Origin of the sequence: Kribbella sp. NBC_01510 (genome assembly GCF_045040325.1) — a bacterium.
GTDB lineage: Bacteria > Actinomycetota > Actinomycetes > Propionibacteriales > Kribbellaceae > Kribbella.
Genome location: NZ_CP109418.1, coordinates 5,201,484 through 5,259,013, shown reverse-complemented (window position 1 = coordinate 5,259,013; position 57,530 = coordinate 5,201,484). Strand labels below are relative to the sequence as shown.

The 57,530-nt window shown below is 68.6% G+C and carries 52 protein-coding genes (2 of these 52 cut by a window edge); 28 read left to right on the top strand and 24 right to left on the bottom strand.

Features of this window, described 5'->3' with window-relative positions; translation table 11 throughout:
• From OG558_RS26500 to OG558_RS26480, 5 genes are all read right to left on the bottom strand, one after another.
• On the bottom strand, window positions 1–686 hold the 5' portion of the coding sequence (locus OG558_RS26500; protein WP_405065434.1) for a 16S rRNA (uracil(1498)-N(3))-methyltransferase. The gene continues 31 nt to the left of window position 1, outside the view; 686 of the gene's 717 nt are visible here — the first part of the coding sequence; its start codon is at window positions 684–686; the stop codon falls past the left edge of the window.
• Window positions 687–1,829, bottom strand: a complete 1,143-nt coding sequence (gene dnaJ / locus OG558_RS26495; RefSeq protein WP_329475313.1) for a molecular chaperone DnaJ — start codon at window positions 1,827–1,829, stop codon at window positions 687–689.
• A gap of 28 nt (window positions 1,830–1,857) precedes the next feature.
• The gene (hrcA, locus tag OG558_RS26490) at window positions 1,858–2,880 is read right to left on the bottom strand and encodes a heat-inducible transcriptional repressor HrcA (RefSeq protein ID WP_329475312.1); all 1,023 of its coding nucleotides are present in this window, start codon (window positions 2,878–2,880) and stop codon (window positions 1,858–1,860) included.
• Window positions 2,881–2,986: 106 nt separating this feature from the next.
• Window positions 2,987–4,090: a Gfo/Idh/MocA family protein gene (locus OG558_RS26485; protein ID WP_405065433.1), complete on the bottom strand. Its 1,104-nt coding sequence runs from the start codon at window positions 4,088–4,090 to the stop codon at window positions 2,987–2,989.
• Window positions 4,075–4,716 carry a ThuA domain-containing protein gene (locus tag OG558_RS26480; protein WP_329475310.1) on the bottom strand — a complete coding sequence of 214 codons (642 nt, stop codon included), beginning with the start codon at window positions 4,714–4,716 and terminating at the stop codon, window positions 4,075–4,077. Before OG558_RS26480 ends, OG558_RS26485 begins: the two co-directional genes overlap by 16 nt.
• A 155-nt stretch (window positions 4,717–4,871) precedes the next feature.
• Here OG558_RS26480 and OG558_RS26475 point away from each other — a divergent pair, with 155 nt between their 5' ends.
• The 3 genes from OG558_RS26475 to OG558_RS26465 all read left to right on the top strand — a co-directional run bounded on the left by OG558_RS26475 (window position 4,872) and on the right by OG558_RS26465 (window position 8,879).
• A complete protein-coding gene (locus OG558_RS26475) occupies window positions 4,872–5,642 on the top strand; it encodes an MBL fold metallo-hydrolase (protein WP_405065432.1) in 771 nt (256 codons plus the stop codon).
• A gap of 104 nt (window positions 5,643–5,746) precedes the next feature.
• Window positions 5,747–7,282, top strand: coding sequence for an NCS1 family nucleobase:cation symporter-1 (locus OG558_RS26470; RefSeq protein ID WP_405065431.1), 1,536 nt, complete (start codon window positions 5,747–5,749; stop codon window positions 7,280–7,282).
• 772 nt (window positions 7,283–8,054) lie between these two features.
• Window positions 8,055–8,879 (top strand): DUF3097 domain-containing protein, encoded by an 825-nt coding sequence (locus OG558_RS26465; RefSeq protein ID WP_405065430.1) that lies wholly within the window; start codon window positions 8,055–8,057, stop codon window positions 8,877–8,879.
• Here OG558_RS26465 and OG558_RS26460 read toward each other — a convergent pair.
• Complete coding sequence (locus tag OG558_RS26460) at window positions 8,854–11,433, bottom strand: DUF3376 domain-containing protein (protein ID WP_405065429.1); 2,580 nt, start codon at window positions 11,431–11,433, stop codon at window positions 8,854–8,856. The genes OG558_RS26465 and OG558_RS26460 overlap by 26 nt on opposite strands.
• Window positions 11,434–11,559: 126 nt before the next feature.
• Between OG558_RS26460 and OG558_RS26455 the strand changes: the two genes are divergently transcribed.
• From OG558_RS26455 to OG558_RS26430, 6 genes are all read left to right on the top strand, one after another.
• Complete coding sequence (locus OG558_RS26455) at window positions 11,560–12,150, top strand: hypothetical protein (protein WP_405065428.1); 591 nt, start codon at window positions 11,560–11,562, stop codon at window positions 12,148–12,150.
• Window positions 12,151–12,161: 11 nt separating this feature from the next.
• Window positions 12,162–12,959, top strand: coding sequence for a hypothetical protein (locus OG558_RS26450; RefSeq protein WP_405065427.1), 798 nt, complete (start codon window positions 12,162–12,164; stop codon window positions 12,957–12,959).
• Between the two features lie 3 nt (window positions 12,960–12,962).
• Window positions 12,963–13,799, top strand: a complete 837-nt coding sequence (locus OG558_RS26445; protein WP_405065426.1) for a hypothetical protein — start codon at window positions 12,963–12,965, stop codon at window positions 13,797–13,799.
• Window positions 13,800–13,876: 77 nt separating this feature from the next.
• Entirely contained in the window at window positions 13,877–14,191 is a 315-nt protein-coding gene (locus OG558_RS26440; protein WP_405065425.1) for a hypothetical protein, read from the top strand.
• Complete coding sequence (locus OG558_RS26435) at window positions 14,188–16,182, top strand: TOMM precursor leader peptide-binding protein (RefSeq protein WP_405065424.1); 1,995 nt, start codon at window positions 14,188–14,190, stop codon at window positions 16,180–16,182. Before OG558_RS26440 ends, OG558_RS26435 begins: the two co-directional genes overlap by 4 nt.
• A 9-nt stretch (window positions 16,183–16,191) precedes the next feature.
• On the top strand, window positions 16,192–16,989 hold the full coding sequence (locus tag OG558_RS26430; RefSeq protein WP_405065423.1) for a SagB/ThcOx family dehydrogenase: 798 nt from the start codon (window positions 16,192–16,194) through the stop codon (window positions 16,987–16,989).
• Window positions 16,990–16,994: 5 nt separating this feature from the next.
• Here the strand turns inward: OG558_RS26430 and OG558_RS26425 are convergent, their stop codons facing one another.
• The 6 genes from OG558_RS26425 to OG558_RS26400 all read right to left on the bottom strand — a co-directional run bounded on the left by OG558_RS26425 (window position 16,995) and on the right by OG558_RS26400 (window position 24,391).
• Window positions 16,995–19,970 (bottom strand): AAA family ATPase, encoded by a 2,976-nt coding sequence (locus OG558_RS26425; RefSeq protein WP_405065422.1) that lies wholly within the window; start codon window positions 19,968–19,970, stop codon window positions 16,995–16,997.
• Between the two features lie 19 nt (window positions 19,971–19,989).
• A complete protein-coding gene (locus OG558_RS26420; protein WP_405065421.1) occupies window positions 19,990–20,346 on the bottom strand; it encodes a hypothetical protein in 357 nt (118 codons plus the stop codon).
• Between the two features lie 40 nt (window positions 20,347–20,386).
• Entirely contained in the window at window positions 20,387–20,815 is a 429-nt protein-coding gene (locus OG558_RS26415) for a hypothetical protein (protein WP_405065420.1), read from the bottom strand.
• Window positions 20,816–20,945: 130 nt separating this feature from the next.
• Window positions 20,946–21,953, bottom strand: a complete 1,008-nt coding sequence (locus OG558_RS26410) for a LacI family DNA-binding transcriptional regulator (RefSeq protein ID WP_329475295.1) — start codon at window positions 21,951–21,953, stop codon at window positions 20,946–20,948.
• 69 nt (window positions 21,954–22,022) lie between these two features.
• On the bottom strand, window positions 22,023–23,345 hold the full coding sequence (locus OG558_RS26405) for an extracellular solute-binding protein (RefSeq protein ID WP_405065419.1): 1,323 nt from the start codon (window positions 23,343–23,345) through the stop codon (window positions 22,023–22,025).
• 188 nt (window positions 23,346–23,533) lie between these two features.
• A complete protein-coding gene (locus OG558_RS26400) occupies window positions 23,534–24,391 on the bottom strand; it encodes a substrate-binding domain-containing protein (RefSeq protein ID WP_329475293.1) in 858 nt (285 codons plus the stop codon).
• Between the two features lie 72 nt (window positions 24,392–24,463).
• Here OG558_RS26400 and OG558_RS26395 point away from each other — a divergent pair, with 72 nt between their 5' ends.
• The 6 genes from OG558_RS26395 to OG558_RS26370 all read left to right on the top strand — a co-directional run bounded on the left by OG558_RS26395 (window position 24,464) and on the right by OG558_RS26370 (window position 31,244).
• Window positions 24,464–25,678 (top strand): ROK family protein, encoded by a 1,215-nt coding sequence (locus OG558_RS26395; protein ID WP_405065418.1) that lies wholly within the window; start codon window positions 24,464–24,466, stop codon window positions 25,676–25,678.
• 210 nt (window positions 25,679–25,888) lie between these two features.
• On the top strand, window positions 25,889–27,541 hold the full coding sequence (locus OG558_RS26390) for an ABC transporter substrate-binding protein (protein WP_405065417.1): 1,653 nt from the start codon (window positions 25,889–25,891) through the stop codon (window positions 27,539–27,541).
• A 13-nt stretch (window positions 27,542–27,554) separates the two neighbouring features.
• Window positions 27,555–28,544, top strand: a complete 990-nt coding sequence (locus OG558_RS26385; RefSeq protein ID WP_329475290.1) for an ABC transporter permease — start codon at window positions 27,555–27,557, stop codon at window positions 28,542–28,544.
• A 14-nt stretch (window positions 28,545–28,558) separates the two neighbouring features.
• A complete protein-coding gene (locus OG558_RS26380; RefSeq protein ID WP_405065416.1) occupies window positions 28,559–29,521 on the top strand; it encodes an ABC transporter permease in 963 nt (320 codons plus the stop codon).
• Complete coding sequence (locus tag OG558_RS26375; protein WP_405065415.1) at window positions 29,518–30,429, top strand: ABC transporter ATP-binding protein; 912 nt, start codon at window positions 29,518–29,520, stop codon at window positions 30,427–30,429. Before OG558_RS26380 ends, OG558_RS26375 begins: the two co-directional genes overlap by 4 nt.
• Window positions 30,426–31,244: an ABC transporter ATP-binding protein gene (locus OG558_RS26370; protein ID WP_405065414.1), complete on the top strand. Its 819-nt coding sequence runs from the start codon at window positions 30,426–30,428 to the stop codon at window positions 31,242–31,244. Before OG558_RS26375 ends, OG558_RS26370 begins: the two co-directional genes overlap by 4 nt.
• Before the next feature lie 27 nt (window positions 31,245–31,271).
• On the opposite strand, the gene hemW is transcribed toward OG558_RS26370, so the two are convergent.
• Window positions 31,272–32,492: a radical SAM family heme chaperone HemW gene (hemW, locus tag OG558_RS26365; protein WP_405065413.1), complete on the bottom strand. Its 1,221-nt coding sequence runs from the start codon at window positions 32,490–32,492 to the stop codon at window positions 31,272–31,274.
• A 107-nt stretch (window positions 32,493–32,599) separates the two neighbouring features.
• Here hemW and OG558_RS26360 point away from each other — a divergent pair, with 107 nt between their 5' ends.
• Window positions 32,600–34,621 (top strand): MDR family MFS transporter, encoded by a 2,022-nt coding sequence (locus OG558_RS26360; protein WP_405065412.1) that lies wholly within the window; start codon window positions 32,600–32,602, stop codon window positions 34,619–34,621.
• Between the two features lie 41 nt (window positions 34,622–34,662).
• On the opposite strand, the gene OG558_RS26355 is transcribed toward OG558_RS26360, so the two are convergent.
• A complete protein-coding gene (locus OG558_RS26355) occupies window positions 34,663–36,084 on the bottom strand; it encodes a DUF2252 domain-containing protein (protein WP_405065411.1) in 1,422 nt (473 codons plus the stop codon).
• Between the two features lie 109 nt (window positions 36,085–36,193).
• Between OG558_RS26355 and OG558_RS26350 the strand changes: the two genes are divergently transcribed.
• From OG558_RS26350 to OG558_RS26340, 3 genes are all read left to right on the top strand, one after another.
• Window positions 36,194–36,880: a Crp/Fnr family transcriptional regulator gene (locus OG558_RS26350; RefSeq protein WP_405065410.1), complete on the top strand. Its 687-nt coding sequence runs from the start codon at window positions 36,194–36,196 to the stop codon at window positions 36,878–36,880.
• A gap of 111 nt (window positions 36,881–36,991) precedes the next feature.
• A complete protein-coding gene (locus OG558_RS26345; protein ID WP_405065409.1) occupies window positions 36,992–37,888 on the top strand; it encodes an MBL fold metallo-hydrolase in 897 nt (298 codons plus the stop codon).
• Window positions 37,885–38,313, top strand: a complete 429-nt coding sequence (locus OG558_RS26340; protein WP_405065408.1) for an SRPBCC family protein — start codon at window positions 37,885–37,887, stop codon at window positions 38,311–38,313. Before OG558_RS26345 ends, OG558_RS26340 begins: the two co-directional genes overlap by 4 nt.
• A 148-nt stretch (window positions 38,314–38,461) precedes the next feature.
• On the opposite strand, the gene OG558_RS26335 is transcribed toward OG558_RS26340, so the two are convergent.
• The gene (locus OG558_RS26335) at window positions 38,462–40,297 is read right to left on the bottom strand and encodes an AMP-dependent synthetase/ligase (RefSeq protein ID WP_405065407.1); all 1,836 of its coding nucleotides are present in this window, start codon (window positions 40,295–40,297) and stop codon (window positions 38,462–38,464) included.
• A gap of 108 nt (window positions 40,298–40,405) precedes the next feature.
• Here OG558_RS26335 and OG558_RS26330 point away from each other — a divergent pair, with 108 nt between their 5' ends.
• Window positions 40,406–42,034: a peptide-N4-asparagine amidase gene (locus tag OG558_RS26330; RefSeq protein WP_405065406.1), complete on the top strand. Its 1,629-nt coding sequence runs from the start codon at window positions 40,406–40,408 to the stop codon at window positions 42,032–42,034.
• A 129-nt stretch (window positions 42,035–42,163) separates the two neighbouring features.
• Here OG558_RS26330 and OG558_RS26325 read toward each other — a convergent pair whose 3' ends face one another.
• Both OG558_RS26325 and OG558_RS26320 read right to left on the bottom strand, forming a co-directional pair.
• A complete protein-coding gene (locus tag OG558_RS26325; RefSeq protein WP_405065405.1) occupies window positions 42,164–43,189 on the bottom strand; it encodes an aspartate-semialdehyde dehydrogenase in 1,026 nt (341 codons plus the stop codon).
• A gap of 132 nt (window positions 43,190–43,321) precedes the next feature.
• Window positions 43,322–43,507, bottom strand: coding sequence for a tautomerase family protein (locus OG558_RS26320; RefSeq protein ID WP_131497191.1), 186 nt, complete (start codon window positions 43,505–43,507; stop codon window positions 43,322–43,324).
• Window positions 43,508–43,692: 185 nt separating this feature from the next.
• Between OG558_RS26320 and kduI the strand changes: the two genes are divergently transcribed.
• Genes kduI through OG558_RS26305 form a run of 3 tightly spaced genes read left to right on the top strand, consistent with a single transcriptional unit; the run spans window position 43,693 to window position 46,062 of the window.
• Entirely contained in the window at window positions 43,693–44,529 is an 837-nt protein-coding gene (kduI, locus tag OG558_RS26315; RefSeq protein ID WP_405065404.1) for a 5-dehydro-4-deoxy-D-glucuronate isomerase, read from the top strand.
• The gene (locus OG558_RS26310; RefSeq protein ID WP_405065403.1) at window positions 44,526–45,287 is read left to right on the top strand and encodes an SDR family oxidoreductase; all 762 of its coding nucleotides are present in this window, start codon (window positions 44,526–44,528) and stop codon (window positions 45,285–45,287) included. Before kduI ends, OG558_RS26310 begins: the two co-directional genes overlap by 4 nt.
• A 10-nt stretch (window positions 45,288–45,297) precedes the next feature.
• Window positions 45,298–46,062, top strand: a complete 765-nt coding sequence (locus tag OG558_RS26305; protein ID WP_405065402.1) for an IclR family transcriptional regulator — start codon at window positions 45,298–45,300, stop codon at window positions 46,060–46,062.
• A gap of 7 nt (window positions 46,063–46,069) precedes the next feature.
• On the opposite strand, the gene OG558_RS26300 is transcribed toward OG558_RS26305, so the two are convergent.
• The 6 genes from OG558_RS26300 to lepA all read right to left on the bottom strand — a co-directional run bounded on the left by OG558_RS26300 (window position 46,070) and on the right by lepA (window position 52,831).
• The gene (locus tag OG558_RS26300; RefSeq protein ID WP_405065401.1) at window positions 46,070–47,305 is read right to left on the bottom strand and encodes an MFS transporter; all 1,236 of its coding nucleotides are present in this window, start codon (window positions 47,303–47,305) and stop codon (window positions 46,070–46,072) included.
• Entirely contained in the window at window positions 47,302–47,928 is a 627-nt protein-coding gene (locus OG558_RS26295; protein WP_329475275.1) for an MOSC domain-containing protein, read from the bottom strand. The genes OG558_RS26300 and OG558_RS26295 overlap by 4 nt, the downstream gene beginning before the upstream one ends.
• A 42-nt stretch (window positions 47,929–47,970) precedes the next feature.
• Entirely contained in the window at window positions 47,971–49,353 is a 1,383-nt protein-coding gene (locus tag OG558_RS26290; RefSeq protein WP_405065400.1) for an MFS transporter, read from the bottom strand.
• 26 nt (window positions 49,354–49,379) lie between these two features.
• A complete protein-coding gene (locus OG558_RS26285) occupies window positions 49,380–49,961 on the bottom strand; it encodes a TetR/AcrR family transcriptional regulator (protein WP_329475273.1) in 582 nt (193 codons plus the stop codon).
• Between the two features lie 71 nt (window positions 49,962–50,032).
• Window positions 50,033–50,944 carry an aminoglycoside phosphotransferase family protein gene (locus OG558_RS26280; RefSeq protein ID WP_405065399.1) on the bottom strand — a complete coding sequence of 304 codons (912 nt, stop codon included), beginning with the start codon at window positions 50,942–50,944 and terminating at the stop codon, window positions 50,033–50,035.
• Window positions 50,945–52,831: a translation elongation factor 4 gene (gene lepA, locus OG558_RS26275; protein ID WP_405065398.1), complete on the bottom strand. Its 1,887-nt coding sequence runs from the start codon at window positions 52,829–52,831 to the stop codon at window positions 50,945–50,947.
• A gap of 117 nt (window positions 52,832–52,948) precedes the next feature.
• Between lepA and OG558_RS26270 the strand changes: the two genes are divergently transcribed.
• The 5 genes from OG558_RS26270 to rpsT all read left to right on the top strand — a co-directional run bounded on the left by OG558_RS26270 (window position 52,949) and on the right by rpsT (window position 56,901).
• Window positions 52,949–53,848 carry an aminoglycoside phosphotransferase family protein gene (locus OG558_RS26270; protein ID WP_405065397.1) on the top strand — a complete coding sequence of 300 codons (900 nt, stop codon included), beginning with the start codon at window positions 52,949–52,951 and terminating at the stop codon, window positions 53,846–53,848.
• Window positions 53,849–53,895: 47 nt separating this feature from the next.
• Window positions 53,896–54,423, top strand: a complete 528-nt coding sequence (locus OG558_RS26265) for a sigma-70 family RNA polymerase sigma factor (RefSeq protein WP_405065396.1) — start codon at window positions 53,896–53,898, stop codon at window positions 54,421–54,423.
• The gene (locus OG558_RS26260; RefSeq protein ID WP_405065395.1) at window positions 54,420–55,583 is read left to right on the top strand and encodes a hypothetical protein; all 1,164 of its coding nucleotides are present in this window, start codon (window positions 54,420–54,422) and stop codon (window positions 55,581–55,583) included. The genes OG558_RS26265 and OG558_RS26260 overlap by 4 nt, the downstream gene beginning before the upstream one ends.
• A gap of 282 nt (window positions 55,584–55,865) precedes the next feature.
• On the top strand, window positions 55,866–56,477 hold the full coding sequence (locus OG558_RS26255; RefSeq protein WP_405065394.1) for an SRPBCC family protein: 612 nt from the start codon (window positions 55,866–55,868) through the stop codon (window positions 56,475–56,477).
• Between the two features lie 163 nt (window positions 56,478–56,640).
• Complete coding sequence (gene rpsT, locus OG558_RS26250; RefSeq protein WP_328522369.1) at window positions 56,641–56,901, top strand: 30S ribosomal protein S20; 261 nt, start codon at window positions 56,641–56,643, stop codon at window positions 56,899–56,901.
• Between the two features lie 247 nt (window positions 56,902–57,148).
• Here the strand turns inward: rpsT and holA are convergent, their stop codons facing one another.
• Window positions 57,149–57,530, bottom strand: the 3' end of a protein-coding gene (holA, locus tag OG558_RS26245; RefSeq protein ID WP_405065393.1) for a DNA polymerase III subunit delta. 617 nt of this gene lie beyond the right edge of the window; 382 of the gene's 999 nt are visible here — the last part of the coding sequence; the start codon falls outside the window, past its right edge; the stop codon is at window positions 57,149–57,151.

Below are 57,530 nucleotides of genomic sequence, written 5' to 3'. Positions count from 1 at the left end.
GCAGCCGCGGCGACCCCGGCCGTCGAGGTGCGCAAGACGGTGTCGCCGAGCCGAACCGGCTCGACCCCGAAGGCGGTCAGCTCGTCCGGGGCAATGCCACCCTCGGGGCCGATCACGATCACGACGTCGCCGTCATCAGGTACGTCGAGGGCAGCGAGCGGGACTGTGGCTTCCTCGTGCAGCACGACCGGCAGCGCGGCAGCGGCGAGCAACTGCGCGACCTCGGCGGTGGAGGCGATCGGCGCGACCTCGGCGAACCACGACCGCCGCGACTGCTTGCTCGCCTCGAAGGCCCACTCCTGCCACTTCGCGAGCGTCTTGGCGACCCGTTCCGGGTTGGCGCGGAACTGACTCCGCTCCGCGTTCCACGGCACGATCACGTCGGCGCCCACCTCGGTGAGCATCTCCACCGCAAGCTCGGCCCGCTCCCCCTTGGGCACCGCCTGCACCACAACTACCCGCGGCCGCGCCGCCGGCACACTCCCCCGCTCATCCACGGAGACAGTCACCCCAGCCTTGCCGGCAGCAACCACCGGCCCTTCGGCCCAGGCCCCGCGCCCATCGGTCAACCGAACCCGCTCGCCGGGCCCGATCCGCCGAACCACGGCCGCATGCCGGCCTTCGGTTCCTTCCAGGGTCAGCTCGTCGCCGTCCAGCTTCTCGGCGAAGAAGACCGCGACTCCCATCTAGTGGGCGCCGAAGGCGTCGCGGAGGCGGCCGAAGACGCCCTTGTGGGTGGCTTGGACATGGCCTTGCGGGCGCTCCTCGCCACGGGACTCGGCGAGTTGCCGGAGCAGGTCGGCCTGCGAGTCGTCGAGCTTGGTCGGGGTCTCGACGATCACCTGGACGATCAGGTCGCCGCGCCCCGCGTGCCGCAGCCGCGGGACACCGCGGGCCGTGAGCGTCTGCGCGGTGCCGGACTGCGTGCCCGGCCGGATCTCCAGCGGGGTCGTCTCGCCCTCGAGGGTCGGCAGGTCGATCGTGGTGCCGAGCGCCGCCGCCGTCATCGGCAGCGTGACGGTGCAGTGCAGGTCGTCGCCGTTGCGGGTGAAGATGTCGTGCGGTTCGACCTCGATCTCGACGTACAGGTCGCCGGCCGGGCCGCCACCGGGGCCGACCTCGCCCTGGCCGGACAGCTGCACCCGGGTGCCGCTGTCGACGCCGCCGGGGATCTTCACGGTGACGGTACGGCGGGACCGGACACGACCGTCGCCGGCGCACTCGACGCACGGGTTCGGGATGGTCGTGCCGTAGCCGCGGCAGTTCGGGCACGGCCGCATGGTCCGCACCTCACCGAGGAACGACCGCTGCGTGTGGGTGACCTCGCCCCGGCCGTGGCAGATCTCGCAGGTGACCGGCTCGGACCCGGCCGCCGCGCCGGACCCCGAACAGGTCGGGCACAGCACGGCGGTGTCGACCTTGAGCTCCCGGGTCGTCCCGAACGCCGCCTCGGCGAGGTCGATCCGCAGCGGGATCAGCGCGTCCTGGCCACGCCGGGTCCGCGGCCGCGGCCCGCGGGTCGCCCCGCCGGTCTGGCCGAAGAAGGCGTCCATGATGTCGGTGAAGGTGAAGGCCTGACCGAACCCACCGGCCCCGCCGCCCGCGCCGGCGGTCGCGAACGGATCACCACCGAGATCGTGCATCTGCCGCTTCTGCGGGTCGCTCAGCACCTGGAACGCGCGGCCGATCTCCTGGAACTTGTGGTGCGCGTCCTCGGAGTCGTTCACATCCGGGTGGTACTGGCGCGCCAGTTTGCGGTACGCCTTCTTGATCTCGTCCGGTGAGGCGTCACGGCTGACGCCCAGGACGGCGTAGTAATCGGTGCTCATACTCCAGACCAGGGGTTGATAGCGATAGTCATGAGTCGGCCAGGATCTGGCTGACGTAACGCGCGACGGCGCGGACGGCGCCCATCGTGCTCGGATAGTCCATGTGGGTCGGGCCGACGATGCCGAGCGTGGCCAGCGCCTCCGACTTGGACCCGTACCCGGTCGCGACCACCGAGGTGGTGGCCAGTTCCTCGTACGGGTTCTCGTGCCCGATGCGGACCGTCAGGGTCTGCGGGTTGGTCGCCTCACCGAGCAGCTTGAGCAGGATGACGTGCTCCTCCAGTGCCTCCAGCACCGGCTTCACGTTGCGCTCGAAGTCGTCGCCGTACCGGGTCAGGTTGGCCGCGCCGCCGACCGCGATCCGCTGCTCGCCGCCCTCGTCGGTGAACGCTTCCATCAGGGTCGTCACGATGGCCGCCACCAGGTGGCGGTCGGACGGCTGGAACGCCTCCGGAACGGCGGCCAGCGAGGTCGCCGCCTCGGTCAGGCGCTGCCCGGCCAGGGCCGTGTTCAGCCGCGATCGCACGTCCGCGATCAGTTGCTCGTCGACGTCGTGCGGCGGCTCGACGATCCGCTGCTCGACCCGGCCGGTACTGGTGATCAGGACCAGCAGCAGCCGGCGCGGGGTCATCGTGACGACCTCGATGTGCCGGACGCTCGACCGGTTGAGCGACGGATACTGCACGATCGCGACCTGGCGGGTGATCTGAGCGAGCAGCCGGACGGTACGGCGGACGACGTCGTCCAGGTCGACCGCACCGGCCAGGAAGGACGTGATCGCCTTCTTCTCCGCCGGGGACAGCGTCTTGACCGTGCTCAGCTTGTCCACGAACAGCCGGTAACCGGCGTCGGTCGGGATCCGGCCCGCGCTGGTATGCGGCTGGGTGATGTACCCCTCCTCCTCCAGCGCGGCCATGTCGTTGCGCACGGTCGCCGGCGACACCCCGAGGTTGTGCCGATCCACCAGCGTTTTGGAGCCGACCGGCTCGTGGGTCGCCACGTAGTCCTCGACGATGGCGCGCAGTACATCCAGCTTGCGGTCGTCCAGCACGCGCACCACCCTCTCTCAGCGTCGACCCTTGGCACTCCAGCGCTCAGAGTGCCAGTCTACCGAGCCGTAGTAGCTCGCACCGACGCGTTGCGGCGTGGGACGGGTCTCAGGCGGACTCGGGCGACGCCCCCAACGGTACGGCGGCCGGGCGGCCGACCGTGCTCGCGACGTCCACCGGCTGGTCCTGGGCGGCCGCTTCGAGGAGTGACTCGAGTACGTCGAGCACGTGGTAGGCCAGTGCGCCGTCGGCCCGGTGTGGCTCACCGGTGCGCAGCGCACGCGCCATGTCCGCGACCCCGACTCCCCGGCCGGCTCCGGCGTACCCACCGCTGACCGGGACCTCGGTCCAGTCACGGTTCGTGGCCGTGGCGATCTCCACCGTGCCGTCGAAGCCGTTCGGGTCCGGCACCGACACACTGCCCTCGGTCCCGTGCACCTCGATCCGCGGCAGCCGTGTGGCCCAGATGTCGAACGACATGAACACAGTGGTCAATGCACCCGACTCGTGCTCCAGTACGCCGGTCACGTGCGTCGGCACCTGGACCGGGAAGGTCTCGCCGGCGCGCGGACCGGTGTGGATCTTGCGCTCGTCCTTCGACCGACCGCTCCACGCGGTGACCCGCCGTACCGGACCGAGCAGGGTGACCAGGCTGGTGATGTAGTACGGACCCATGTCGAGGACCGGACCGCCGCCGGGCTGGTAGTAGAACTCCGGCGCCGGGTGCCACAGCTCGTGTCCGGGCGTGACGAAGGACGCAGTCGCAGCATGCGGTACGCCGATGTCGCCGCGGTCGATGACCGCCCGCGCGGTCTGGGTGCCGGTGCCGAGCACGGTGTCCGGTGCGCAACCGACGCGCAGGTTGTTGGCAGCGGCGTACTTCAGGAGGGGCTCGGCCGCGGCGCGGTCCACGGCCAGCGGCTTCTCGCCGTACACGTGCTTGCCGGCTTCGAGCGCAGCCTGGTGCACCGGCGCGTGGGCGGCGGGGATGGTCAGGTTGAGCACGATGTCGACGTCGTCCGCGGCGTACAGCTCCTGCGGCGACAGCGCGCGGATGCCCGGGTTCTTGTCGGCGATCGCCTGGGCGCGGCTGACGTCCAGGTCGGCGACCGCGACCACGTCGACGCCCGGCAGCTTCGCCAGGTGGTCCAGATAGGTGCCGGAGATGACTCCGGTGCCGACGATGCCGATGCCTGTCACTTGCTCGCCCACAGCAGCCCCCGCTCGATGATCGTGCGCACCTCGGGAACCTCGAGGTCGTCCAGCTTGTGACCGACGGTGCAGACGAAGACCTTGCCCTCACCCCAGGTCCGGGTCCAGATGGCCGGCATCACCGCGCCCTCGATCCACGGGTAGTCCGGGTGCGACTGGAACGTGGTGGTCGCCAGCACCGTGTCCGTCGGGTCGTAGTGGATGTAGTACTGCTCGGTGTGAACGTCGAAGTGGCTGATGCCTTCCACAATCGGGTGCTCGGCGACCACGTCGACGCGGTAGTCGGTGAAGCCGTGCGGGTGCGAGATGAACTGCCCGCCGACGATGAAGTTGTAGTCCGCGCTGTTCCGGAACGAGTCCGCGATGCCGCCGTGCCAGCCGGCCAGGCCGGTGCCGTTCCGGATCGCCGCATCCAGGCCCTTGACGTGCTCGGCGGGGATCTCGCTCATGGTGACGCACTGCAGCACCAGGTCGACACCGTCCAGGTTCAGGTAGCTCTCGGTCGTGTCCGAGACGGTGACCTCGTAGCCGTTCTCCCGCAGGTACGGGATGAACAGGTCGGTCGCCTCGACCGGGGAGTGGCCTTCCCAGCCGCCCCGGACCACCAGTGCACGTCGTGTCGTCAAAACGTCCGCCCTTCGAAAGTTTTCGGAGCAGCGCCGAAAATTGCGAGCCGCCACCGTGACACTAAGCCCGTCCCGGGCCGCCTTCAAGTCCGATTCCGCTTCGTGGATCAGGGCGGCTGTCGGCGGGCGATGTGCTGAGCAGTAATCTCGGCGCCATGAGTGAGTGGGTCGAGATCGGGGATCGGTGCTGGGTCCGGCGGTACGACGAATGGGACCTGAACATCGGCCTGGTCGCGGGGACCGACGGCGCACTGCTGATCGACACCCGGGCCACGACCGAGCAGGCCGAGGAACTCCGTGACCACATCCGCGAGGCCACCGACGTACCGGTGCGCTGGGTCGTCAACACGCACGCTCACTTCGACCACGTCGTCGGCAACAGCGTGTTCGATCAGGCCGAGGTCATCGCGCACGAGAACACCGCAGCCGCCGCGAAGCTGACTGCCAGCACCTTCTCCGTCGCGAAGGTCGTCGACCTCGGTGATCGCCGGGTCGAGCTCCTGCATCTGGGCAACGGACACACCGACGGCGACGTGGTGGTCGTCGTACCGGATGTGGACGTGTTCTTCGTCGGCGATCTCGTCGAGGAGTCCGCACCGCCGTCGTACGGCGACGATTCCTATCCGCTCGAATGGCCCGAAACGCTCGACCGCGTGATCGGCCTGTTGTCGGACACCGCGAAGGTCGTTCCAGGACATGGCGCCGTCGTGGATGCGGAGTTCGTCCGCACCCAGGCCGGTGATCTGGGGACGGTCGCCAACACCATCTCGGGGCTCCATTACGCCGGCACCTCGCTCGACGACGCACTGCAGCACACCGACGACTGGCCCTGGCCGCTCGAGAAACTGCAGGACGCGATCAAGCGCGGTTACGAGGTTCTCGGCACCCCGCGCCGACCGACGCTGCCACTGCTCGGCCCCGGCTGATGGCCTGACGGCGCATTGTTGTAGTTGTCCGTTGACAGGACGTCACGTCGTACCGCAGGTTGTTCCGAAGCGGAACGTCCTCGACGGATCGGGTGGTGGGGCCAATGACCACGACAGAGCAGACCGTTCACTCCGATGGGCGGGTCGAGCTGAGCGATCAGGACGCGATCGCGAACAGCCCGTACGCCAACGCCGAGCTCGCGCCGACCCGGTTGCCCGAGCGGACCTGGACGACGTACAACTACGCCGCCCTGTGGATGGGCATGGCGCACAACATCCCGAGCTATCTGCTGGCGGCCGGCCTGGTCGCGCTCGGGATGAATTGGCTGCAGGCGTTCCTCACGATCACCCTGGGGAACCTGATCGTCCTGGTCCCGCTGCTGCTGAACAGTCATGCGGGGACGAAGTACGGCATCCCGTTCCCGGTCTTCGCGCGCGCCTTCTACGGCATCCGCGGCGCGAACTTCCCGGCCTTGCTGCGAGCCTTCATCGCCTGCGGCTGGTTCGGCATCCAGACCTGGATCGGCGGGCAGGCCATCTACGTGATCCTCGGTGAGCTGTTCGGCAAGGGCTGGACCGACGCGTCCGCGATCGGCGGCCACCCGTGGACGATGTGGCTCAGCTTCGCGTTCTTCTGGGTGCTCCAGATGGGGCTGATCTGGCGTGGCATCGAGGGCCTCCGACGGTTCGAGAACTGGGCGGCGCCGCTGGTCACGGTCGCGTTCCTCGCGCTGATGATCGCGATCCTGGTCAAGGCCGGCGGGCTCGGGCCGATCCTGGACCAGCCGTCGAAACTCGGCTGGGGCAGCGACTTCTGGAAGATCTTCCCGCCGGCGCTGATGGGCATGATCGCGTTCTGGGCGACGCTGTCGCTGAACATGCCGGACTTCACCCGGTTCGGGAAGGGCCAGCGGCAGCAGGTCTGGGGCCAGATCATCGGCCTGCCGACGACGATGTCGTTCATCGCGCTGGTCTCGATCATCACCACGTCGGGCACGGTGCTGGTCTACGGTACGGCGATCTGGGACCCGGTCGAGCTGACCCGCCGGTTCGAGAACCCGGTGGTCGTGACGATCGGCCTGGTCATGGCGATCCTCGCGACGATGTCGTGCAACGTGGCCGCCAACGTCGTCAGCCCGTCGTACGACTTCGCCAACGCACTCCCACGCTGGCTGAACTTCCGCACCGCGGGCCTGGTCACCGGCGTGGTCGGCATCGTGATCCAGCCGTGGCGGCTGATCTCGGACCCGTCCATCTACATCTTCGTCTGGCTGTCCTTCTACGGCGGTCTGCTCGCGTCGGTGGCCGGCGTACTGATCGCGGGGTACTGGCTGATCGACCGGACCAACCTGTTCCTCGCCGACCTCTACCTGACCGACGGCCGCTACTGGTACTCCGCCGGCTGGAACTGGCGAGGCGTCGTCGCCACCCTGCTCGGCTCGCTGCTGGCCGTCGGCGGCGCGTACTCGAACCCCGGCGCCGGCCCGTTCCCGCAGGACGGCCTGATCCCGATCCTCAAGCCGCTGTACGACTACTCGTGGGCGGTCGGCCTGGTCGTCGGCTTCCTCACCTACCTGGTCCTCACCATCACCGCACCAACCCGTCAACCCACCGCGACCCACGCCGCTCCCACGTACTAATACCCGGCGTACGCCGCTCTGGTGGGACTCGTGCGTCCAGGGGCCTACCGGATCCGTTCCCGGCAGTTCTCGGGACCTGAGACAGGTTGCGGCGGGGCGATACCTGCTATTCCGGCTCTTGTGACGTTTCCGTGGGTGACGGGTCCTACCGGTGTCGGGGCCGGCCCGCTGGATCGTTGCTGGTGCGGACCTGAGGCACTCACCAACCCCATTGCGACGTCATCACCGGCGCAGGTTTGAGCGTGACCGGTCGGGGCGGTGTGTGCTTGGTGAGTGGCCCAGATCCGCCCCCGCGGATCCGAACCGGCCCCCTTGCCGTGGTCACGTCCGCTCCATCCAACGTCCCGCGCCCGCGCCGTCCTCGGCCGGCGCGGATCGGGGCTGCAGACGACGGCCAGGGTCGACTTTGTGCACCAGATCCGTACGCCGAGGCGGGCGCGGTACGGATCTGGTGCACAAAGTGAGCGATCCCGACGACGCGTGGGAGCCGGGCTGCTGTGAAGCCGGGCGGTGGTGGTGTCGGCTGGCGGGGTGGTGTCCGCTGGGATGGGGTTGGGCCAGCCGCTAACCAACTGCCGGGGCCTCGGACTAGACGTGGTGGGCCGGGACAGGTTATTCCCTGTCTCAGCCCCCAAGCCGGGATCCCATCCCCCGACAGCTGGCCCGGCACCCAAGCCAACGCGCACCGCACCACCGGACCTCGATCGATCCAGTGCAGGTGGCGTGGGTGTGGTTGAGCTGGAAGGCAGGCCTCGGCGCATACGGTTGTGCGGTGGCTGATCGGTATGGGAACGACGTACTCAGTGGGGATTGGCGCAAGCCCAGGAACGGGCGGACCGTCGAGGTGGAGATCGAGAAGGGGATGGTCGTCGAGGAGCCGAGTTCGGGGTTCGTCGGTGCGATCGTGCGCTGGGAGCACGGGGTCGTCGATCTCGAGGACCGGTTCGGCAAGATCAAGACCTACCCGCTCGGTCCGGGGTTCTGGCTGGACGGCAAGCCGGTCAGCCTGAAGGCGCCGAAGAAGGCCGGGCCGGCGAAGAAGACCCGGACGGCGTCCGGCTCGGTAGCCGTGGACAACGTCCGGGCCAAGGTGGCCCGGGCCAGTCGCATCTACGTCGAGGGCCGGCACGACGCCGAACTGGTCGAGCGGGTCTGGGGCGACGACCTGCGGATCGAGGGCGTCGTGGTCGAGTACCTCGAGGGCGTCGACGACCTGCCCGGGATCGTGAACCGGTTCCAGCCCGGTCCCGGCCGCCGGCTCGGCGTTCTGGTGGACCACCTGGTCGAGGGCTCGAAGGAGTCGAGGATCGCGGCCCAGGTCACCGACCGCCACGTGCTCGTGGTCGGGCACCCGTTCATCGACATCTGGGAAGCGGTCAAGCCGTCGTCGGTCGGGATCAAGGCCTGGCCGAAGATCCCGCACGGGCAGGACTGGAAGAAAGGCGTGCTGCAGGCGTTCGGCTGGCCGGCCACCGACCAGGCCGACGTGGCCGCGGCCTGGAAGCACATCCTGTCCAAGGTGAACAGCTTCGCCGATCTCGACCCGGCGCTGCTCGGCCGGGTCGAGGAACTCATCGATTTCGTGACGCTGGACTGATCTCCGGCATCCGGTCCTCGATCCAGGCCTGGATCCGCCGCCGCGCCCGCCGGACGTACCAGGTGACCACGCCGAGTGCCGCGGCGACCGCGAGTACCGCACCGGCCAGCACCGCGAGGATGATCCGTACGGCGGCCATGTCGACGATCCCGGCGACGACGAGGAGCACCACGCCTGCCCCAAAAGTTGCCAACGGCAACCACGGCTCGAACAGCAGCGGCCGCTGCGCCGGGGTCACCTTCACGCCCCGCACCATCCGCTCCCAGGCCGTTTGCCGGGCCGGCTCGGTGAACCACCGGGCGCAGCGCAGCAGCCATGACCCGGGCTGATGCTTGCGGCCGGCCGCTGCCTTGACCCAGCCGCCGACCTGCGGCCCGAGGCCGCCAGAGACCTCGACCATCCGGTCGGCCAGCCCCTTGGTGGTCGCCCGGCCCTCGGCCGAACCGTTCAGTTCGTCCCGCATCGTCACCAGCGCACCCAGGCCGGCGTCGGCCGGGAAGTCTTCGGCCAGCCGCTGGATGCATTCGGTGACGGTCTGGATCTTCCAGTCCTCGGCCTCCAGCACCTGCCGCTGGGTCTCGCGGATCCAGTCCGCGTCGGCGCCGAGCATCGCACCGAGATGGGCGACACAGTGCAACCGGCCCATCAGCCAGTCCCACCGCCGCCAGTCCGCCGCACCGAACGCGCCGAAGTGCCCGACCTGCGTCCCGTACAGGATGCGGTCCTTGAGGTCGTTGGCGATCGAGCCTTCCGGCTGGTCGTCCAGCAGGGTCAGCGGGATGTCCGGCCCCAGCCGCAGGAACTGGAACGGCGCGCTGCGTTGCTGCGGCGTCCGCGCCGACGTACACCGCGACACGATCTCGACCTCGAGCGCGGTGTCGATGAGCTCCCAGCCGATGGCAGCGATCAGGTCGAGGAACGTGTCACCCAGCGCACGCTGGATCTGCAACTCCTCGAAGATGTCGTTCAGCCCGATCGCGACCGCCTCGGCACCACCGACCGGACGCAGATCGAGATCGGCCTTGGCCAGCCGCTCGTTCAGCGCGTCCCGCACCGCCTGCACCTGGAGCAGGCAGTCACTGGCCGCCTTCAACCGCCGCTCGAGTTCCTGGCGCTCGGTTTGCGGCGCGTCGCTGACCCGGCTCCGCAGCGAGCGCAGGATCAGGCGTACGACGCGCTCCGCCGCACCGGTCCCCCACAACCAGCTCGGGTTGCCGTCAGCATCGTCCTGCAAGGCGGCCGTCGAACCGTCCGGCCCGGGCACCCACGGATGCTTCGTCGCCAGGATCTCGTCGATCTCCGGCTCCGACAGCGCGGTCGCCGCGTCCAGCACGGTGGACTGGTCGTGGTTCGCGATCGTCACGGCCTCCCACACCCCGCCGGCCGCCCGGCCCCGCGAGTACACCGGCTGCAGTGCCGCGGCCGCCGCCTTCAGCCGGGTCCGCTCCTCTGGTTGCTTCATGCAACGATCAAAGAGCCGCTGGGTGTCGGACCAGGACGCGTCCGCCTCCAGCAGCAGCCGCTCGAGCTGCTCGACGTCGGACCGGAAGTCCACCTCGCGCGGGAACTGCACGGCCGACAGCGCCGCCACCCGCCAGCTCGGCTCCTTCGCCTCGGGCAACGCCGTCGCCGCACTCCCGATCCCCGAGGACGGTACGACGTACAGCACGTACCGGGTCGCCCGTCCGGCCACCGGCCGCCGCGCGACCACGTCGAGCACCGGACCGAACGGCGCGTTGTCGAGGACGCCGCCGTCCACGAGCCAGGCGCCGGCCTCGCCGGTGGTCGGCTGCGTCCGCGGTGGGCTCGCGGCCAGCCTGGGTGTCTCCAGCACCGGCCCGAACGCGGCCGGGAACGACGCGGACGCGCGGGCCGCCCGGGCGAGCAGATTGGTGTCCTTCAGTCCGTTCTTGTCCGCGACGGAGTACGTCCGCGTCTTGCCGTCGTACGTCGCCGCGTTCTCACTGGTGAAGGCATACAGATACCGGTGATCCGGTACGACGAAGGCCTGCCCCGCAGCGTCCCTGGCCTCGAACTGCTGCACACCCAGCCCGGACGCCGTCACGAACAGCGTGACGGGCTCCTCCGCCGCGGACTCACCCGCGTCGGCGACCCCCTTGATCAGGGTGTCCAGCTCCTGCAGGAAGTACTTGCCGTCGAGCACCGAGGTCGACTTCTGATCCGAAGGCACCAGCTTGCCGACCTCGAGCGAACCGAGCGCGACCCACTTCTGCCGCAGCCACGGCCCGTCCTCGCCGTCGGGGTCCAGTGTCGAGCCGTTCGAGATCGCGGTCGCCAGCAACGACCCGTTCAGACCACCGGCACTCGTCCCCGCGATCACGTCGACCACGACCCGCCGGTCCTCCTCACCCTGCCGGCACAGATCACGCCATCGCTTGGCGAGTTGCTCGTCGTACGGCTGCGACTTCGGTGCCGTGCCGTCGCCGGACGCGCGCCGGATCAGATCCAGCTCGTGCGTCACTCCGCCCATCCAGACGGCCAGGCTGACCCCGCCGTTCAACACCAGCGCGATCCGGATCTCGTGGTCGGTCATGCAGGCCCCCCTTTCACTCAGAGATACCACGGCCATTACCTGGATTGACAGTTGTCGCAGCGGAGAGTGAACAAAAGGTTGTCGACGTCTGCACGCAGGGTCATTCTGTTGCTGGGGGTGGTCGACATGCGCGAACTCACCGTGGGGATCGCGATGGTCGCCGTACTGCTGGCAGGGTGTTCGGACACGAATGACGGCGGTACGCCGACACCCGGGGTGCTCACGACCCCGGACGACACCGGCGAGCCGGCGCCCGAACCGACCAACCCGGAGAGCAGCCAGGCACCGCAACAGCAGCCGGCGATCGAGCTCGCGTCCGCACCGATCGGCGGCAACGTCGACGTCGACGGCAGCAAGCAGTGCGCCGAGGTCAACTGGCTCGGGCGCAACCCGATCCCGGACGGGACCACGATCAAGCTCGGCACGCCCGGCCTCGATCCCGGCGGTGTCTTCGACTGGGATCAGTCGTCTTGTGCCGGCGATCTGCGGCCGTGCACGGCCGTCGAGTGGCAGTCGAGCAGCTTCCAGCCCTGCTACGTCGGCGTCCGCCAGATCGCGAACGGCTCCAAGGACGTCAGTCTGATCATCCCGGTCGCGGCGACCTGCGCGACCCAGGACGACTGTGACAGCCTGGCCAACGGCAGCGGCGGCACTCAGATCACCTTCTCCCCGGACATCCTCGACTCCCCCACGACCGAAACCTCCGCCGGCGGCTGACGATGACCGTCATGATCTGGAGGTTGCTGGCGATCGCGGCGCTGGCCGTATCGGCGGTGAGTTGCACCCATAGGCCGAGCAGCGGAGATACCCCGAACGGCGGGGGTTTGCCGAGCAGCGCAGGTACACCGAGCAGCGCAAGTACACCCGACAGCGCAGGTACACCGAACAGCGAAGGTACGCCGAGCAGCGGGGCTACGCCGACGCAGGAGCAGACCGTCCCGGTCTCCCCCGGCGAACCGACGCCCGAGCCGAACGTCACGGAGTCCACCGGTGCACCGGCGCCCGAGCCGACCGATCCGGAAAGCACGCAGACCAAGCAGCAGAAGCCGTCGATCAAGATCGCCAACGCGCCGATCGGAGGGGACAACCCCTCCGTCGACGGCGTCGACCACTGCGCGATCGTCAACTGGCTCGGCAAGAAGCCCATCCCGGACGGTACGACGATCACTGTCAAAGAGATCCACCTCGAGTCCGAGGGGGTCTTCACACTGCGCCAATCGGCCTGCGGCGACCGTCGGCCGTGTTCGGGCATCAAGTGGCAGTCGGCCGATCCAGTGCCCTGCTACGTCGGTGCCCGCCAGATCGTGAGCAGCAGCGACGAGGTACGCCTCGTCATCAAGGCGAGCGCGGTCTGCGCCACCAAGGCGGACTGCCAGAGTCTCACCGCGGGTTTCGGCGAAAGTCAGATCTTCTTCTTCCCCGAGGAGCTCGAGACGACCCCGAGCGAGACAGCCTCGAACGAGACCTCGCCGAAGGTGACGCCGTCGGCCGAGACCACGCCGGACGAGACGCCGTCGGGTGGCTGACGGATGGCTGACGAGCGGTCGCAGGCTGAGCGGTGGGTGAGTTTCGCCGCGGGCATCGTGGCGCCGGTGACGCTGATCAGCGCGCTGCTGTTCTACTTCGGCTACGTGTCGTCACGATCGCAGTACGAGTACTTCGGCATCGACGTCGACACGATCGGGCTGAGTACGCAGGACTACGTGATGCGCAGTCCGCAGCCGCTCCTCGTCCCGCTGCTCGGCATCACCCTGCTCGCCGTCGGCGGTCTGCTGCTGCACAAGGCGATCCATCCGACGGCTGTCGCCGTACGGCGATCCGCCCGGGCGGCTGCCGCCGTACTGGTGGTCGGAGTGGTCGGCCTGCTCGCCTTTCCGCTGATCGGGCACCTTCCGTACTACGCCCTCGTCGTGCCGGCCGTGATCGGGCTGGCCGCGGCCGCGCTCGCGTACCTGACGTACCTGCGTGGCAAGGTCGATCCGGAGTTCGGCACACAGCGAGTGCTGATCGCGTTGCTCGCGGTCGTGACCGTGACCTGCGCGTTCTGGGCGACCGCGACGACAGCGCAGTACTCGGGCCGCGGGCTGGCGAAGTCCGACGCGCGGCATCTCAATGGCTTCCCCGTGGTCATCCTGGATACGAAGGAGAGGCTCGCGCTGCGATCACCCGGGGTGGAGGAGACCGCGCTCCGGGCGGGTGCGGGGCAGACGTTCCACTACCGCTATCGCGGTCTCCGGCTGCTGGTGGTCGGCGAGAACCGGATGTTCCTGGTCCCGCAGCACTGGACCGCATCCAACACGACCGTCGTCGTACCCCTGGACGACTCGGTCCGCGTGCAGTTCCAGTTCCAGAACGACCCGCCCTAAGCCTCGGACGAACCCTGGCGGCCAGGCATCACCGGGTCGATACTCGATGCAGGGTGGGACGACAAGAGGGGGAAGCGATGTCGGCTTCAGAGGATCTCGACGCGTTGAAGGCCCAGATCACCGAGCTGAAGGACGCGCTGGATGGCGTCAGCCCGGAAGAGTGGCAGGCCTACATCAAGGTCCGCAACATCCTGGGGACCACGACGGGTGGTCTCCAGCTCGAGAACGAGTTTGCGGACGCGACGGCTTTTGCAGCGGGAGGAACTGTCTCCCACTTCAGCTTCGTCCACAAGTGCGCGATGTCGGGTCTGTTCGAGCCTGGGCCCGGATCGGGCACCAGCGGTGCCTACGACCCCGCCACCGTTCAGCGGTTCGCCGATCTCGGCGGATGACCTCGGTCCCGGACCGGCTGTCCCTGGTGTCGTCAGACCGCGAGCGCAGAGTGCTCGCCGATCGGCCGGCGGCGCTCCGTGTCGTGCTGATCGGGCGGCCGGATCTCGCTGACGCGGTGAGCGCGGCGTTGACGAGCTCGGGTGTCGATCCTGGCGGCGTGGTACGGCTTCCTTATCCGCGCAAGCGCGATGAACTGCCGGAGGTGATGACGGGTGCGGATCTGGTCGTCGCGGCCGGTGATGGCACGCTTCCGGTCCTCCATCCGTGGGTCAACACGACCGGTCTGATGCTGGACGTACCAACGTTGCACGCCGAGCTCCAAGGCACCCAGGCAACCATCGGTCCACTGGTGCTGCCCGGCGAGGGCCCCTGCTTCCTTTGCTGGCGGATGCGCGCGCTGGCCTGTGCGGATGATTTCACCGCGGCGATGGCGAACGAGGAAGCACTCGACGCCCTCCGGATCCCGGATGCCGCGCCGATGCATGTGCTGCCTGCATTGCTGCCGATGGTCACCAGCAGGCTCGTGGCGGAGGTGTTCGCGCAGACACTGGCAATCGCCCCGCCACGGCTGGCAGGCGGCGTCCTGACACTCGACGCATCCGGCGCCGAGGAGCTGCACCCGGTACTGCCACGCCCCGACTGTCCGGCGTGCTCAACAAAAGTTCGCCGGCCACGGCCCGCTGAGGGTCAGGCCGACCTGATCGTCCAGCGCGCGGTCGACCCGCTGTGCGGCGTGGTCCGCAGGGTCGAGCTGATGCCGAAGGCACCGACCGAGCCAGAGCGGCCGTTCATCGTCCGCGCCGAGCTTGCCAACTCCCTCTTCCGCACCGGTGTCAACGCCTTCGTCTCGTGCTCCGGCAAGGGGTGGAGTCGTCAGGAGGCTCGAGACAGCGCGGTCGGCGAAGCCCTGGAGCGGTATGCCGCAATGACCTGGCAACCGGAGCGCAGGATCAGTTCGATGTACGACGGATTGGACCGGCCCGCGCTGCATCCGCGGGACCTGGTGCTGTTCGCCGACCATCAGTACGACGTCGTGCCGTACCAGCGGTGGCGGCCGGAGACCGAGCTGGAATGGGTGCCGGCCCATTCGCTGGTGACCGGCGAGGAGGTTTGGATTCCGTTGCTCGCAACGCATCTGGGCTACCTGCCGTCGACCGGGGCCGCGCTCTTCCCGGCCACGTCCACCGGCTTCGCGGCGTGGCCCGACCTGGCCGGCGCGACGCTGCGGGCGTTGCTCGAGGTGGTCGAGCGGGACGCGTTCGCGATCGCGTGGTCGCATCGGCTGGCCGGACGGTGTGTGGCGGCCGGCGACGTTCCGGACGAGCAGACCAGGGCGATCGCAGCGTTGTACGCACGTCGCGGTGTCGAGGTCGTGGTGCATCTGTTGCCCTGCGACACGGTGGCGACGGTCGCGCTCGCGATCATGTGGTCCGACCGGCTACCCGCCGCGGCGATCGGCGTCAGTGCGGCACTGGATCCGGTCGCCGCCGCGCGGTCCGCGGTGCTCGAGGCCGGCCAGGTGCGGCCGATCCTTGGCAGCAGCCTCCGCGACCCCGCGGTTCGGGCCCGGGCGGCGGAACTGGCTGAGATGCCGTCCAAGGCGACGACCCTCGACGACCACGATCTGCTGTACGCCGACCCGCGCGCGGCCGCGACCGGGATGCGGTTCCTCCGCGACGCGCCGCGGCAACCCTGGCCGGACGCCACGCCGGTCCTTGCCCAAGGCAATGACGGCCTCACGGACCTGACCCGGTCGCTGGCCGCGGTGGCGCCGGACGTGCTCGCCGTGGACCTCACGCCGCCGGATGTGGCCACTCTCGGGATCTACGTGGTGCGCGGGCTGGTCCCGGGATTCGTCCCCATCTGGTTCGGTGCGGACCGGGCCCGGCTCGGCGGACGCCGGCTGCTGGAGATGCCGAGCCGACTAGGTTTGCGCCCTGGGCCGGCGCGTTTGGACGAGCTGAACCTCGACCCCCACCCACTGGCGTGAGGCCGGCAGATGACGACAGAACCCACCACTTTCCGCACCGATCAGCCGCTGGCCTGGATGTACCACCGTGGATCCACCCGCTCGGCGTTCGACACGGCGGACGCGCCGGTGCGGCGTCCCGGGCCGGGGCGGGAGGACCCCAGGGCACCCTGGTTCCCGTTGCCACCCGGCGTACCGGTCGGCGCGTCACTGGCCGACCTGGTGCGGGAACGGGTGTCCTGCCGCGCATTCCGCGACCAGCCGATCAGCCTGGCCGAACTGGCCACACTGCTGCGTGCCGCGTACGGCATCACCGGAGTGACTGACGGCGGCCCGCTGCAGATCGCCGATCGCCCGGTGCCGTCCGCCGGTGGGCTCTATCCACTCGAGGTGAGTGTGTTGGTGCGTTCGGTGGCCGGCCTCCCCGCCGGGATCTACCACTACGTGCCATTCGCCGACGGCCTTGAGCAAGTCCGCGAACAAGCAGTGCCTCCACCGCGGGTCAGCTCACTGTTCCTGGGACAGCCTTGGGCCGCCGAAGCCGCCGTCGTCCTACTGCTGTCCGCCGTCTGCGAACGCAGCCTGAGCAGGTACGGCGACCGCGGCTACCGCTACCTACTCCTGGAGGCAGGGCACGTCGCGCAGAACATGGTGCTCGCGGCAACCGGGCTACGCCTCGGCGCCGTCAATCTCGGCGGCTTCCTGGACGACGAACTGTCCGCGCTGTTGCGCGTCGACACCGACGAAGAGATCGTGCTGTACGGCACGGCCGTCGGCCGCCCGGTACGCGGTAGCCGGCTCACGCAGCGCGCCATCGACCGGCTGTAGGCCGGTCAGTCCTTGCTGTTCGCCGGCTGACCGAGTCTGACGGCGAGAGCGGCAACCTCGCGCCGGGACGACGTACTGGTCTTGTGCAGCAGGTTCGACACGTGCACGCTGACCGTCTTCTCACTGATGAACAGCGCCGTGGCGATCTCGGCGTACGTCCGGCCCGCCACCAGGTGGGAGAGCACCTCCTGCTCGCGCCGGGTCAAGGAGTCGAAGGGAGCCGGCGGCTGCAAGGGCGAGGGATCGGCCGGCTCCTCGAGCCGGATCCGGCCGAGGGCGGCGAGTGTCTCGACCTGCTGCCGGAGCGGGGCCGCACCGGCTTCCACAGCGAAGCGGTACGCCGATCGCAGCGGTACGGCGACAACAGCCCGAGTGGCTCCCTCGTCGAGCAAGGCCTGCGCGCACCGCCAGGAGGCGACGGCCTCGTCCCACCGCAGTCCGGCGTCGTCACACCGGCGTACCGCTTCCGTCCAGACGACCGACGTGGGCTTGTCGGCCATGCACCGTGCTGTCTCGGCGGTGAACAACGCATGCATCGCCGGCTGGACAAGGTCGTCGGGACCACTGACCTCGAAGGGTGCCGGCTGCATGGTGCTCCGCACGGCCAGGAGGTCGTCGAAAGCCGCTCGGGTTCTCGCGAGGGCTGCGCTGTCGTTGCGGTCCCGCGCCGCCTCCATCAGGTCGGCGGCTGCCCGGGCACCCCACACGAGCATCTCGTCCGCGTCCCGGGTATCGGCGAAATGGGCGACCATCGTGCGCGACAGCAGGTCGAGCGCCTGCTCTGCCTCGTCCGTGGCGAGCAGGTACTCGGCCAGGATCGTCTGTGCCGCCAACCCGGCCCTGCTCTCGAGGCCCATCAACTCCTTGGCCCGTTGCAGGTGCAGCCCCGCGACCTCCAGCTCGCCCCGCCGTACCGACAGCCAGGCTGCTCCCAGCCGGACCGTCGCGCCGGCGATCGGCAGTGCGGCCAGCGAAAGCCCTTCGCGGAGGACGACGCTGCTCTCGTGCAGGCGCCCCAGCATCAAGAGGTGATGGGACAGCAATCCAGCCGCGAAGACCGCCACCGAGTGCGCGCCGACATCGAGCGCGACGGAGAGGAACTCTCGGAGGATCTCGACGCATTCCAGCACGCGACCTCGCCGGATCAGATAGTTGTTCCTGATCACGACAACCCGCCAGGTCAGTTCCGGGTCACCGGTCAGCTTCGCGAAACGGAGGCCCTCCGCGGTATCGGCATCGGAGCGTTCGCCGTGGACATCCCCGTTACCACGGACCGCATAGGCCAGGGCCAGTGCCGCAGTGGACCCGGATCGACGGGCTGCCAGGACCGCGTCTTCCGCGTACGTCCCGGACAGTCCCAGCTCGTTCATCCACCATTGACACCAGCTGAGATACGCGAGTGCGTCGGCGTACTCGTGGCTGTCCGGAAACGCCCGGCTCAGTTCGACCGCATGCTCTGCCTCCGCGACCGGCCTGCCCTTGGTTCGGCCGGTGGCCCAAGCCGAGTCCGCCCAGCGCCTCAGCACGCGGCAGGCGCGGAGCGGGTCGGTTCGCTCGTCGACGAGTTCGAGCGTGCGACTCCACGCCGCGAAGCTCGCCTCGCCGTCTCCGAGCAGATCGTTGGCCCGGGCAACGCGCTCCAACAGGTCTGCCTCACTTCCCCGGCCGGCATCGTGGTGGATCATCGGCCACAGGCGCGCCGCACGGCGTAGATGGACCGCCTCTTCATGCGGCGACCGGATCCCCTTCGCAAGATCGGCTGCTCGCAGGGACGCGTCGAAGCAGGCCTCCAGGTCACGTGCGCGCTCATAGTGCAGCGCCAGGTCACCCTGCCGTTGCAACTCGTCCAGTCCGCTGGCCGGCCGGGCTTCCAGCGTTGCGGCCCAGGCCGCGTGCACGGGCTCGGCCTCACCCGGAACGAAGGTGGTGTAGAGAAGCTCGGCGAGCAGCGGATGCCGGAACCAGCACAGGTCACGACCTTGCGCCACGCTGATGCCGGCGTTCGTCGCCTCGGCCAGCGCACTGGTCAAGGCCTCGCGGTCGATCCCCCGCGCCGCGGCGACCTCACGCAGGTCATCGATCGACGTCGGTCGACCGGCGACCGCCATCAACCGCATCACCTCGCGGCCCGGGAGCGAGAGCCGATGCCAGGCGGCGAGCAGGGCTCCGGTCAGCTCTGCCGCGAGATCGGTGGGCAGTCCTTCGGCGGTGCTCGTCAGCCCCTGCACGAGCAGCTCGGTGAGGTACGGATTGCCGTCGGACCGTCGTACGACCTGGTCCACCAACCGGCGGTGTGGCACACCGCCCAGCAAGAGCGCCAGCTGTTGCTCGGTCTCGTCCCAGCTCAGCCGGTCCAACCGCACGTCGGTGACCGATGGCAGCCGACGGAGGTCGGCCAGCCACGTGTGCATCGGGTCACCAGACACCATTTCCTCGTCCCGGTAGGTGGTCAGAACCGCCAGTCGCTGACTGCGGAAGCCGGCAACCAGGTAGGCGAGCGCGTCGCGTGACGCCAGATCGGCCCATTGCACGTCGTCCACCACCAGCACTGTCGGACCATGTGAAGCGATCGCCTGGATCAGGGCGTCCACCACGGACAACAGCCGGACCGCGCTGTCGGACGTGTGACCGCCCAGTGAGGGCAACAACTCGCCCGCGGCTGGGACCGCATCGAGTACCTCGGACCGCTCACGGGGCTCGGCCGACTCGGCCCAGCCCTCCAATGCGCCGATCAGCGGCACGTACGGCGCATCCACCGCGCCGAACCGCACACATCGGCCCCACAGGACCGCGACACCGTTCGCCGCGGCCTCGTCACACACTGCTCTGGCCAGGCGGGTCTTGCCCACGCCGGCCTCGCCGTGCACGAACACCGCACACGGCCGTCCTTCGACCGCTCCCTGGATCGCCGCCCCCAGAATCCGGCGTTCCTCGATCCGGCCGACCATTCCAGGCGAGCGCGCGACCGCAGTCCCTCCCACGGCTCCCAGTCTGACGTGGTCAGGCCGGACCGGCCACCTTCGGCGGCGTACCGGTGGACGCCTGCCAGTCGAACACCGCTCGCGCCGGCGTCATCGGATCGAACCTGATCGGGACCCGCTGACCCGCCTGCGGTACGGCTCCTGGGAGCGGGTACCGCACGTCGTTGTGGATCAGCGAGGTCCCGACCACATAGCGGACCAGCAGGAATGTGGAGGTGCTGGTCCGCAGGACCGAGACCACTTCGGCGTTCACCCGGCGCCAGGTCTCGGTGTCCGGATCCTGGCTCTGGCCAACCCCGCCGGACACGCTGGCCAGGACCAGAACGCCGCCCCCCAGAGCCACCCCGATCATCAGTAGCAGAACGATTCCCGACATCGGTCCGTCCTCCTCACCTCAGGGTTTGCGGCTTGCCGGACTACGTGGTCGGCGTCTGGCGACGCCGGTACATCCAGATGCAGCTCACTGCGACGGCTGCACCAGCGGCTGCGGACGCACCGGACTGCACGAACTGGAATCCGTTGCCGTCGGACGTGCTCTGCGCCGTCGCCTTGATGGGGGTCGCCTCGGTGCGGACGACCTCGTACTTCGGGTCGTAGTTCGGATAGGGGTACTCCGAGGTCGTGTTCTGCGATCCCGGGTAGCCCGACGCTTCGTCCGGCCAGCCCGGCGCGGCGGATGGGTTCCCCGCTAGCGGGAAGCCCGACCCTTCGTCCGGCCACTCGGACGCGGCCGACGGCCGTGGCTGCGGATCGTTCATGCTGGCCGACGCCTCGGTTGCGGTGAAGATGACCGCACCCATGGCGACTGCGGATACTGCGAAGGCTGAGTAGTACTTGCGGTTCATGACTTCTCCCAGGGGACTGTGCAGCGTGGATCGCTGCTACCCCTTCACGGTCCGTCCGCACCCCTGGCAGCCACATCCGAGGAAACCCCTCAGATCAGAGCCGCAAACCCTCAGATCCGGCGCGCAGCGCCTAAGCCGAGTCGCGGACGATGAGCTCGGTGCCGTAGATCTCCGGGCTGTGCAGGTCGGCGCCGCCGATCTTGGCCAGCAGGATCTCGGCCAGTCGCGCGCCGAGCTGCTCGACCGGCTGGCGGACCGTGGTCAGCTTCGGCGTCGTCGTGGTCGCCAGCACCGAGTCGTCGAACCCGACCACCGCGACGTCGTCCGGCACCTTCCGGCCGCGCTGCGACAGCACCCGGAGTGTCGCGGTCGCCATCAGATCGGACGCGACGAACACCCCGTCCAGGTCGGCGTGGTCGTCGAACAGCCGGAGCGCCGCCTGCTCACCACCGTCGGCGGTGAAGTCGCCGTACGCGATCGCCGTCGGCAGACCGGCTTCCTTCATCACGTCCTGGTACCCGGTCAGCCGATCCAGCCCCGCGGTCATGTCGAGCGGACCGGTGACGGTCCCGATCTTCCGCCGGCCGATCGACAGCAGGTACTCGACGCCGGTCCGGGCGCCGGCGACATTGTCGACGTCCACACTCGCCACCGGTACGTCGACGCCGAGCGGACGGGCGCTGAACACGATCGGCAGTGGCAACTGCGCGAGCTCCTGCAGCACGTTGTCGCGCCCGTGGTGGCTGATGATGATCGCGCCGTCGACATGCCCGCCGCGCAGGTAGCGCAGCAGGCGCTGGTCGTCGCCCTCGGCCGGCTCGATCAGCAGCACCAGCTGGGACGAGGTCGGCGCCAGCGTCCGGCTCACCCCGGCCAGCATGCCCGCGAAGAACGGGTCGGAGAACACCCGGCTGTCCGGCTCCGGCACCACGATCGCGATCGAGTCGGTCCGGCGCGTCACCAGCGCACGGGCGGCCCGGTTCGGCACGTAGCCGAGCTGGCCGATCGCCCGCTGGACCACGGCGACCGTGTCCGGCAGCACCTTGGGCGATCCGTTCACGACCCGCGACACGGTCGCCCGGGACACCCCGGCGAGCGCCGCGACCTGCTCCAACGTCGGAGAACCAGACTCGTTCATCGGTCCTCCCGGGGTTGGTGAGCTTGCGTTCACACCGTAGTACTTACCCGGTCGAATCCGCCCGAACGTTTAGCTGCCTTTGCGCGTGTTGGCGGCCTTGTCGGCGAGATCGAGGGCCTGCTTCCAGGCGGCGTCGGGGGCTTGTTTGCCATCGTCCACGCGAGCCAGGGCGGCGCTGAAGACCTGGTTGATCTCGCCGTCGCGCGGACCCTTGTGCTGTTTGAGGATCACGTTCCGGGCCCGGTTGATGAAGATCTGGCCGACGGGCGCGTTGTTGAAGTACGAGTTGACCTGCGACTTCACCTGCGGGTCGTCGTACGCGTCCAGCGTGGACGGGAACGAGCCGATCTTCTTGAACACCTTGACCTGCTGCTCCGGCGCGGTCAGCCAGGCGGCCAGCCGGGCCGCCTCGACCGGCTGCTGCGACTGCTTCGGGACGGTCAGGTACGACCCGCCCCAGTTGCCGCCACCGCCGGGGAACACGTCGGCGACGTCCCACTTGCCCTTGCCATAGGTGCCCGCGTTGTCCTGGATCACTCCGAGCAGCCAGCCCGGGCAGGCCATCGTCGCGAACTTGTCCGTGCGGAACGCCTGGTTCCAGGCGTCGCTCCAGGCCGGCAACCGCGCGGACAGTCCGTCCGCGCTGCCCTGGACCACCTGGTCCCAGGTCCGCTTCAGCAACGGGTTCTCCGCACCGAGGAAGCGATCCTGGTTGGAGTAGTAGGCCTGGATCAGCTGGTTGCGCATCGCCTCCCAGGTGAGCACCGCCGAGTCGTACCAGGCCGAGCCGGGTACCTTCTGCTTGAACTTCCGGCCGGTGGCGAAGTAGGACGGCCAGTCGGCGAACAGCTTGGCCACCTGGGCCCGGTCGGTCGGCAGCCCGGCCTTCGCGAACAGGTCGCGCCGGTAGCAGATCGCCTCCGGCCCGATGTCGGTGCCGTAGCCGATGATCTTGCCGTCCTGGGTGGTGGCGCCGGCCACCTTCCAGTCCAGCCAGCGGTCCTTCAGGTCGTCGGCGCCGTACTGACGCAGATCGACGAACTGGTCCGCCTTGGCCAGGTACTTGTAGATCCAGCTGACCTCCATCGCCTCGATGTCGGCCATCCCGGAGCCGGAGGCCAGGTTGGTCTCCAGGTTCTTGATGTGCGCGTCCACGGTCGGGGCGCGGCGCTCGACGATCTTGATGTTCGGGTGCTGGGCCTCGTACTCGCGGTAGAGGTCCTCGTAGCCGAACTCGTTGAAGGTGGCGATGGTGAGCTCGATCTTCGGCGCGTCCGTATCGTCGTTGCCGGAGGCATCGGGTTTGCCCGATCCCCCGCAGGCGGACGCGAACAGGACCGCGCTACAGGCAAGCAGCACTGCAAGGGGGCGATAGCGGGCACTGGGCCGCATGGTGAAAGCTCCCTGGAACTGGACGGAGTTGAGAGCGCTCTCGGATCGCGAAAGTGTGCTGAGCTTCGAGGGTATTCACTGGATATGTCAAGCCCCACTTCACCCAGTGACCGCTGAAGATCACCGCGTGACCGGCGGAGGAAATCGCCTCTGTCCGCACGTGTTCGCGTGGGTGCCTTCGTCCCCGTTCAGTCCCGGCTCACGGCGGCGGTCGACTGCGCCAGCCGGATCGTCGGTTTCGGCACCTGGTACGTCGTCACCCCGGCGCCGTCCATCACCGCGAGGATCGCCTCGCCGACGATCGTGCCGAGGCCGTGGACGTCGACGGTCACCACACTCAACGGAGGATGCGCGAGCCGGGCCACCGCGGTGTCGTCCCAGGCGATGACCGACAACTCGTCCGGGACCCTGGCGCCCAGTTCCTTCGCCACCGTGAGACCGCCGATCGCCATCAGGTCGTTGTCGTAGACAACGGCACTCGGGACCCGGCTGCCGGTCAGCAGTTGCCGGGTCGCCGCCCGGCCCGAGCCCTCGGAATAGTCCCCCTCGATCACCTGCCCGGACACCTCCCGCTCCGTGCAGGTGGCGATGAACGCCTCGTCCCGGGCCTGGCAGTGCACCATGTCGCGTGGGCCGCTCACCCGGGCGATGTCGCGGTGACCGAGGTCGGCCAGAGCGCGAACAGCCGCGCGGGCACCTTCGGCGTTGTCGACCAGCACGTTCGTGATCGGCGCCCGCAACTCGGGCCCACCGAGCAGCACCGCGGGCGTCCGCAGACGCTCGAGCTCGGCGAGTCGCGGGTCCCCGCTGCGGAGATCCACCATGACGATTCCGTCGACGTGGTCGTTGGCCACCCATCGACGCCAGATCGCGATCTCGCCGGCGATGGAGTGAGTGAACTCGATGAGCAGGCTGCAGCCGCGCCCGGCGAAGTACTCCTCGATCCCCTGGACGACGTCGGCCATGAACGGTTCCATCCCGAGGACCCGCCCAGGACGCGCCAGGACCAGCCCGGCGATGCGATCCCGGGACGTCATGTCCTGCATACACTGCCCTCCTAGGCAACGGATCCCACTATATTCACAGATCTAACTAACCGGGCAGAGGCGGATGTACCGATGCAGCAGGTCAGCGACTCCTCGCGGTCGCCGGGCTACGGTCCGGCGCCGACGAGCAGCCGCGCCGTCATCGTCGACCGTATCCGCTCCGCCGGCACGCTCAGCCGCGTCGAACTTACCCAGCTCACCGGCCTCACCGCACCGTCTGTCACCGCGGTCGTCCGCCGGCTGATCGACGACGGCCTCGTCACCGAGGCCGGTCGCGGCACGTCCACCTCTACCGGCGGCAAACCACGCACGTTGCTGCAGATCCAGGCGGCGGCGCGGTACGTCGTCGGCGTCCATCTGAGCGCGGACAGCCTGACCTACGTACTGGTCGACTACGCCGGCGGCGTGGTGGCCCGCTGGCGACGGGACGGGCCGGGCGACGAGAGCGACCCCGAGGAGGTGGTCGAGCGGGTGGCGATCGAGACCGGCGAGCTGATCGAGCGGGCCGGCGTCGATCGGGCGCTCGTCCTCGGCCTCGGCTTCGTCTGTCCCGGTCCGCTGATCCGCAACCGCGGGGTGACCTCGGCCCCGCCGTCGATGGCGCGCTGGGTCGGCTTCCCGGTCCGCCGCCGCCTCGAGGAGCGACTCGGCCTGCCGGCGCTGCTCGAGAACGACGCCACCGCGGCGGCCGCAGGCACTCGCCTCACCACCAGCCACGACGTCTCGGTGATGGCCGCGCTGTTCATGAGCGAGGGCATCGGATCCGGGTTGCGGCTCAACGGCAACGTCTATCAGGGCGCGCACGGCAACGCCGGCGAAGTCGGGCACATCTGCGTCCAGATCGGCGGTCCGCGCTGCTGGTGCGGAGGGACCGGCTGCCTGGAGGCACTCGCCGGACCGGCCGCGGTCGTCGCCAAGGCCCGCGCGGCCGGGCTCGACCTCGGCTCGCACCGGCACTCCGGTGTCGCGGCCTTCGCCGCCATCGCCCGCCTGGCGCTGAGCGGAGACTCCCGCGCCGAGGCCATCATCCGGGACTCGGCGGCGTGGATCGCGCTGGGCGCGCAGACGATCGCCAACATGTACGACGTACAGCTCCTGGTCCTCACCGGCCCCGCCTTCGCCGTCGCCGGAACGATCTACCTGCCGATCCTGCAGGAGCGGATCCTGAGCTCGGTCTTCGGGCGCAGCGTGGGCACGGAGGTGGTCCTCGACGAGCGCGGCCACGACGCGGCCGCGATCGGGGCCGCGCTGCTGATGCTCAAGTCCGAGCACGCCGTCTCGGCCTAGCCGCCGCCCACCCTGCACCCAGCGCGGTCGAATCGTTACCGTCGCGAACCCTTGCGCCAAGTTTATTAGGCCAACTAAGTTACCCCCCAGCTTCCCTGGCCGGGTGCCGGGTGACGCGTTCCAAGGACCGCGTTCGTGCGGATCCCTGCCCCGGAAAGGAATCGATCGATGCTCCGGAACCCGACGAACCGTACGAGGACGCGGCGCCTGGTGAGCGTCGCGGCCACCGCGACCGCCACCGCCCTCCTGCTCGGTGCCTGCTCCAGCACCGCCACCGGCAACCAGGCCGCCGCCAAGGACGCCTCCATCACTGTCGCGGCCGGCGATATCACCGCCAAGAACTTCAACCCGTTCAGCACCACCGCGCTGCAGCCGACGCTGGGCGTCATCTACGAGCCGCTCTACTGGTACAACTTCGCGAAGCAGTCGGACCCGACGCCGGTCCTCGCCACCGGCTACTCCTGGAACGCGGCCGGAACCGAGCTCACCATCAAGCTCCGTCTGGGCGTCAAATGGAACGACGGCCAGCCGTTCACCGCGAAGGATGTTGCCTTCACCTTCAACCTGGTCGCGACGACCCCTGCGCTCAATCCCTCGGGCCTCGCCGCCACAGCCAAGGCCACCGCGGACGACACCGCGGTCCTCACGTTCAAGTCGAAGTCCCTGATGCAGGAGCCCGCCGTACTCGCCAACCAGGCGATCGTGCCCGAGCACATCTGGAAGGACATCAAGGATCCGACCACGAACCTGAACGAGAATCCGGTCGGCACCGGCCCGTTCAAGCTGAAGTCGTTCACGCCGCAGAGCTATGTGCTGACGAAGAACGACCAGTACTGGGAGCAGGGCAAACCCATCATCAAGGAGGTGCGCTACCTCCCGGTCCAGTCGGCGGATGCCGCCAGCGCAGCTTTGGTCGCGGGCAAGGTCGACTGGGCGAGTGCCTACCTGCCCGGCATCGACAACATCATCAAGTCCAACAAGGACCTGACGTACGTCAACACTCCGGTCATGACGACGGTGCTCGTGACGTGTTCCAACTCCGGCCTCGGATGCACCGGACCGCAGACCGACCCGGCCGTTCGCAAGGCGATCTACCTGGCGATGAACCGCGAGCAGCTCGCCAAGCTGGCCGGCGGCGGAGTCGCGGGCGTCGGATCGCCGACGCTGTTGCTCCCGGGCCGCGACGACGACTGGATCGCGGACGCCGGCTCCGCCAAGCTTCCGCAGAGCGCCGGCGTCGACGAGGCGAACCAGGCCCTCGACGCGGCCGGCTGGACCAAGGGCAGTGACGGCGTACGGACCAAGGCCGGCAAGCGTCTGTCGCTGACCGTCCAGACCGTCACCGGCTGGAGCGACTACATCTCGATCAACGACACACTCAAGCAGCAGCTGGCCGCGGTCGGCATCGAACTGAAGCCCAGCCAGGTCTCGTGGAACGAGTGGAACGCCGCCCAGACGAACGGGAAGTTCCAGCTGTCGCTCGACTCCGTCGGCCTCGGTGCGTCCACCAACCCGTACTTCACCTACGACGGCAAGCTCGCGACCGCGAACACGATGCCGGTCGGCAAGAACGCCACGGCCGGCAACCAGGCGCGGTTCTCGAACCCGGTCGTCGACGCGGCGCTGAAGGTGGCGGCCGGTACGACGGACAAGGCCGTCCAGAAGGCGGAGTACGCCAAGATCCAGGCGGTCATCGCAGACCAGCTGCCCTACATCCCGATCTACGTGAACTCGATGCTGACCGAGTTCAACACTTCGCGCGCGACCGGCTGGCCGACCAAGGACGACACCTACGTGCTGCCCGCGGCCTGGAAGGCCTGGGACGCCGGGATCGTCCTCAAGACGATCAAACCCGCCAACTGAGCGCGGGCCGGCCGTGCACTACCTGCTGCGGAAAGTCGCCTTCTACGTCGTCGCCCTCTGGGCGGCGCTGACCCTGAACTTCCTGATTCCCCGGCTGATGCCGGGGAATCCGGTCGACTTGATGCTTTCCAAGCTGGCCACCAAGGGCCCGGTCACGCCGACCACCCGAGCAGCGATCCAGGCGCTGCTCGGGACGGACACCAACGCGTCGTTGTGGGACCAGTACACGAAGTACCTGCACCAGCTCGTCTCCGGCAATCTCGGTACGTCGATCGCGTACTTCCCGGTTCCGGTCTCCCAGGTCATCGGTCAGACGCTGCCCTGGACCGTCGGCCTGATCGGTCTGGCGACGGTGATCTCGTTCGCCGTCGGCATCCTGCTCGGCCGGGCCGCCGGCTGGCGACGCGGTTCGTGGATCGACAGCCTGATCCCTGTCACCACGATGCTGCAGTCGGTGCCGTACTTCTGGCTGGCGCTGCTGTTGCTGTTCCTCCTCGGCAGCACCTGGCCGGTCTTCCCGCTCAACGGTGGGTACGACGTGTACTCCGTCACGCCGGGATGGAACCTGCCGTTCGCGCAATCGGTCCTGTATCACGGCGCGCTCCCGGCGCTGACCATCGTCATCTCATCGATCGGCGGCTGGATGCTCGGGATGCGCAACATGATGGTCTCGACCCTGTCCGAGGACTTCGTCGTCACCGCCGAGGCGAAAGGACTCACCCCGCGCCGGATCCGCTCGCGCTATGTCGCCCGCAACGCGATCCTGCCGTCCATCTCGGGGTTCGCGATCTCCCTCGGCTTCGTGGTCGCCGGCTCGATCGTGACCGAGGCGGTCTTCTCGTACCCCGGCATCGGCTCCGCGCTCCTGCTCGCGGTCGGCAACAACGACTATGCGCTGATGCAAGGCGTGTTCCTGATCATCACGCTCGCGGTCCTCGGTGCGAACCTGCTCGTCGACCTGCTGTACGGCGTCATCGATCCACGCACCCGTGCACGGTCTTAGGAAGGGTGAACCTGATGGCCATCACCACTGAAGGAGCGGCGCAGGCGGCCGCCGAGGACGGGTCGCCGGTCAGCCGGCCGAGGCGCCGGCTGCCGCCGATGACCGTGAAACTCGGCGTCGGCCTCGGGATCGCCGGCCTGATCGTCGCCTTCGGGCTGATCGGCCCGCTGGTCGTCGGCAGTCCGTCGACGGTCCGGGACATCGGACTGACCGGCCCGGGACACGGCTTCGTCCTCGGAACCACACAGACCGGTCAGGACGTCTTCGCCCAGCTCGCCTACGCGACCCGTGGCTCGCTGATCATCGGCGTCGTGGTCGGTGCGATCACACTGCTGCTGTCGTCCTTCTTCGGCGTCGTCGGCGCGTTCGTCGGCGGCTGGGCCGACGAGGCGTTCTCACTCCTCACCAACATCATGCTGGTCATTCCCGGCCTGCCGCTGGTGATCGTGATCTCCAGCTACGTGCCCAACAAGTCCATCTGGCTGGTGGCCGCCGTCCTCGCCATCACGAGCTGGGCCGGTTCGGCCCGGGTGCTGCGCGGCTTCACCCTCAGCGTGCGCAGCCGTGACTACGTGCTCGCCGCGCGGATCAGTGGTGAGAAGCGCTGGCGGATCCTGCTCGTCGAGATCCTGCCGAACCTGATTCCACTCCTCGCGTCACAGGTGGTCTTCGCGGTGATCTTCGCGATCCTCGGTGAGGCCGGTCTGTCGTTCCTGGGGCTCGGCGCCACCGGATCCTTCACCTGGGGCACGATGCTGTTCTACGCACAGAACGGGCTCGCACTCCGGCTCGGCGCCTGGTGGTGGTTCGCACCTCCAGGCCTGGCGATCGCCCTCTTCGGCGCGGCCTTGTCCCTGATCAACTTCTCGATCGACGAGATCATCAACCCGAAGCTCCGCTCGCAGACGCGTGCCGAACGCGCCAAGTGGAGCATGAGCCGCGACCGGGAGAAGGCAGCGACCGAGGTGGGCGCGTGACGACGGACCCTGTGCTCCGCATCGAGAACCTCAGCATCGACTATCTGGCCGAGTCGACCGTGCACGCCGTACGCGAGGTCTCGCTGACGCTGCGACGCGGGGAGATCCTCGGCCTGGCCGGCGAAAGCGGGTGCGGGAAGTCGACCCTCGCGTACGGAATCACCCGCCTGCTGAAGCCGCCGGCGTCCATCACCGGTGGGCGCGTCGTGTTCTCGTCCCGCGAGGGCTACGACGTCGACCTGTCGAGCCTGGGCGGCGAGGACCTGCGGGCGTTCCGCTGGGACAAGATCGCGATGGTGTTCCAGGGCGCGATGAACTCGCTCAATCCGGTACTGCGGATCGCGGAACAGCTCGAAGACGTCTTCCTGACGCACCGGCCGGAGATGTCCAGGACGGAGCGCCGCAGACGCTGCGGTGAGCTACTCGAACGCGTCGGCGTCGATCGCGACCGCCTCCGCGCCTATCCGCACGAACTGTCCGGCGGCATGCGGCAACGCGTCATGATCGCGATGGCGCTGGCGCTCGAACCGCAGGTGCTGATCATGGACGAGCCGACCACCGCGCTCGACGTGGTCGTGCAGCGGGAGATCCTCCACGAGATCACTCGCCTGCGGTCCGACCTCGGGTTCGCGGTCGTCTTCATCACCCACGACCTTCCCCTGCTGCTCGAGATCAGTGACCGGATCGCGGTCATGCGGGCCGGGCTGATCGTCGAGCTGGACGACGCGCTGACGCTCTACACGCAACCCAAGCATCCCTACACCCGGCGCCTGTTGTCGTCGTTCCCCAGCCTGACCGGCGAGCGTGGCGGCTTCGTCCGGAACGGCGTACCCGGTGACGACATCGCCCTGGAGGAGACCGAGCAGACGGTGGAGGCCGCAGTGGCCGAGGAGATGGAGGCACGATGACCGTGCTGGAGATGCAGGACGTGGTCAAGGACTACCGGCTGCGCGACGGTCTGCGGACCACGCGACTGCGCGCGGTCGACCAGGTGAGCTTCGTACTGGAACCGGGGCGCACCGTAGCTCTGGTCGGTCAGTCCGGGTCGGGGAAGTCGACGATCGCCAAGTTGCTGATGCAGCTCGAGCGGCCCACCTCGGGCGCGATCCTGGTGGACGGCGAACCCATGCGGTACCGAGGAGCCGGCGCCGCGGCCTATCGCAAGGCCGTGCAGATGGTGTTCCAGGACCCGTTCGCGTCGCTCAACCCGTACCACACGATCGGCCACCACCTCGCCCGTCCGGTGCGCCTGCATCATCCCGGCTTCTCGCGTGACCAGGTGACCGAACGCGTGCTGGACCTTTTGCGCCGGGTACGGCTGGAACCGGCCGGGGACTACGCCGATCGGAGACCGCACGAGTTGTCGGGGGGTCAGCGGCAGCGCGTCGCGATCGCCCGCGCGCTCGCGCCGGAGCCGGCGATCCTGGTCGCCGACGAGCCCGTGTCGATGCTCGACGTGTCGATCCGTCTCGGCGTACTCAACCTGCTCGCGACGCTGCAGCGCGAGGAGAACCTCGGGGTGCTCTACATCACCCACGACCTCGCGACGGCCCGGCACTTCAGCGACGAGATCATGGTCCTGTACCGCGGCGGGGTCGTCGAGTACGGTCCGGCCGACGACGTGATTCTCGATCCGCAGCACGAGTACACCCAACTGCTCGCCGAAGCGGCTCCCGCGCCGGAGCGCCGGCTGGCCGAGCGCGGTGGCCTGCCACCCAGGTAGGCGCTTGTCGTCATCGGTTCTGATCGTTTACGGCAGCAGGTCGCGGACCACCGCGTCAGCCAGCAACCGACCCTTGCGGGTCAGCACGAGTCGATCCTCATCGGCCGAGGTGATCGTCGCCAGGCCGTTTCCTACGACCGCGTCAACGGCGGCACGGCCGGCTTCGTCGAGGACGTCGAGCGGCAGGCCGGCCGCGAGCCGGACCTCGAGGAGCACACGCTCGACTCGGCGGGTCTCGGCGTCGAGAGTCTCCCGCGCGTACGCCGGACTGTCACCGGCGTCGAGGCGTTCGGCGTACGCGCTGGGGTGCTTCACGTTCCACCAGCGGACGCCACCGACATGACTGTGGGCGCCCGGGCCGATCCCCCACCAGGTGTCGCCGCGCCAGTAGAGCTCGTTGTGCCGGCAGCGCGCGTCCTCGGTGCGAGCCCAGTTGGACACCTCGTACCAGTTCAGGCCCTGAGCGGACAGCATCTCGTCCGCCAGCACGTACTTGTCGGCCAGATCGTCGTCGTCCGGCATCGGCAACTCGCCGCGCCGTACCCGGCGGGCCAGCTGAGTGCCGTCCTCCACGATCAACGCGTAGGCGCTGACATGATCCGGCTGCGCCGACAACGCGGACTCCAGCGAGGCCCGCCACTCGTCGAGCGACTCCCCCGGCGTCCCGTAGATCAGATCCAGATTCACATGTTCGAACCCGGCCGCCGTCGCCTCCTTCACCGCTTCCAGCGCCCGGCCCGGCGTGTGCTGCCGATCGAGAATCCTGAGCACGTGCGACGACGCACTCTGCATCCCGAAGCTCACCCGGGTGAACCCCGCTTCGAGCAGCGCCTCGAGATAGGCCGGGTCCACCGACTCCGGATTCGCCTCGGTCGTCACCTCGGCACCGGGGGCCAGCCCGAACTCGTCCCGTACGGCGGCCAGCATCTTGCCGAGATCACCGGCCGGCAGCAACGTCGGCGTACCCCCACCGAAGAACACCGTCTCGACCGGCTTGTCCAGCTCCTTCAAGACGTGCCGGGCCTGCCGGACCTCGGCCACCGCGGTCTCGGCGTACGACGCCTGTGACCCGCCGCCACCGAGTTCCTTGGCGGTGTAGGTGTTGAAGTCGCAGTACCCGCACCGGGACGCACAGAACGGCACGTGGAGATAGAAGCCCAGCGGCCGGGATCCGGCCTCGCGCACAGCTGATTGCGGCAACGCCCCGTCCCGGGGCGCAACCTCCCCCTCGGGCAATGTCGACGGCACCCACCCATCCTACGGACCCGCGCCCACCATTCCTCCCCGGCGATTTCGTCACCGGATCTCCGTCGTTCTGTAGTGGCAGACGGTCCGGGAATAGCTACATTCGGCTCATGGACACCGAGGCTCAGCCGATCGGGCGCGGTACCCGGAACGCGGTCGTGGTCGCGATCATGCTCGGAATGCTGCTCGCGGCCCTCGATCAGACGATCGTGGCGACCGCGCTGCCGACCATCGTCAGTGATCTGGGTGGTGCGAACCACCTGTCCTGGGTGGTCACGTCGTACCTGCTGGCCGAGACCATCATGACCGCGCTGGTCGGGAAGTTCGGCGACCTCTACGGGCGCAAGCGGATGTTCCTGATCAGCGTCGTGCTGTTCCTCGCCGGCTCCGCGCTGTGCGGGATGGCCAACTCGATGCTGTGGCTGGTCGGCTCGCGCGCGATCCAGGGCCTCGGCGCCGGCGGCATCATGGTGACCGCGATGGCGGTGATCGCGGACGTCGTACCGCTGAGCGAACGCGGCAAGTACCAGGGCGTGATGGGTTCGGTCTTCGGGGTCGCCACCGTGGCCGGCCCGCTGCTCGGTGGGCTGTTCGTCGACCACCTGAGCTGGCGGTGGGCGTTCTACGTGAACATCCCGCTCGGCATCGTCGTCCTGATCGTCGCCTCGATCTCGCTGCCGGCGGTGAAGGCGGCGGTCAAACCCACGATCGACTATCTCGGCATCCTGTTCGTCGGGCTCGCCGCGACCGGGCTGACCTTGGTGACCACGTGGGGCGGCAACGAGCACGCCTGGACATCCACGCTCATCATCTCGATGGCGATCGGATCGCTGCTCGCGCTCGGGCTCTTCATCGTGGTGGAACAGCGGGCCGCGGAGCCGTTGCTGCCGTTGCGGTTGTTCCGGTCCGGCGTGTTCACGGTGTGCGCGGTGCTGAGCTTCATCATCGGGTTCGCGATGCTCGGTGGGGTCACGTATCTGCCGACGTACCTGCAGTTCGTCCATGGCGCCTCGGCGACCGAGTCCGGCCTGCAGATGCTGCCGCTCGTCGGCGGTCTGCTCGTCGCGTCGGTCGTGGTCGGCCAGTTCATCAGCAAGACCGGCCGCTACCGGCTGTTCCCGATCGTCGGGACCGTCCTGATCGGCGTCGGCCTGTTCCTGCTGTCGCTGATGGACAACCAGACGTCGTACGTCGTGACCGCCGGGTTCATGATCGTCCTCGGAGTGGGCGTGGGACTGTGCATGCCGGTACCGACCGTGGTCGTGCAGAGCACCGTCGACTACGCCGACCTCGGGGTCGCGACGTCCGGGGTGAGCTTCCTGCGCACGATGGGCAGCTCGTTCGGGGTCGCGGTCTTCGGATCGATCTATGCGCATCAGCTGCCCGTTCACCTGGCCGAGGCGGTTCGCACCACCGGTGCTGACCCTCAAGTGGTCACGACTGTCGACGGTGTGCGCTCACTGCCTGACTCGGTCCGGCCGGCGGTGACAGCGGCGTACGCGGACTCCTTGCATGTCGTGTTCCTGTGGGCTGTGCCGGTGGCGGCGCTCGGTCTCCTGGTCGCGCTGATGCTGAAGGAGGTCCCGCTCCGCGAGACCGCGCGGATGGCCGCCAGCGACGTCGGCGAGAACTTCGCCGCCCCCGCGTCGTTCGACTCCGAACACGAACTCCAGCGCCTCGCCGCCCTGGTCGTCCAGCACCACAAACGCAACCCGGCCCCCGAGGTCCTGGCCCAGTCCGGCATCCCCTTGAACGTCGCCCAGGCCTGGATGATCATGCGCGTCTTCCGCGGCGGCGCCGACGCCGGATCCGCCACCCTCGGCGACATCACCGGCGACCTCCGCGTCCCACCCGGCGTCTTCGAACCCATCGCCACCCAACTGGTTGCCGACGGCTACCTCTCCGAGACCCTCGGCCACTACCGGTTCACCACCCTCGGCCTGGAGATGTTCCAGCGTTTCGTCGGCGCCTTCCGCGACTGGATGCTCGACCGCCTCTCCGACTGGGACCCCGACAACTCCGAAGCCTTCTCCCACGCCGTAGACCGCATCGCCGAACAAATGATCGACCAAGGCCAATCCCTGACCACCGGCAAACACGCCGCCCTGCTGGCATCCTCCAGCACCCAATAGACCCATGTGTCATCGGCCTGCCGCCCGGCGGAACACCAGGGTCAGGGTGTGGTTGCCGACTTGATTGTGCCTGCGGCGACAGCGGCTGCGAGTCGCTCGTGGTCGCGGTCGTTGACGTCGGCGTAGGTGACGGCGAAGTCGGCGATCGCGTGGTCGAAGGTGTCGGACTTGCCGAGGTAGCCCGCGATGGCCACCTCGTCGCCTCCTCGGCCGTGCGCGCGAGCAAGAGTCCATCCGCACAGGGCGCCGTAGATGCCCAGACCGCCGACAGTCAGCTTCGACGGGTCGATCTCGCCCTTCATGTCCCAGAGCTGGCGGAAGTAGAAATCGTTTCCGTCCGGCATGGTCGACCAGCCGAGGAACGAGTCCGGCAGGGCCTGGAGCAGACGCTGGCCGGCCACCACCCGATGCCCGTGATTCGGATAGCTGCTGACCCCCAGATGAGGCTCGAGAACCGATGCCTCCGCCTGCTTGACCTGCAGGAACAGCACGTCCTCCCGGCTCTTGCCCCGCAGCAGGACCACGTAACAGCGTGTGCCGACACTGCCGACACCCACCACCTTCCGCGCCATGTCGACGATCTCGAACTGGTCGAGCAGCGCCCGCCGGGCGTCGCTGACGCTCGCCCGATAGCTGTCAAAGGCCAACCGGATGCCCGCAGCAACCCGATTCGCGCCATCGCCGGCCGACAGCTGCCGGACTGGAACCAGCAGCGGCGGATGGCTGGCCAGCCGGACCGTCTCGCCGTCGCTCTGGCACAGCTTGGCGAAGGCGCCCAGACTGTCGCGCGCCCGGGCTCTCGCGAAGATCTTCTCCAGCCGATCGGGAGCAAGCTTCGGTGCCTCGATCCCGAACTCCGCCTCCAACTGACCGGCAATGTCGGTCAACTGCTCGGACGACATGTGCAGAAACCACAGGTCCGTCGTCGCCAACCCAGCGAAGTCCAGCATGGCCTCTCGGTAACCGCGCACCGTCAACCGAGCCACCTCACGCTGCTGATGGCGTGGGAGCCCCTTCTGCCGCGCGGCGATGGCAACACTCGCCGCCAGGCGCTTCACATCCCATTCCCACGGCCCCGGCAGCGTCTCGTCGAAATCGTTCACGTCGAAGACGAGGTCCCGCTCCGGCGAGGCGAACAGTCCGAAGTTGACCAGGTGCGCATCACCACACGCCTGGACGGAGATGCCACTCGTGGGACTCGCGGCGAGATCACTCGCCATGATCGCCGGACCGCCGCGGTAGAAGGTGAACGGCGAGGCGAGCATCCGGCCGTAACGAATCGGGACCAGGTCGTTCTCCCGGGTCGCGGCCTGTGCCTGGAGAACGTCGACGGGATCCGGCCGATCGGCCGCCGGCTCCCAGTCAGCATGAATCCGCCGCGGCGCCCGCTTCCGAGCGGCCTTCCCCATCGCCCATCGAGCCTGCGAACTCAGGTCGCGCGGGCCGGCCGCGCTCTCCTCCATGACTTCAGAGTCGCAGGTCCGCTCTCCTGACGACAGGCCGAAGGCAACCATGACCTCCGCCGCCGGAACCGGTTGGCTCGGGGTGGGGTGAGTGGCGGATGCTTGGACGGTGGGCGATGGGGATGTCGCGGCGGCGATGGCTGGGAGTTTCCTTGGGGGACTGCCGGCCGAGTTGATCGAGCGCTTGCTCGCCACAGGTGATCGGATCGAGTACCCGGCGGGTAACACGCTGTATCGGGAGCGGTCCGCGCCTCGGACGTTGCTGGTAGTACGCGGGCTGTTGCGCGTCTACATGTCGTCACCCGAGGGGCGTCAGGTGACGGTCCGGTACGCGCGGGCTCGCGACGTACTCGGGATTGCGGTGCTCGTCGCGGGTCCGGCCGATGTCGGCGTACAGACGCTCGCCGACTCCACCCTGTTCCGGATCGACGCCGGCCTGTTGACGACCGCCGCGCGCAAAGACAGCCGCGTCGCGTGGGCGATGGCGGAGGAGCTCAGTCGCCGGCTGTACGAGAACCTGCAGCAGACCGCGATCAACGCGTTCGGCACCGTGCGACAGCGAGTCGCCGCTCACCTGCTGGACCTGGCCTCCACCCAGCAGAGTCCGCGCGGCGAGCTCGTCGCCCAGGTGTCTCAGCAGGAGCTCGCGGATGCCGTCGGTTCGGTCCGCGAGGTGGTGGCGCGAGTACTGCGAGATTTCCGGCTGGCGCGGTTGGTCGCCACCTCGGCGGACAGCGTCCACATCCTCGACCCCACCGGGCTCCACGACCAGACCTGGAACCCGGACGACGAGTGACCTCGGTTACTCCAGCGCACTACAAAAGTCACAGACATGCCGCGACCGCGGGCGAAGACTGATGCCCTCGGCCCCGAACTCGTCGGGCCGATGAGCACCTCAGGAGTCCACATGTCCACGGAAGCGACCAGATTGCCGGCGCGCACCGGTACCGGAGACCCGGTCCGGGCGGTGTCGGTGATCAGCACCGGCAGCGTCGAGATCCACCCCGAACACGCCCACGGCTCGAAGAAGCCGCTCTACTGGTGGCTGCTCACCTCGCGCCGGTGGCTGCCGCCCCGGCCGATCAATGTGTACGTCGTCGAGCACGCGAACGGACTGGTGTTGTTCGACACCGGCCAGGACCGTGCGTCAGTGACGGATCCGTCGTACTTCCCCGGCGGATTCAACGGCGTCGTGTACGACCGGCTGGCCAAGTTCCACATCGCCGAGCACGAGACGCTCGACGCGCAACTGGGCACCCTCGGGTACTCGACCGCCGACGTCGACAAGGCGGTCATCTCCCACCTGCACCAGGACCACATCGGCGGGATCCCGCAGCTCGGCGGCAGCGAGCTCCTGATCACTGCGGCGGAGTGGGCCCAACTGTCCGGGTTCTCCCCCGAGGCCCGCGGCTTCCTCCGCACGCATATCGACGTACCCGGCGCGCGCTGGAAGCACATCACCTTCGCCGGCGATCTGGGCGTCGAGCCTTTCACCGAGGCGTACGACGTGATGGGCGACGGCTCGATCGTCCTGCTCCCCACGCCCGGTCACACGCCCGGCTCGATCTCGATGCTCGTACGCCGACGCGACCTGCCACCACTCCTCATGGTCGGCGACCTCACCTACGAGTCGAGCCTCCTCGAACGCCGCCAACTCCCCGGAGTCGGTGACCGCGGCGCACTCGCCCACACCACCGACAAAGTCCTGGCCCTCGCCGAGCACCTGCCCGGCCTGGTCGTCCTTCCGGCCCACGACCCGACCGCAGCACAACGCCTGGTCGACAGCTCGCGGCGGCCCCAATGAAATTCACCAACACGATCACCATCGAACGTCCGCAGGCCACGGTCTTCGCCTACCTGGCCAACCTCGAAAACCTGCCCCAATGGAACTACGCCCTCGCCGAAACCCGACAGCTCACCTCCGGCCCGCCCAGCGTCGGCACCCGCTACCTGCAAACCCGGACGATCCCTGTCCACGCAGAGGAAACCCTGGAAATCATCGAGCTCACCCCCAACCACAAGCTCACCGTCCAAGGCACCCTCAACGCCCTGCCCGCCCATCTCACCTACACACTCCACCCCGAAGGAACCGCCACCACCCTCACCAACACCGTCAACCTGCAAGCCCCCCGCCCCCTGAACCTCCTGGCCCCCATCGCACTCGGCCGCGTCAAGTCCGCGGTGGCCGCAAACCTGGCCGCCCTGAAACAGCTCCTCGAACAGTCATAGACGGCACGGAACAACGGGTAGTGGTTGCTCAGAACCACGCTCGCCAAGGTCGGCTCCACACGACGACGCCGCAAACGCCACACCACTACCCGTCCTTCGGTACACCCGTGCGATTCGCGTGGCGCGCGTAGGTCGGCTTCCCCGGTTGTTACTCGTACATCTTGTCGAGGAGGTCGGCGTACTGGGCTTCTACGTACTTGCGTTTGAGCTTGAGGCTGGGGGTCATTTCGCCGGATTCTATGGTGAGGTCCCGGTCGAGGATAGTGAACTTCTTGATGGTTTCCCAGCGGTTGAGGCCGGCGTTCAGTTCGTCGACGTAGCCCTGGACCATTGCGCGGGCGGCGTCCGACGTGACGATCTCGGCGTACGGCCGGCCGGTCAGGCCGTTCGAGGTGGCCCACGCGACGATGGCGTCGGGGTCCAGGGTGACCAGCGCGGAGACGAAGTTGCGCTTGTTGCCGTGGACAACGAATTGGCTCGCGTAGGGACAGATGGTCTTGAAGCGGCCCTCGATCACCTGGGGGGCGACGTACTTGCCGCCGGAGGTCTTGAAGAGGTCCTTCTTGCGGTCGGTGATGAAGAGGAACTCGTCCTCGAAGTGCCCGATGTCGCCGGTGTGGAACCAGCCGTCGGAGTCGATCACCTCGGCGGTCTGCGCGGGCTGGTTGTGGTAGCCGCTCATCACACCGGGGCCGTTGATCAGGATCTCGCCGTCCTCGGCGATCTTGACCTGGGTGGCGGGAAAGACCGGGCCGACGCTGCCGAGCCGGTACTGCGTGGGCCGGTTCAGCGACGAGCCGGCCGCGGTCTCCGACAGTCCGTACCCCTCGAGGATCAGCAGCCCGGCGGCGTGGAACCACTCCGCCAGCTTCTTGTCCAGGGCGGCCGACCCGGACACGAAGAACCGGATCCGCCCACCGAAGCGATCCCGGATCTTCGACAGCACCAACCGATCAGCGGTAGCGAACTGCGCCGCCAGCAACCCGCTCGGCTCCTTGCCGGCCTGGCGCAGCGTGGACACGCGCGCGCCCACCCCGAACGCCCAATGGAACAGCCGAGCCTTGACCCCACCGTCGGACTCGATCATCGTGACGATCCGCGCGTGCGCCTTCTCGAAGATCCGCGGCGCCGCGGCCATGAAGGTCGGTTGGACGATCGCCGCGTTGTCGACAATCTTGTCGATCCGCCCGTCCACCGCCGTCGCGAACCCGATCTGGCACTGTACGGCGACCAGCACCTGACCGAACACGTGTGACAACGGCAACCACAGGAACTGCAGGTCGTCCGGACTGAGCACCCGGATCCCCTCGACCGCCGCGCCCTCGTACGTCCACACCGAGTGCGGCAACCGCACGCCCTTGGGACGCCCGGTCGTGCCGGAGGTGTAGATCAACGTGCAGAGGTGATCCGCCTTGATCTGCGCCACCCGCTCGTCGACCGCCGCGGCATGCTCGGCCAGATAGGCGTCACCCAGCGAGTCCAGCGCGGACAGGCTGATGACCCAATCCCCATCGCTGTCCAGTGGAGTGCCGTCGATCAGGACGACCTTGTGCAGCGACGGCGTCTCGGCCCGGTGCTCCCGCAGCTTGTCGACCTGCCCCGCGTCCTCGGCGAACGCGACCTGCACGTCGGCATCCGCGACGATGAACGCCACGTCCGACGACATCGTCGAGGGGTAGATCGTGGTCGTCGCGGCCGCGGCCAGTACGGCGGCCAGGTAGCAGTCGATCCACTCCATCCGGGTGCTGGACGCGATCGCGACCCGCTGCTCCGGCTCGACGCCGAGCGCGATCAGCCCGGCCGCCCGGCGGCGCGCGAGCTCGTCGGTCTCCCGCCAGGTGACGGACTTCCATTGGTCCCCGGCCGGATACCGGAACGCCTCGCGCTGCGGGGTCGCGGCGACGCGGTCCAGGAACATCTGGGCCATCGTGTCCTTGCGGTTGCTGAGCAGGGCGAGCTGGCCGGAATCGGCGACAGGCTTCATAACTGGCCTCCATCGGGGGTCAAGTAACCGGAGGGTAATTGCTGCGAGGCATGCCTGACCATGGCACTCGCTTGCCCGCCTGAACCTTCTCCATTACGTTTCCGCAACATGCGCATACGGTCGGTGGCCCTCGTCTCACTATCCGTTCTACTCCTCGGCTGGCTGCCTCTCGCGCCCGCCACCGCGGCGACCCCAGTGGCCCGCGCCACAGCGGCGACGCCGCCGCCGGAGTTCGGCTCCGACTACGACGATCCACGCACGCCGGAGCCACCGGTCGCCGTACCGAACACCAAGCACTGCGAGGTGCAGATCGTCCGCAACCAGTTCCGGAACTTCGACCCGTACCAGTCGACCTACACTCCCCCGGCCGCATGCCAGGGCCCGTGGTCCAAGGTCGTCCTGCGGATGCACGGCGACGTGAAAGGCATCCAGTACGACCGCCTCGGCCACATCACGATCGGCGGCGTCGGCGTCTTCCGCACGTCCACCCCGGAGCCGAGCACGGACGGCATCGCCTGGGACGTGCAGAAGGACGTCACCGCCTACATCCCCTTGCTCCGTACGCCGCAACCGGTCGTGATGGAACTCGGCAATGTCGTCGACGACACCTACACCGGAGTCCTCGACATCACCGTCACCCTCGACTTCTACACCACCGGGCGCAACGCTCCCGCCGCCAAGACCGCCGACACCGTACTGCCACTGCAGGACCAACGCCGCGAGGACTCCGACCTGATCGGTACGGCGACCCTCCCGCGGAACACCACGCGGTTGCTCGGTGAGATCTATGTCACCGGATCCGGCGGTGGCTGCGAGGAGTTCTGGGACACGTCCGCCCCGGCCGAAACCGGATACTCGTGCCCGGACGGATCGCCGTACCGGGAGGTCGACGTCTCGATCGACGGCAAACCGGCCGGCGTCGCCCTGCCGTACCCGTACATCTACACCGGCGGCTGGTCGAATCCGTACTCCTGGCGCCCGTCCCCGGCCCCGCGCGCGTTCGACATCAAGCCCTTGACCTACGACCTCACCCCGTTCGCCGGCCTCCTCACCGACGGCCAACCGCACGAGTTCCGCGTCCACGTGGCCGGCGTGCCGGCCGGACAGAGCGGCTGGTTCACCGTCCCGAACCTCCACGTGTGGAAGGACCCCCACCGCACCCAGACGCACGGCCGACTCACGTCGTACGCCGTCTCGCCGCTCAGCAAGACCGACGACGTGACCGGCGCCCCGGGCGAAGCAGGAGCCGTGCGCACCAAGGCATCCCGCACCCTGAAGATCAGCGGCTACGTCGACACGTCCGAAGGCCGGATCCGTACGACGGTCCAGCGCACGCTGACCAACGCGTCCGACCACGTCTGGGAGGCCGGCGAGTCGCGCGACTCGCTCACAGCGAGCTGGCGTGACACCTCCACAACCATCAGCGGCGGCAAGGTCGACCGGACCGACCTGAGCTACGGCAAGACCGGCGTGCTCACGTTCTTGCCCAACGCAACCATCCCCGGCGGGTACGACGTCGTCACCGATCTCTCGATCTACGACACGACCCGCACCACGCAGTCGATCACCACCGAGACGTACGACGGCCGCGCGTCGTGGATCTACGGCGTACCGCGTGACCAGCGGCACGCGACCGGCACCCAGACCGTCCGCTACCGCTCGATCGGTCATGGCTGCTATGACCACACACTCAGCGCGGTCAACGGCGTTTACACCAAGGACTTCTACCGCTGCTGATCAAGACAGTTTGCGGGTGGTCGCGTACCGAAGGACGGGTAGTGGTCGGCTCCAGGGCACAATCGCGCGGGGCGCGAGGCAGGAGGCGGCGGGACGGCTCCGACTACTACCCGTCCTTCGGTACAGGGATCAGCGCTGGGCGAGGAGTTCGGCGATCTGCACCGCGTTGAGGGCAGCGCCCTTGCGGAGGTTGTCGTTGGAGACAAACAAGACCAGGCCACGGTTGCCGGGGACGGACTGGTCCTGGCGGATGCGGCCGACGTACGACGGGTCCTGGCCCGCGGCGAGCAGCGGCGTCGGGAGGTCGGCGAGCGCGACACCGGGAGCGCCGCCGAGGATTTCGGCCGCGCGTTCCGGGGTGATCGGCTCGGCGAACTCGGCGTGGATGCTCAGCGAGTGGCCGGTGAAGACGGGCACGCGCACGCAGGTGCCGGCGACCGGGAGGTCCGGAATGTGCAGGATCTTGCGGCTCTCGTTCCGCAGCTTCTGCTCCTCGTCGGTCTCACCGGTGCCATCGGCAACGATCGAGCCGGCCAGTGGGAGCACGTTGAACGCGATCGGGCCGGCGTACACCTTGGGCTCGGGCAGGGTGATCCCCTCGGTGCCGCGGGCCAGCTTGCCGCCGGGCTCGACCAGGGCCCGCGCCTGGTCCTCGAGCTCGCTGACACCGACGCCGCCGGAACCGGAGACGGCCTGGTACGTCGAGACGACGAGCCGGGTCAGCGTCGCCTCGCGGTGCAGCGGGGCGAGCACCGGCATCGCGGCCATCGTGGTGCAGTTCGGGTTGGCGACGATGCCCTTCGGCAGGTGGTCGAGGTCACCCGGGTTCACCTCGGAGACGACGAGCGGTACGTCGGGATCCATCCGCCACGCGGACGAGTTGTCCACCACGACGGCCCCGGTCGCGGCCACCCTCGGCGCGAACTCCTTGGACGCCGTCTTCCCGTTGGAGAACAACGCGAGCTCCAGCCCGGCGAAGTCCGCCGTCGCGGAGTCCTCGACCGTGATCTCCGTGTCCCCGAACGGCAGCCTGCTCCCCGCCGACCGCGCCGACGCGAAGTACCGCACCTCGTCCACCGGGAACTTCCGCTCGATGAGCAGCTCCCGCATGACGCTACCGACCTGCCCCGTGGCTCCGAAAACTCCTACTCGCATGCCTCGCAGAGTAATAGCTCGACCGGCCGGGCGCCGCGGGATTTCAGGGACCGGACCTGCGCCACGGCACCGAGGGGCGGCGCGCCCCGGCACCTTGGGCCGGAGAGGCGCCGGGCCGCGGGAGGGGACGTCCTACGCGTCGGCGACGAGAGTGCCTCCGTTGGCGACGTCGGTCTTCTCGATCTCGGTGAAGACGATGCGGACGGACTCGCGCTTGGCGCCGAGGATGGCGATGGCGGAGTCGGTGACGGCGGCAACGAACTCGCGGCGCTGGTCGAGCGTGCGGCCGGAGAGCAGTTCGACGGTGATGTTCGGCATACGGGATCTCCCGGGGTTGGGCCAGAAAAGTTGCCAACGGCAACGCGACGACCGGATAGGCAGTCCCTGGAAGGGTTCCATCAGCCAGAACTAAGTGTCAAGGCACGGAACCCGGAACAACTCCTGCGCCAGTTTCACCCAAGCCTACGATTGACAGGAGGTTCTGTGGAATAGAACCTTGTTCCGTGAACGCACAGCCGCCCCTGCAGGTCAGACATGCCACCCACCCCGCTCAGGTGCCCGGCTTCGACACCGCCGCGCTGCGCTCGCACTACCTGGTCGACGACCTCTTCACTCCGGACGCGATCACCGCGGTGCTCACCCACCACGACCGGATCGTCCTCGCCGGCGCCCGCCCCGCAAGCGGCCCGCTGACGCTCGGCACGTGGCCCGAGCTGCGCAGCGAGTACTTCCTCGAACGCCGCGAAGCCGGCATTGTCAACGTCGGCGGCCCGGGCACGGTCACTGCCGACGGCACCAAGTACGAGCTGACCACCGGCGCCTGCCTGTACGTCGGCCGCGGTGTCCGTGACGTGATCTTCGACGGACCGGACGCGGCGTACTACGTCTTCTCGGCACCGGCACACACCGACTTCCCCACCACGCAGGTGAATCCCGGTGAGGGCAACCGCCTCGAGCTCGGCGACCAGCACACCGCGAACCGCCGTACGATCGACCAGTACATCCACGCGGACGGCGTACGCAGCTGCCAGATCGTTCTCGGCGTGACCAGGCTGCACCCCGGCAGCACCTGGAACACCATGCCCGCCCACACGCACGACCGCCGGACCGAGTGCTACCTGTACTTCGGCCTCCCCGAGACCGAGCGGATCGTCCACCTGCTCGGCGAACCCGACGAGACCAGGCACCTGCTGATCGCCGACCGCCAGGCCGTGATCTCGCCGAGCTGGTCGATCCACTCCGGCTCCGGCACCTCGGCGTACAGCTTCGTGTGGGCGATGGCGGGCGAGAACCAGGCGTTCGGCGACATGGACGGCGTCGACGTACGGGACCTGCGGTGACGGCTGAGCCGTTCAGCCTGCGCGGGCGTACGGCGCTCGTCACCGGAGCCCGGCGGGGTATCGGAGCGGCGATCGCGGCCGGGTACGCCGCGGCCGGTGCCGAGCTGATCCTGATGGCGCGGGACGCCGCGCTCGAGGACACGCTCGAAGCCATCAGGCAGAACGGCGGCGGAGAAGCGGCCGTGGTGATCGCCGACTTCGCCGATCCGGCCGCCGTCGAGAAGGCCGCGACCGAACTGGCCAAGAGCCGGCGCGTCGACATCCTGGTCAACAACGCCGGCACGATCCGGCGCGCGCCGGCAGCCGAGACCACGACCGCGGACTGGCAGCAGGTGATCGACGTGAACCTGAACTCCACGTGGGCGGTCACCCGGCCGATCGGCGCCGCGATGGCCGAGCGCCGGACCGGGAAGATCGTCACGATCGCGTCGCTGCTGAGCTTCCAGGGCGGGGTCACCGTTCCGGCCTACACTGCCAGCAAGCATGCGGTCGCGGGACTGACCCGGGCGCTGGCCAACGAGTGGGGGCCGGCCGGGGTGCAGGTGAACGCGATCGCGCCCGGGTACATCACTACCGACAACACCACCGACCTCCGCGCGGACCCGGTCCGCGAAGCGGCGATCCGGGACCGCATCCCGGCCGGCCGCTGGGGGCGGCCGGAGGACGTGGTCGGCGCCGCGGTCTTCCTTGCCTCGGCGGCGGCGGACTACGTCAACGGTCACGTGCTCGCGGTCGACGGCGGCTGGCTGGCCAGATAGGAGTGGCAGGATGACGGACCTGAACTCGCCCTCGGCGATCGACAAGACGCTGATGGTGCTGGACGCCGTACTGGAACACTCGCGGTTCACCGACGTGGTCAACGCGACCGGCCTGGCCAAGTCGACGGTGCACCGGATCATGGCGTCGCTGGTGGAGCACGAGTTCGTCGCGCAGGCCGAGGACGGTTCGTACCATCCGGGGCCGAAGGCGCTCCGGCTGGCCGGTCACGCCCTCACCAACGTCGACCTCGCGACCGTCGCCCGCCCGGTCCTCGCCGACCTGGTCGCGCAGACCCGCTGCACAGTGCATGTCGGTTTGCTCAACGGTGACGAGGCGATCTATGTCGCGCGGCTCGACGGGCCGAAGCCGTACCGGATGCCGTCCCGGGTGGGTAAGGCGTTCTGGCTGCACTGCACCGGCATCGGCAAGGCACTCCTCGCCGAGAAGGACGATGACGCGCTCGACGCGCACATCACCCGGACCGGCCTACCTGCCCGCACTCCGCTGACGCACACCACCGCCGCCACCCTCAAGGCCGACCTCGCGCAGGTCCGCGCCCGCGGCTACGCGCTCGACGACGAGGAGAACGAACCCGGCATCCGCTGCGTGGCCTCGGTGATCCACGATCACACCGGCACCGCGATCGCCGCGGTCAGCATCTCCACACTGTCGCTCGAGCAGTCGATCGCCCAGGTCGCCCTGATGGCACCGGCCGCGATCGAGGCCGCCCGCAAGATCTCCGCCGCGCTGGGCTACCGCGAACCCACCAACTGACACGCTGCTACGTCGCAACCAGCATCTGTTCGCGGCGAGCGGCGGCCCAGCGGACGACCGGGACGAACAGGACGCCGATCAGGGCGAACCAGACGCCCAGGATGATCCAGCCCGGAACGCCGAGACCGAGCGGGAGCAGGGCCAGGACGGTCGGGGCGAGCATCGTGCTGATGGACATGCTGGTGTTCCAGACGCCCTGGTATTGACCCTGCGCGTGCTCGCCGGCGAGGTCGAAGCTGAGCAGGAACGAGCCGGACGACTGCAGGAGCTCGCCGATCACCTGGACCAGGGCGCCGAGGGCGAGCAGGCCGACCGCGATCGCGGCGTTGCCCCAGGAGGCGCCGGCGAAGAGCACCATCGATGCCAGGAGCAACAATCCGGCGGTGCGGGTGGCTCGCGCGGCCGCGGGCGGGTCGGAGATCCCGCGCGAGGATCGAACCTGGAAGAGCGCGACCACGACGGTGTTGATGATCAGCGTCAGCGCGACCGTCCAGCGCGGTGCGTCGGTGTGGTCGACCACCCACAGTGGGATCGCGACGTCGAACACCGCGTAGTGGATCGACATCCCGGCGTTGAGCGCTGCCACTGCGAGGTACCCGCGGTCGCGCAGGGCGACCCAGACCGGTCCGTCGTCGCCACGCGGATTCGGCGCCACCCGTGGCACCGCCAGGATCACGAACGCCGCGATCGCACTGAGCACTGCGTCGAGCACGAACATCAGGCGGTACGCCGTACCCGTATCGAAGTGCAGCGCGAAGGCACCGATTCCGGCGCCGGCCATGATGCCGATGTTGGTCACCGCGCGCAGATAGGCGCGGGCCGCGACCCGGTCGGCGCCCTGCGTGATGGCAGCGATCAGCGCGGCCCGAACGGCGCCCGCTCCCCGGTCGATCACGGTGAGCACCACGGAGACGATCAAGAACTGCCAGAAGGTGTGCACCAGCAGATAGAGCAGCGATACCGCACAGAGAATCAGGCTGAGTACGACGAACAGCGTGCGCGGACCGCGGCGATCGGCCAGATGCCCGAGCGGCACCGCCGACAACAGCCCGAACAACCCCGCAATGGTCAGCCCGAGTCCAACCTGAGCAATCGACAGCCCGACGATCCGGTTGAAATACAACACGCTGACCGTCATCAACAACCCATTGCCCACCCGGCTGAGCAAGGTGGCGAGAGCGAGCGGCCGGAGCGGTCCGGGTGCGGGTAGTAGTCCTCTGCCGGCCGTCTGCTGCGCGCTCACGCGCGAGCCGCGGCGCGGTGGGCGGTGGCTCGGAGTTCGTCCATCAGGTCGACGCCGGAGTCGAGCATGCGTTGCATCTTCGGTGGGTCCTGGGCGCCGAACATCTCGCCGATCGTCACCTCGTGATCCGGTCGGCTCAGCACCTCGACCGGGTCGCCGGCGCCGATAGTCCCGGTCCGGAGCACCTTCAGATAGGCACCCGGGCGACCGGCCTGATGGAAGCGTTTCACCCAGTGCGGCACCTGCATCCGGTGCTGGAAGGTGATGCACGGGATCCGCGGCGCCCGGACCATCACCTCGACCTCGTCGCCGATCCGCCACACCTCACCGAGCAGCGCGCCGGTGATGTCGAGTCCCTCGGTGCGCAGGTTCTCCCCGAACAGGCCGGTCGGGATCTCCCGGCCCAGTTGCGCGGCCCACCAGTTCGCGTCCTCCTCGGCGTACGCGTAGATCGCGAGGTCGGGACCGCCGTGGTTCTTGGTGTCGCACACCCGGTCGCCGGCCAGCCCGAGTTCACCGACCGGCACGCGCCCCGGCTGCGGTCGCTTGTCGATGGCCGTGAAGCCGGTCTCCTTCGGACCCGGAATCAGCTTCTCCACCACATTGACCGTCAGCAACCGCATACCCCGCATCCTCCCTCCCGGTGTGCCACCGGTTCCACCGATTTACCGCCGCTGCGCCGGTAGAGCGGCGATGACGAGCAGGGTCGCGGCGGTGGTGGCCGCGCCGGCCCAGGCTGCGGTGGTGTAGCCGGTCTCGTGCGGGAAGACGTCGGTGGTGTACGCCGCGAGGATGAACCCACCGAGCGCGCTGCCGATGGAGAACCCGACGCTGCGCACGACCTGGTTGACGCTCATCGCACTCGCGGTCTCGGCCGCCGGCGTCGCGGCCAGGATGACGGACGGCATCGCGGCGGAGAACGCGCCGACGCCGACCCCGAGGATGCTGATCGCGATCACCGGTTCGGCCAGGTGGTCACGGGCGAGCGCGAAGAGAACGAAGGCGATCAGGACGACGGTCGTGCTTGCCGCAAGCAACGTCCGCGCACCGAACCTGCTCTTCAAACCGGGCATGAGCCGCCCGGCGACGAACCCCAGCAGCGAGAACGGCACGAGCACGAGACCGGCCTCGAACGTGTTCAGTCCGAACCCGTACCCGGCCACGGCAGGCGTCTGGACGTAGCGCGTGATCAAGCTGAGCAGGAGATACATCCCGACACCGCCGGTGAGCATGACGAGGTTGGCGGCGGCAACGGCCGGGTGGCGCAGGAGCCGGATGTCGACGAGCGGCTTGTCGGTGCGGGCTTCGACGATCGTCCAGGCGGCGAGCACCAGCAACGAGACCACAAGGATGAGCACGGCCAGGACAGTGTGCTGTTGCCAGAGGCCGACCTGGCTGATCACGAGGAGCAGGGCGAGCAGACCGATGGTGAGCAGCAGCGCACCGCGCAGATCGACGCGGTTGGCCGGTCGCGCCGGCGCCTGCGGAATCACGGCGACGGCTGCGACCAGGGCAGCGGCGGTCGCGACCAGCCCCAGGCCGTACGCCGCCCGGATGCCCGCGAGATCCGTCAGCCACCCAGCCAGCGGATATCCGATCCCGATGCCGGCGGTCGAGGCGACGGACAGAAACGCGATCGTACTGGCCGAGCGCCGCTCGTCGAGGTGGTCCCGGGCGATCGCCATCATCAGCGAGACCAACCCGAGCCCCGCACCTTGAGCCGCACGCCCGACCAGCAGCACCGCGAACGGAAGCGGGAGCACCGTCAGCAGGCTGCCCGCCACGACAATGCTCAGCGTCACCAGTACGACGCTCCGCCGTCGGGGTCCGGAGCCGAGCCGTCCCAGCACCGGCGTTGTCACCGCACCCGACAGCAACGCGATCGTCAGCGTCCACTGGGCGGCGGCCAGCGATACGTTGTAGTGCTGCGCGACCGCCGTGATCAACGGCGCGCCAAGACTGCCCACTACGGCGACGAGCAGCCCGAGAGACACGATCACTCCGACGAGAGCCCGGTCCGAGCTGGGTCTGCCCGTGGTCGTGGACATGAGGTGATCGCGGGACGGCCGGTCGTTCATCGGTTGGTCTCGCTGGTGATGTGGGTGAACAGACCGGGCCGGATGCGGGTCCGCGCCTGCTCGGCCCAGGGCTCGTCGACCGCGGGCAGATCGAGGGCGGCGTTGGTGTTGAGGAGCATGCCGAACGCCAGGAACGCCTTCACCGTGACCGGATCCAGGCCGGCGGTGTCGGCGACGGCCTGCCACAGGCGACCGAAGCTGGCGCGGACCGCGTCGCGGACCTCGCCGTCGCCGGCGGCCGCGGCAGCGGTGCCCTGCAACTGGAGCAGCAGAGTGGTGCGGTCGGCAAGCATCTCGTTGTACTCGCGACCCATCGCGGTCAGCGCGTCGATCCCAGTCGCACCGCCCGCGGCGGCCAGCATCGCCAGCGTCATCCGCCCGAACGCGGCGTCCACACACTCCAGGAACAACTGCTTCTTCGTGCCGAACAACCGGAACACATAGGCCTGGGTGATACCCGCTCGACGGGCGATCGTCTCGGTCGACGCGCCGTACAAGCCGGCGCCGGCGAACTCGTCCTCGGCCAGCGCGAGGATCTGCTCGCGGCGCTCCTGCCCACTCATCCGTGTCGGCGACATGGCCCGAAGTTAGTAGGTAGTAACTACTTACTACAAGCGACTGTCTGCTACGTCACGCGGCGCGGGCACGCTCAGTCCTGGATGGCCTTGACGATCGCGATGTTGCGGGTGAGCCAGTCCTGCGGGAGGGATTCGTCGCCGCCGGCGTCCTCGAGCGTCCACAGCACGTTGAGCATCTGGCGGACGATCACCCAGTCGCGGGCCCGGACCTCGTCCAGACCGGCCGCGTCGATCGCGGTGTAGAACCGCTGCCGGACCGCGAACCGAAGGTCGCCGGAGGCAACGACCTCGTCCCACCGGTTCCAGATCAGTGGGGCGACCTCGAAGTGCGGGTCGCCGGAGAGCGGCTTGGGGTCGATCACCAGCCAGGGTTCGCGGTCGGCGGCCAGCATGTTCTCGTAGTGCAGGTCGGTGTGGATCAGTCGCCCGTCGGTGGCCGGGTCCGCGACGAAGTCCTCGGACAGCGAGATCGCCTGCTCGACGTACCGATGCGGGACCGGCGCCGACGCGGGCAACTGCCGGAGGCGTTCCAGCCACCGCGTCAGCTCACCCGACAACGTCCGGTACTGCGGCCCTGCCGGGACATGCAATCGCTTGTAGGTGCTGCCAACGATCTCGCATGCGTCGAGAGCGTCGACCGTGGTGAGGTCGCGCGGCTCCAACCGCTCGAGCAGCAAGGCGAAGCGACGCGGATCCGCCCGCAACAACAGCACCGCGCCGTTCCCGCCCCAGGCCCGGAGCGCGAGATGCTCGGTCTCCGCCTCCCAGTGTGGGAACTGCACCTTGAGTACGGCGCTCTGCCCGTCGGCCGTCGTCACCGGCACGACCAACGCGCAGTTGCCGTAGAACGCCTTACCGTTGACCCGGAGATCCCACTCGTCGAGCAGTTCCCGGGTCAGCTTCGGCAGCCGGTCGAGCCAGGCGGCCCAGTCCGGACCGCGTGAGCCGACGACCAGCAGGCCTTCCGGAATGTCGACGGCCACTTACTTCTTGGCCTTCTCCCCGGTGTCGGTGGTCCGGAGCGCGGCGATGAAGGCCTCCTGCGGGACCTCGACACGACCGACCATCTTCATCCGCTTCTTGCCTTCCTTCTGCTTCTCCAGCAGCTTGCGCTTCCGCGTGATGTCACCGCCGTAGCACTTGGCCAGCACGTCCTTGCGCATGGCGCGGATCGATTCGCGAGCGATGATCCGGGACCCGATCGCGGCCTGGATCGGCACCTCGAACTGCTGCCTGGGGATCAGTTCCTTGAGCTTGCCGGCCAGCGCGACGCCGTACGAGTAGGCGTTGTCGCGGTGCACGATCGCCGAGAACGCGTCGACCGTCTCGCCCTGCAACAGGATGTCGACCTTGACCAGCGCGGCGGCCTGCTCACCGGTCGGCTCGTAGTCCAGCGACGCGTAGCCCTTGGTCTTCGACTTCAGCTGGTCGAAGAAGTCGAAGACGATCTCGGCCAGCGGCAGCGTGTAGCGGAGCTCGACCCGGTCCTCGGACAGGTAGTCCATCCCCTGCAGGTTGCCCCGCTTGGTCTGGCAGAGCTCCATGATCACGCCGATGAAGTCCTTGGGGCTGAGGATCGTCGCCTTCACCACCGGCTCGTAGATATCGGCGATCTTGCCCTCTGGGAACTCACTCGGGTTGGTGACGACGTACTCCTTGCCGTCCTCCATCTCGACCCGGTAGACGACGTTCGGCGCGGTCGAGATCAGGTCCAGGTCGAACTCGCGCTCGAGCCGCTCCCGGACGATCTCCATGTGCAGCAGGCCGAGGAAGCCACAGCGGAAGCCGAACCCGAGCGCGCCCGAGGTCTCCGGCTCGTACTGCAGAGCCGCGTCGTTCAGCTGCAGCCGCTCCAGTGCGTCGCGCAGCGTCGGGTAGTCGTCACCGTCGATCGGAAACAGGCCGGAGTACACCATCGGCTGAGGGTGCTTGTAGCCGCCGAGCGCCTCAGTTGCACCGTGGACGGCCGCCGTGACGGTGTCACCGACCCGGGACTGGCGGACGTCCTTCACGCCGGTGATCAGGTAGCCGACCTCGCCGACGCCGATACTCGGGGACTTCATCGGCTCGGGCGAGATGACGCCGACCTCGAGCATCTCGTGCACCGCGCCGGTCGACATCATCTTGATCCGGTCGCGGTGGGTCAGCTCGCCGTCGACCACCCGGACGTAGGTGACCACGCCGCGGTAGGTGTCGTAAACGGAGTCGAAGATCAGCGCCCGCGGCGGTGCGTCCTTGACGCCCTTCGGCGGGTCGACCTGGGCGACGATCTCGCTCAGCAGCTCCTCGACGCCCTCGCCGGTCTTGGCCGACACCCTCAGTACGTCGGAGGGGTCGCAGCCGATGATGTGAGCCAGCTCGGCGGCGTACTTCTCCGGCTGCGCGCTGGGCAGGTCGATCTTGTTCAGCACCGGGATGATGTGCAGGTCGGCGTTCAGCGCAAGGTAGAGGTTCGCCAGCGTCTGCGCCTCGATGCCCTGCGCCGCGTCGACGAGCAGCACCGCGCCCTCACACGCCTCGAGCGACCGCGACACCTCGTAGGTGAAGTCGACGTGCCCGGGGGTGTCGATCATGTTCAGGATGTACGTCGTGCCGTCCGGGGCGAGCAGGCCGCCCGGGGAATCCGGGCCGGGCGCGAACGGGAGCCGGACCGCCTGCGACTTGATCGTGATGCCGCGTTCCCGCTCGATGTCCATCCGGTCCAGGTACTGGGCCCGCATCTGACGGCCGTCGACGACCCCGGTGATCTGCAGCATCCGGTCGGCCAGCGTCGATTTGCCGTGGTCGATGTGGGCGATGATGCAGAAGTTCCGGATCAGCGACGGGTCGGTGCGACCCGGCTGCGGCACGGTCGTGGGGCCTACGGGCACGGAGGGGATCCAGTTCGTCTCGGGTATTGCAGGTCAACTGGTCAATCATCCCATGCGGAGCCAGCGGATTCTAAAATCGCGGGCGCTCGGACCGCTGCGCACCTACCGTCTTGACGCATGGCGCACGCTGCTGGGGTCCGGTTGCCCTTCGAGGAGGCGCCCGCCGCAGTGCGGGCCTGGGTGGAGCGCGCACTCGGGTCCGTGGTGGTCTCCGCCGCGACCCAGCAGGGCGGCTTCTCCCCCGGCGTCGCCGCCCGCCTGGTGACCGCCTCCGGCCGCCGCGCCTTCGTCAAGGCCGTCGGTACGTCGCTCAACCCGAAGACCCCGTCGTTGTTCCGCCAGGAGATCACCGCCGTCCAGGCCATCGGCCCGTTGCCGACGGCGCCCGCGCTGTACGACGTGTACGACGACGGCGACTGGGTCGGTCTGCTCTTCGAGGACATCGAGGGCCGGCTGCCCGCTCACCCGTGGGAACAGCGTGATGCCGACCGGGTCCTGGATGCGGTTTCGGAGCTGTCCGAGGCCCTGGACCCGTCACCGTGGCCCGACGCGCCCATTGCCGCCGTGCGGAGTGTGGAGTTCCTGAGCCGGTGGGACAACGTGATCGCTGACGACCTCTCCGTACCCTCCTGGGCGGCCGGCCGGGAGGAAGAGCTTGCAGAGCTCGCCCGGATCGGGGTGCGTGCGCTGGCGGACGGGAAGGCGCTGGCGCACTGGGATCTGCGGGCCGACAACATCATCCTGACCGACGACCGCGTGGTCTTCATCGACTGGGCACATCCGGCCCTCGCGCCACGCTGGGCCGACACCGTCATCCTGCAGGCCGACATGCGTGAATCGGTCAGCCTGCCCGCGCTGTCTGACGATGTCGCGATCACCGGGTTTCTGGCGGCCATCGCGGCCGGACTGTGGTGGGGAGCATTCCAGCCGCCCCCGCCCGGGTTGCCGACGATCCGTGCCTGGCAGCGTCGGCATGCGCTCATCCACCTCGACTGGGTCCGCGAGCGGCTGGCTTAACGCAGCGTTTCGGGGAGCTGTGCGTCTTTAGGGGTGTGACGAATCCAATGGTGAGCATCAGAGATCCGCTCCGATCTCTGGCGCACGACGGGGCGCGAGACGCGGTGTCGGAGCTCTACCGCCGGCATTGGGTCGGGCTGGTCCGCCTCGCCGTGCTGGTGGTGGACGACCGGCAGGCAGCTGAGGACGCCGTACAGGAGACCTTTGCCGACCTGTACCGGCATTGGCCGCTGCGGGACAACGACAAGGCGTTGGGGTGGCTGCGGACGACGCTGGTGAACCGCTGCCGTTCTGTACTACGGCGTCGCCGGACGGCACGGCTCTACACGCCACCGCACGAGGAACCGAACGCATCAGCCGAGAGCAGCGCAATGCTCGGGGAAGACCGGCTGCAGGTCCGGCAGGCGCTCCAGGCACTGCCCAGGCGTACGCGTGAGGTCTTGGTCCTGCGCTACTACCTCGACCTCCCCTTCGCCGAGATCGCGCAGACGCTCGGGATCAGCCAATCCAGCGCCCGCTCCACCTCCTCGCGCGGAATCGCGATCCTCACCGAGAAGCTCAAGGAGTTCCGATGAACGACACCGAAACCCGCCTCCGCGACTACCTGCACGCCAAGGCCGGCACCGTACCGGCCTCCACCCACGGCCCCGGCCTGGAGCTGGACACGACCGGCACCTCCACCCGCCGTGGTTGGGTCCCGATGGCCCTCGCCGCAGCCAGCATCGCCGCCGTCCTGACCCTGGCCGTACCTTTCCTGCACGGCCTGGCCAAGCCGGACCAGCCGTCCGTAGCCGCCCACCCGAACCCGGGCCCGCTCCCGACCGGGGCGCCCCGGATCCCGTACACGATCACCGACCCGAACAGTAACCCGGACAACCCGCTCGACACCTGGTGGTCCGTCCTCCACGACGGCGGCCAGACCGTCAAGAACCCGGGTCTGAAGGGCAACGTCGTCGCGCGGACCGATGGCGGCTGGCTCGCCGACACCGGCTACCCAGATCCGGACAAGTCTCAGATCGTCGTTGTCTCGCCGGGCGGCCAGGTCCGGCCGATCGGACCGCTCGGGGCCGACGGCCCACGGGTCTCACCCGACGGCCGGCAGATCGCCGTCGCGGACTCGAAGTACGGCAGGACGGACAATCGAGTGGTCGTCGTCGACATCAGGACCGGCAAGGAGGTGACGAGCCTCACCGTCAAGACTCCCAACCTCGAGCTCCTCGGCTGGAACCAGGACGGCATCTGGATGCACGAGCACGCTCCGAACGCTGTGCCGGTGAAGGTATGGCAGCCCGGATCGAAGGACCTCCGGACAGTCGGGACCTTCAACGACCAGATCGAGGTGACGCGCACCAGCGGCACGGTCCTGAAGACGAGCTACAAGAGCGACGGGACGTCCTGCGTCACAGCCGCCACGCTGGGAGACAAGGGGCTCGATGTGAGGCGTGAGTACTGCTTCAAAGCCCCGGTGGCCGCGCCGTACTTGTCGCTGTCACCGGACGGAGCGACGATGACCATCAGCAACATCGGGGTCGCCGTCGACATCGCTACCGGGAAGGTCACCAAGCTGCGGCTGCCGGCCAAATCGAAGTGGTGGGACCGCGCGCTTTTCGAGGACCCGGCCAACGTCATCGTGCCCGGCCAAGACACCCTCTCCCGGTGCGCCGTCGCCACCGGCGAGTGCAAGCAGGTCGCGGTCGCCAAGCCCAGCGGGACGATCCAGCTGGTACGGCCCTGATCCACGAACGTCGGCTCAGCACGCAACCAGCGTGCTGAGCCGATGTTGCGTCAGGTGTCGACCCGCACGATGGTGGAGCCGGAGCCGTCGGCTCCGGTGGAGTAGTGAGTCCTCCAGTGCTGGGACGGAGCGATGGTGGCACTTGGCTCGCTGTCTTTGATCGGGGTGACGGGCGCTCGGCGCCTGCGGTGATCACCGTCACGCAGGCCCGGGTATACCGGTCGGTGTTGGTGATGTCACGCTCGGGTACGCATGTGTCAGCTGACAGCAAGGGAAACCCCTATGGCCGACCTCACAGAGTCCATCGCGGTCGAGGCATCACCTGCGGACCTCTACGCCCTGGTCAGCGACCTATCCCGCATGGGCGAGTGGAGCCCCGAATGCACCCACGTCACCTGGTCCTCCCACCCGCCGGCACCGACCGGCGACACGTCGGTCCCGCCGGGCGCCGCCACCGGGCCAGCCGGTAGGCCGGGAGCCGGTGCCGGGCCGTCCACTACCCCAGGAGCCGTGGCCGGATCGTCCACTGCCCCAGGAGCCGGTGCCGGGTCGTCCGCGGCGCCCTGGCCCACCGTGGGCGCTCGTTTCGTCGGGCACAACCGGATTGGTGCGGTGCGCTGGCTCACGTTCGGCCGGGTGGTCGACGCCGACCCCGGCCGCCGGTTCGCCTTCTCGATCCACTTCGGCCCGATCCCGATCTCTCTCTGGGCCTACGATTTCACCCCGACCGCCACCGGCTGCGTGGTCTCCGAGTCCTGGACCGACCACCGCCCGGCCACCCTCCGCCTCCTCTTCCGCCCCGTCTTCGGCAACCGCACTCCCCGCAACGCCCAAGGCATCCACACCACCCTCACCCGCCTCAAATCCACCGCCGAAGCCGCCGCGACCGCCTGAGCCCCGCCTGAGGCCTGAGGCCCAGCGAGAGCTCGCGAGTGAGTTTGGAGGTGGCGGGGGCTTGTTGGTAACCTGGCTCTTCGCGCACCCACGGGTGGTGTACAGCCGTGCGCGCGACACTTTCCTGTAATGACCGCAAACTCCTGATCGAGGCTCTGCTCACGTGGCGAACATCAAGTCCCAGATCAAGCGCAACCGCCAGAACGAGGCTGCGCGGCTTCGCAACAAGTCGGTGAAGTCGACCCTGAAGACGGCTGTTCGCCGCTTCCACGAGGCCGTCGACGCCGGCGAGGCCGACAAGGCGCAGGACACCGCTCGCAAGGCCGGCCGCTTGCTCGACAAGGCCGTCAGCAAGGGCGTCATCCACGCGAACCAGGCCGCCAACCGCAAGTCGGCCATCTTCAAGAAGGCCGCTTCTCTCTGAAGCAGCCCGCCAACGATCGGCCAGTCCTCCGACCGGCCGATCGTTTTTGCGTGCCCGAATCCACCCCACAGCACCCCGCGCGCACGCCATTCCTGCGAACGTCGCACCCGCGCTCCCCGGCTTGACCACCTTCACCGGCGGCACAGCCAGCCTCACCCAATCGACTTATCTCCGGCTCGCCCCGGTCGAGCTACCTGGTCCAATCCGACAGCGGCCGGCGTACCTGATGCCCGACTCCGCCTCGGCGTCAGCGGCGGCCGTGGGCTCGGCTTACGGTGATGACCATGCGCTCGAGGGCGTAGCCGGCGTCACCTGAGGCGCCTTTCACGTCGGCGTCGGCCTGGGCCACCGCCTTGATCGCGGTCGCCAAGCCTCCCGGGGTCCAGCCGCGGGACTGTTGCTTGAGCTGCTTGAGCTTCCACGGCGGTACGCCGACCTCCCGCGCCAGATCCGTCTCCCGCAAACCGCTCGGCGCACTCGCGAACTTCGCCAGCCCGCGCAACCCGCCCGCCATCGCACTCGTCACCAGTACCGGCGCGACCCCGCAGTCCAGCGCCCACCGCAACTGCTCCAACGCCGGCTCGGTCCGCCCCGCGATCGCCGCATCCGCGACCGCGAAACTCGTCACC

What these genes read in the sequence shown, in the direction of transcription:
- dnaJ (WP_329475313.1), bottom strand. Translation starts at nt 1,829, where the DNA reads ATGAGCACCGATTACTACGCCGTCCTGGGCGTCAGCCGTGACGCCTCA.
- OG558_RS26475 (WP_405065432.1), top strand. Translation starts at nt 4,872, where the DNA reads ATGAGTGAGTGGGTCGAGATCGGGGATCGGTGCTGGGTCCGGCGGTAC.
- OG558_RS26470 (WP_405065431.1), top strand. Translation starts at nt 5,747, where the DNA reads ATGACCACGACAGAGCAGACCGTTCACTCCGATGGGCGGGTCGAGCTG.
- OG558_RS26460 (WP_405065429.1), bottom strand. Translation starts at nt 11,433, where the DNA reads ATGACCGACCACGAGATCCGGATCGCGCTGGTGTTGAACGGCGGGGTC.
- OG558_RS26455 (WP_405065428.1), top strand. Translation starts at nt 11,560, where the DNA reads ATGCGCGAACTCACCGTGGGGATCGCGATGGTCGCCGTACTGCTGGCA.
- OG558_RS26450 (WP_405065427.1), top strand. Translation starts at nt 12,162, where the DNA reads ATGATCTGGAGGTTGCTGGCGATCGCGGCGCTGGCCGTATCGGCGGTG.
- OG558_RS26445 (WP_405065426.1), top strand. Translation starts at nt 12,963, where the DNA reads ATGGCTGACGAGCGGTCGCAGGCTGAGCGGTGGGTGAGTTTCGCCGCG.
- OG558_RS26440 (WP_405065425.1), top strand. Translation starts at nt 13,877, where the DNA reads ATGTCGGCTTCAGAGGATCTCGACGCGTTGAAGGCCCAGATCACCGAG.
- OG558_RS26435 (WP_405065424.1), top strand. Translation starts at nt 14,188, where the DNA reads ATGACCTCGGTCCCGGACCGGCTGTCCCTGGTGTCGTCAGACCGCGAG.
- OG558_RS26430 (WP_405065423.1), top strand. Translation starts at nt 16,192, where the DNA reads ATGACGACAGAACCCACCACTTTCCGCACCGATCAGCCGCTGGCCTGG.
- OG558_RS26420 (WP_405065421.1), bottom strand. Translation starts at nt 20,346, where the DNA reads ATGTCGGGAATCGTTCTGCTACTGATGATCGGGGTGGCTCTGGGGGGC.
- OG558_RS26415 (WP_405065420.1), bottom strand. Translation starts at nt 20,815, where the DNA reads ATGAACCGCAAGTACTACTCAGCCTTCGCAGTATCCGCAGTCGCCATG.
- OG558_RS26410 (WP_329475295.1), bottom strand. Translation starts at nt 21,953, where the DNA reads ATGAACGAGTCTGGTTCTCCGACGTTGGAGCAGGTCGCGGCGCTCGCC.
- OG558_RS26405 (WP_405065419.1), bottom strand. Translation starts at nt 23,345, where the DNA reads ATGCGGCCCAGTGCCCGCTATCGCCCCCTTGCAGTGCTGCTTGCCTGT.
- OG558_RS26400 (WP_329475293.1), bottom strand. Translation starts at nt 24,391, where the DNA reads ATGCAGGACATGACGTCCCGGGATCGCATCGCCGGGCTGGTCCTGGCG.
- OG558_RS26395 (WP_405065418.1), top strand. Translation starts at nt 24,464, where the DNA reads ATGCAGCAGGTCAGCGACTCCTCGCGGTCGCCGGGCTACGGTCCGGCG.
- OG558_RS26380 (WP_405065416.1), top strand. Translation starts at nt 28,559, where the DNA reads ATGGCCATCACCACTGAAGGAGCGGCGCAGGCGGCCGCCGAGGACGGG.
- OG558_RS26370 (WP_405065414.1), top strand. Translation starts at nt 30,426, where the DNA reads ATGACCGTGCTGGAGATGCAGGACGTGGTCAAGGACTACCGGCTGCGC.
- OG558_RS26360 (WP_405065412.1), top strand. Translation starts at nt 32,600, where the DNA reads ATGGACACCGAGGCTCAGCCGATCGGGCGCGGTACCCGGAACGCGGTC.
- OG558_RS26355 (WP_405065411.1), bottom strand. Translation starts at nt 36,084, where the DNA reads ATGGAGGAGAGCGCGGCCGGCCCGCGCGACCTGAGTTCGCAGGCTCGA.
- OG558_RS26345 (WP_405065409.1), top strand. Translation starts at nt 36,992, where the DNA reads ATGTCCACGGAAGCGACCAGATTGCCGGCGCGCACCGGTACCGGAGAC.
- OG558_RS26340 (WP_405065408.1), top strand. Translation starts at nt 37,885, where the DNA reads ATGAAATTCACCAACACGATCACCATCGAACGTCCGCAGGCCACGGTC.
- OG558_RS26335 (WP_405065407.1), bottom strand. Translation starts at nt 40,297, where the DNA reads ATGAAGCCTGTCGCCGATTCCGGCCAGCTCGCCCTGCTCAGCAACCGC.
- OG558_RS26330 (WP_405065406.1), top strand. Translation starts at nt 40,406, where the DNA reads ATGCGCATACGGTCGGTGGCCCTCGTCTCACTATCCGTTCTACTCCTC.
- OG558_RS26325 (WP_405065405.1), bottom strand. Translation starts at nt 43,189, where the DNA reads ATGCGAGTAGGAGTTTTCGGAGCCACGGGGCAGGTCGGTAGCGTCATG.
- OG558_RS26320 (WP_131497191.1), bottom strand. Translation starts at nt 43,507, where the DNA reads ATGCCGAACATCACCGTCGAACTGCTCTCCGGCCGCACGCTCGACCAG.
- OG558_RS26305 (WP_405065402.1), top strand. Translation starts at nt 45,298, where the DNA reads ATGACGGACCTGAACTCGCCCTCGGCGATCGACAAGACGCTGATGGTG.
- OG558_RS26295 (WP_329475275.1), bottom strand. Translation starts at nt 47,928, where the DNA reads ATGCGGTTGCTGACGGTCAATGTGGTGGAGAAGCTGATTCCGGGTCCG.
- OG558_RS26290 (WP_405065400.1), bottom strand. Translation starts at nt 49,353, where the DNA reads ATGTCCACGACCACGGGCAGACCCAGCTCGGACCGGGCTCTCGTCGGA.
- OG558_RS26285 (WP_329475273.1), bottom strand. Translation starts at nt 49,961, where the DNA reads ATGTCGCCGACACGGATGAGTGGGCAGGAGCGCCGCGAGCAGATCCTC.
- OG558_RS26270 (WP_405065397.1), top strand. Translation starts at nt 52,949, where the DNA reads ATGGCGCACGCTGCTGGGGTCCGGTTGCCCTTCGAGGAGGCGCCCGCC.
- OG558_RS26265 (WP_405065396.1), top strand. Translation starts at nt 53,896, where the DNA reads ATGGTGAGCATCAGAGATCCGCTCCGATCTCTGGCGCACGACGGGGCG.
- OG558_RS26260 (WP_405065395.1), top strand. Translation starts at nt 54,420, where the DNA reads ATGAACGACACCGAAACCCGCCTCCGCGACTACCTGCACGCCAAGGCC.
- OG558_RS26255 (WP_405065394.1), top strand. Translation starts at nt 55,866, where the DNA reads ATGGCCGACCTCACAGAGTCCATCGCGGTCGAGGCATCACCTGCGGAC.